The following is a 48,471-nucleotide window of genomic DNA, read 5'->3' as shown; positions in this document are numbered from 1 at the left end:
ATCTGCGCCTCGGTAAAACGGCTCTTCCTCATGCGTCTGCTCCTTACAGTGGCAGACTCTACATCAAAATGAGGGACCTTTCGGGGGGCAGGTCAATCCGGTTGCCGCCCGAACCCAAGCCAAGGTCGAGGCTGAGATTGCCGCACGCACAACGTTTCGCGTGGTGGCCGACGAGTTTGTCGAAAAGATGGAGTTGGAAGGCAAGGCACCTGCGACGCTAAAGAAATCGCGCTGGCTGATCGATGTGTTGCACCCGACGATCGGCTCCCGGCCGATTGCTGATATCACGGCGCATGAACTGCTGAAAGCTCTCAAGAGGCTTGAGAGGAAGGGCCATCATGAATCCGCCATCCGGGCTCGAACATTTGCTGGGCGTATTTTCCGTTACGCTGTCGCGACCTTGCGGGCTCAGCATAACCCCGCTGACATTCTACGCGGCGCTTTGATCACCCCTAAGGTGAAGCATCACGCTGCATTGCTTGAGCCTGCACAAGTCGGTGAACTGCTGCGAGCCATCGATGCTTACGGAGGGAAAATCGAAACGAGAATAGCCTTGCAGTTGCTGCCGCACGTTTATCTCCGTCCCGGAGAACTCCGGAGGGCAGAGTGGGCAGAAATCGATTTCGAAGCTGCTGTTTGGCGGGTGCCTGCCGAGAGAACCAAGATGCGAAAAGTGCATTCCGTGCCGCTCTCGACCCAAGCCCTCGCCTTGCTCAAGCAGCTTCGATCACTGGAGAATTCAGGAAGTTTCTTGTTCCCCGCAAACAAGACGTTCTTGAAGCCGATCTGCGAGAATACCCTCAATGTTGCGCTTAGGCGGCTGGGGTACACTAACGATCAAATGACCTCCCATGGTTTTCGCGCAACAGCAAGCACCTTGCTCAATGAATGTGGTCTCTGGCATCCCGACGCGATCGAGCGATCGCTCGCGCACCGGGAGCGAGACTTGGTGCGTGGAGCGTACCATCGCGGCGCACATTGGGATGAAAGAGTCCGTATGGCGCAGTGGTGGTCGGACTATCTCGTAAAGCTCCGGGACGGTGCCGAGGTTCTGCGCCCTAAATTTGGTACGTGATCGAAACTGCAGGATTATATCCCTTCGCCACCTTGGCGGGTGAGATGCTGGGAGTAAACCAGAGAGGGCGCCCCGGCGAGACGCGCAAAAACAATGGGTTTGCGGTTGAATAATTGCTCTGCAGTCGCCGTGCCAGTTTAACGCACTTGGTCAGGTCGGTTCCTCAGCGGCTTCTTCTTTGCGCATTGCTGGCTAGGGTGGACAGGATTTAGCAGCAGGAAACCCTGGATGGCCCGTACCTACTCTCGGCGTGAGTTCTACGATCTCGTATGGTCCAAGCCCATAACTCACATCGCGAAGGATTTCGCGCTTTCGGATGTTGCGATCCATAAGATCTGTCGCAAGCACCAGATATCGACGCCGCCGCCCGGCTACTGGGCCAAGAAGAATGCCGGCAAGACGGCTGTGCAAACCAAGTTGCCGAAAGCGCCGCGATCCACGACCGACAACGTCACAATCGCTGCCCCCGAGTTGCGCGATGAAACGGCTGCGGTAGCAGCGGCCCGCGAAATGGCTCGCGTGCGCGCCAGCGACGAGCCTGTCGGCGTGATACCGCACCCCATCATCGAAAGAACCCTTGCGGAACTTCGTGCCGCTTCGCCCTCGCACAGGGGCCTCGTGAGCGTTGGGCCCCGACGTCATTAGTTGCGAGATTGCTCCAGCCTCAATCGACCGCCTGGGCGACATTCTCAGTCGCATCGCGGCGGCGGTGCCCTTCACGACCGCGAAGACGGCCTCGCCTCCAGTCGTCGACGCTTCCCAGCCCCCCATGTCAGGGCGGCTGTATTCCTTAAGTAGCTTGATCAGCCGGCGCGTCTGCGTCTTCCGGCCATCCAGCAGAGCGCGCACCATCGGCGCGCTGAAGATGATACCCTTGTCAGACGTGGCTGCCGCCTTCCGGGGTTAACTAACGCTTCATTCTCAAGGTCTATGGCGCCGGTCATCCAGAAGCTTGGGGGCAAGTTATGAGTGGCACTGAACGTATTCGTTTTTGGTCGACAACCGTCGCTGTAATCGGGGGCGCGGTTATCGCTGGTATGTGGCCGGTGCTCTTTGAGTAGAGGGGCTTTTCGGGTGGCCGCGCAGCCTTCCCGCGCCTCGTAGAGCGGATTAACGCGCTCGCAACCCAGCAGCCCGCAGTCAGTTGGCGACCAATATGAGGCGTCCAACCAAACGGGTTTCTTAGTATAGATTTGGAACCCGACTGCCGCTCGGGCCTTGGGACTCATTCTGAACCGCGCCGGGATTGCCGGAGGCCAGTTTTCTTAAATTAGGCAGCCAGTGGGACGTCGTCCAGCATAGCGTAGTAGCGTTGCTCGGCTTCGACGGGCGGAATGTTTCCGATCGGCTCCAGCAGGCGCCTGTTGTTGAACCAATCGACCCATTCCAAGGTAGCGTGTTCGACGGCTTCGAATGAGCGCCAAGGGCCTCGACGGTGGATCACCTCGGCCTTGTAAAGACCGTTGATCGTCTCGGCCAAAGCGTTGTCGTAGCTGTCGCCGACGCTGCCGACGGATGGCTCGATGCCGGCTTCCGCGAGACGTTCGGTGTACTTGATAGACACGTATTGCGAACCGCGGTCGCTGTGATGGACCAGACCGCCGCGATGAACGGGCCGTCGGTCGTGGATAGCCTGCTCCAGCGCATCCAGCACGAAGCTGGCGTGCGCTGTCCGGCTGACACGCCAGCCCACGATATAGCGAGCATAGACGTCGATCACGAAGGCAACGTAGACGAACCCCGCCCAGGTCGCGACATAGGTGAAGTCGGAAACCCAGAGCATGTTCGGCGCCGGAGCATGGAACTGGCGATTGACCTGATCGAGCGGGCATGGCGCGGTCTTGTCCGCGATCGTGGTACGCACCGGCTTACCCCGGGTCACCCCTTGCAGACCAAGATCTCGCATCAACCGCTGCACGGTGCAGCGTGCAACATCGAAGCCCTCGCGCTTCATCTGCCGCCATACCTTGCGAACACCGTAGACGCCGAAGTTCTCGGCAAAGACCCGGAGAACTTCGGGCTTTAGCTCTTCATCCCGGCGGACACGAGCGGATTGCAAAGCCGGGTCTCGCCGCTTGGCAAGGCGCTCGTGATAGGTGGATGGGGCGATCGGCAGAACCCGGCAGATCGGCTCGACCCCATAGGCATCGCGATGTTCGTCGATAAAGGCGATCATCGTTTGAACGGGCGGTCGAGCTCCGCCTGGGCAAAATATGCCGACGCCTTGCGCAGGATCTCATTGGCTTGCCGCAGTTCGCGGACTTCACGCTCCAATGCTTTGAGTTTCTCAGCAGTCTCTGTCGGCACGCCACCGCGCTTGCCGCTGTCCACCTCGGATTTCTTCACCCATTCCAGCAGCGTGTGCCCGGAACAACCAATCTTCCCGGCAACCGATGTGATCGCAGCCCAGCGAGAGGGGTAATCGCCCTCGTGATCCAGAACCATCCGGATCGCTCGCTGCCGAACCTCAGGGGCGAACTTGTTCGTCGTCTTGCTCATCATAGACCCTCACTCTCAGGAGTTAGGGCCTCCGGCAATCCCGGCGCGGTTCATTCCCCCAAACTGCATCGCCGTGCGACGCATCCAGCTTGGAGAAGTGAATGCCCCGTTACCTGAAACTTGGAGTGGCCCTGTTGATGGTCGCTAGCACCGGTCTGGCCGCGTGCACCGATGACCGACCTGGTCGACACCGCCCGCCGCACGGCGACCGGTACGATCGCCACGACCGTGATCGTGATGGACATCGAGGCGGTCACAAGCGAACCCGGGACCGTGATCGCGGCGGCTGGAACCGATCGCGTTAAGCGAAAAATTCCAGGGCGGTGACCGAAGAGGCGCCGCCCTTTTTTATGGCGGCCCGCGATATCATGCCATCTACCTTCCCTGGTGCTTCCGATGTCAGAGATGCATCTATCTATATTCAGGAACCCTGCGGTCTGGCCGCGCGTACTGTAAGAAATCGCACCGTGACCTATGATAGGATTACAGGTGCGCCACCGTCCCCTTTCGCCGAGGATCAGACGATGAAGAGCCCCATTGAAGCGCGCGTGGCTGCGCTCGAAAGTGCTATGATGCAGACGGAAGGTGCTCATTACGCCCTGCACGATCTGCTTGCCCACACGATGTCCCGTCTTCCCGACGCCGAGTTTAGATCCGTCATCGCCCAACTCCGAATTCATTCGGATGAGCTGGATCTCGATCTTGCACCGGAGCGGGTCGCGGCGTACCGTGCTGAGCTCACCTCGATTGAGGATGAGGTCGGTCATATGGGCGAGGTTGAGCGGGGTCTGCTGACGAAGATTGTCAGGAGCGTCGGCGGAGGCAGATAAGGAACGCGCACTCATGCCGCGTTCCTCCACTGCGCAACGTCAAGCGCGCGCCGCGCGGCCTGCGCCTCGCGCAACTCGCCCGGATGCACGATCTTCCCGTTCATCCCGTGCCAAGTAAGACGGCCGCCATCCATCCACTCGCTCGGAAGCTCCATGATCCCCCCGGTAAAGAAGGGCTCGATGTGCTCAGGCTTGAGAGCGAGGTAGGAGCCGATCGCGCCGGCCGTCTCACGGCCACCGACGCCAGCCTGTAAGGCGATGGCCTCCGATGCTTTGGCGATGAAGTCGATGACGGCATCAGGCGTCCAGCCTGCGAGGCGTTCTTCCAGGCTCGTGCTGCTTCCTTTCGAATCGGGCGTGCGATCTGGCCGAGCCCACGCGAATGGGCCGTCTGCAGCGCTTCCACGCCGCGATCTCCGCTGGCCCAGAGGACGGTGCCGTTCCCCGGCTGCTCACCGAGTGAACCGTCAGGAGCGACAAACTTGATCTTTGGCGAAACGAACAGCACCATGTCTGCGCGCTCTCAGCACCGTTGGAACCACGGCGCGGAAGTGCGATCCGGCGTGAGGGCGATGCCATTCCCGTGATCGAAGAAGCGGTTCATCCAGACAAGCTTCGCTCGGTCACTGTTTCCGAAAGGCGGATTCATCCAGATGAAACCGGACCAGTCTTGCTCCAAGGCCGCTTCGTAGAAGAACCGGCGCGTGGGCATAGCGGTGTGCGTGTGGTTGCGGGGGTGGGCAACGTCCAGATCGAAAGTGCAGCCCAGCGCGTCGAACACGTACTTAGGCGTGTACCATTCGTCGGACTTGCCGCGGCGTTCGTGCGTCATGCTGCGAGCTCCCTTGTGGCTTCCTCAATGCGCCGACATGCGGTGTCGAAGTGCGCAGGGTTGTGCTCGATGCCGACGAACCGCTTGCCTGCGCGTAGGGCCGCGACACCGGTCGAGCCGGTGCCCATGAAGCGATCGCAGACCGTCGCGCCCAAGACATTGGGCATGATCTTGTCCATCACTGCGTCGGGCTTGACGGTTGGGTGTCCGAACTTGTCATCGCCGCGCGGCGACATCGCGATTATCTGACGATCTAGGTCGTCCAGCGTGCCGGTCGGGTGGAATCCTTTGTTCCACGCATGGACGTAGAACTCGTTGACCGGGCGGTAATGCTTGTTCGCCACCGGCTGCGGATTCTTCTTGCGCCAAGTGCAAAGGGCGAACCGCTCGAAATTGCCGTCGATGTAAGGTAGCAGCTTCGGAAGCTGGTCGTTGTGGCAGAAGACGACCGCCGCGCCGCAGAGCAGGGAGTTGATCACCGAATGCTCAAAGCCTTTATGAAGGCCCTGCTCCACGATATCGTCCATCCCCTTGCGCGCGGCCCGATACATCCCGCCGCCCTCAGCGCGGAATTCATATGGCGGGTCCATGGCGTCCACGTCGAACCAGCCCAGCGTCGGACGAATCTCGTAAGCGTCGCCCAGGTACAGGGTCGCATCGCCGATTTGCTCGATCCGGGTCATGCCGCGCGGGGCCTACCGATTATCGTTGTAATCGAAGCAAATTCCGCCCGGCAGTAATCTAAATCAAAAGTTACGTCGTAGACTTGGTTTACCAAAGTTAGCGGTTGCCAATGGGCCATCTGGGCGACCGATGCTACAAGGTCGCGAGAGGTTAAATTGGTCCCCCTGGAAGTGCTGGTGCAGCGCTTGAGAGCACTGCGATTCGAATTGCCGGGCATTGATATATCAGAGCCATGGCAAACTGCTGTTACCGCGGAGTGCCGAAACTGGGACGTGTTCGTGCTCAGGATGAGCGCAGGCCTCGACACGAGGCTCGTTGACGCGCTGAACCGCATCGAAGTCTTGAAGCGCGAAATGCCTTTGGTGGATTGGGGCGCGGGGCGACCGCCGTCAGTTACCAGATGGCGATGGATGGCTCGGGTGCATGCGTGGGCTGCAGCCCGGCGCTGACGGCAAAGAGGCACACCAAAGATCATGCTGCCAGCGCCTCCCGAGCAATTGCATCAACCGCTGCGATCCGCTCACCTATCCAAAGCATGACAGGCACGGCCATGGAGTTGCCCGGCGCCTTGTAGCGCGGGCCATCGGCGGCGGGTTTTCCGCGCACCGGGATCAGCGTGTAATCGTCAGGAAACCCTTGCAGGCGTTCGCACTCGCGTGGGGTCAGGCGGCGGACGGCAGAGCGTTGCGCGATGTAGTCGCCGCCTTGATTGCCGCCCACCGGGCCGCCCGCCATGAACGGCTGCGCAACGTCGGTTTCGTGGGCCTTGTAATCCTTGCCGCTGTTCATCGGCATTATGGAATAGGCGACGGCGCCGGTCCAGCGGCCTGCAGCGTATCTGCAGGGTCGCCGTCGGCGCCGACACCCAAACCGGGATCGCGCAGGCGCACGCGCCCTGATGCGTCCGGCGACGGCGTGATGGCATGACTGTCATCGCGCAGCGCGTTGGGATTGATCGGGTAGGCCACGGCCTGCGGCACTGTCCGCGCTTCTAGGGTGTACGCCTGATCGTCGGAGCGGAACCCGGCCCCGTCTGGACCAGCGTTGACGTTCTCAGTGATCGCGCGCTTTTGGATGGCATAGGCAATGGCCTGCAGGTGTCCGCCGCCTGAAGGACTTGGCTGAGTAAGCGTGAAGCTAACATCGCGCTGCCACTTCGGGGTTGTATCGTCGCTTATGGACCATAACCCCTCGCGCGCCTGAGGGTGCGTAACGAAAGTCTCAGTGTCGAAGTCCGCGGCGGCGATGGTGTCGTCGAACTTCCAGCCCGCTGCTGCGGTGTTGCCGTTGGCGACGTTGGTGATGGTCCCGGCGGCGGTCACGTAGACCGGATTGTCCTTGGCGGCGGCGGTGGTCGAGGTGAGCCTGCCCGAAAGCTCGCTGCGTGGATCAGCATAGCGCTGGGCTTGGCTGCATTCCTCGGCGCGGCGATCTGGGTGTGGAACACGTGGCTGGACGGTGAGCGAGCAGACGCGGTTCGAGCTGAGCAGGTGAAGCAGCAGGCCGCGACAGCTGACGCGCGCGGGCGCAGCGCCGAAGAGCGGGCCGACGACGCAATCCAGGGCATGATTGCCGACCAGGCACGGGAAACCGAGATCGCCAAGGCAGCGGCGGCCGAGCAGACAAAGCCGGCTGAGCAGCGCGCCAGCCTTCCGCCGACCCCAATCGCGCTGAACTGCCAGCGGCTGCGTCAAGCCTACAGCGCGGCGGAACTAGCGAAGATAGCTGCTTACCAGGAGCATTGCAGATGATGTCACGGCGAAAACGTGAAAACCCTAACAGGGGGCGGGCATCGGTAGCTCGAAATCGCCGTGACGGTTCACGTTATCCCACAGTAGCCGCAATTTGCCTAACCGCGCTGGCCCAGACTGCCTGCAGTGAGGCTCGGCCCGGCTCATTTCCCCCGGGCGCAGGACATTGCGGCGGTGACCGAACCGAAGCCACGCCCGGGCGCTGACATTCTGACCGATCCCGCTGCAGACGCTCGATACAACAAGCGCTGTGGAAGGCTGGGGGGATCAGCTGCACGCCGCCGGCATGAGACTGTGCCGGTACTACGAGCGCAAGGGGATGCCGAACATCGATTGCGGAAAATAGCGGCCCGGTGGAGTGGAGGGGGAGGGTGTGGAAGACTTCACACCGGGCCGATAGGCTACAAACAGGGTGTTTGATACGTCAACACGCCGGGACGGAATTAGGTTCCTCGAAATCGGCGCGCTTGGGTAGCGACGATCGGCCGGCGCGCGCGCTGCAAGGCGTTGCAAAATTTAGAGTGCCCTCACGGCGTTCTTCGCGCTTGCGGCAATGCAGCCGATGGGTCCATTTCACAGGTGCCTTTTAGGCATCCTCTCCCAAACTTTCATAAGGGCTGACCTCTGGGTCAGTCCTTTTTTCCTTACGGCAGCCCGCTGATCACGTGCTCGTAGCCTCATCGATCCAGAGGCCGAAGATTCATCAGTGCAGCCGGCGGCTGACGCTATGGATGAAAGTGCCAAGCCGGGTGACTGGTGGAACCCCGGCCTGGCACGTCCCGTACTTATCTGCGGTTTACGTAATGGGCAACCAAGGAAAGTGATGCTGTAACACCCCGCTGGCGCGCCGTCATGCTGGGTGCCGGCTTCGTTCAACCGCCTGCGTCGCGCCTACGGACGTATCGGCATTTTGAGGAACTGAATGGGGTGAATGACATTGATTTACCATCAAACAATTGGTCTGCAGAGAGGTGGCAATGTCGGTGCATCCGTGGTTTTGCGAGTACTGCTGCCATCACGATGGCGCGCCAAAAGAGGATGCACCGCATGACTGCATGATTACCAGCAGCCGGTTGACGGCAGCCGGACGGGCCCGGCAATACATCTGTGGAAACTGGAGCCAAACTTGGGAACGGACGACTGACGGCTGGCGGCGGTGGTTTGAGCCTGCCCCGCTGTGGGAACCCAACAAGCGGGACGATCGACCTCCTAATGAGCCGTTCATCGTACCAACTCAGCTAGGCTAAGTTTGTCGCGAGCGTGGCGATCCCCTGCAAGTCGCCGCGCTCGTCGCAGGCCGCTTAGGAGGTGGTCTTGTGAGCGACTATGCACAACAGCACACAGCGCCACAAAATGCTTGATCGCCGTGAAAAATGTGGGTGCGGCGTGCGGATTGCCGCACCCACCATCATCAGCGCCCCGGGGCAGGGAGCGATGGCAAACCTCTGGATCAGAGGTGCGTAAGCGCCAGCTGCAGCTGGTCGTCAGGTTCGTTCTTGTTGGCGGCGGCAGCCAGGCGCTCCCAGTCCTTGGGATCACGGAGGTCGACGTACTCGATCGAAACTAGATCGCGGGTCAGCTCGACCTTCTCTCGCAGCCGCTGCAGCAATGCCGGGAAAATGTCCCGCAGCTGCCGGCAGTCCTCGTGAGTGGCCCCTTCCCTGTCTGCCTGACCGAAGCGGTGCTGTGCGAGTGCGATCAGCGCGTCGTCGGACATCGGCTCCGTCATAGCGCTGCCCAATCGAGTTCAGCGTCATCGAGCGCTTCATGCATTTCCGGATCGGCACCCTGCTCGCTCAAGCGCTTACGGACAGCTTCAGGTTCGCCGTCACGGGGGAAAGCGCGATCGGCCTTGGCGGCTTTCGCCAGCGCGCCCAGAAACCTGCCACGCTCCGTCTGCTGCAGAACCCACCGACCGAACGGCACAGGCTCTGTCGGCGCTCCCTGGACGTTGATACGATGACCATCGATCGTCGGTAAGCTGGCCATAGAAAAATCCTCTGTGCGAATCACCATGACCAGACCATAGCATGTTCCATCTTTGTTCTCATATGGAGTTTGTGAGATGGTCGAGCAGGTTGACCCATTTCCCGAGATCCTGACAGCCGATCAGGTCCGCTTCGAGATTGTGCGCGGCGTCCAGCGGATCGCGCGATCGGTGCAGCGCGACATGCTGGTGGAAGACCAGGGCAAAGCCCAGCGCGCCCAAGCGCAGGCCGTCGCCGTCATAGTCGCGCGATTCGATAAGCTGCAGGTGCGCGGCCCGGCGCCGATACAGAGCATCTTCCAGGACCGCCCGCGATGACCTGCCGCATCTGCACCGCGAACGACGAGGAAGCGCTGATCGAACAGATGGCCGAGGCCATGTGGATGACGCAGTCGAGTACCGACCCGGATGACGAATGGCAGCCGCGGGAGCGCGCCGGGCCGTACTGGCATCGCATCATGCGCCAGTTCGCTGCCGCTTCGCTCGGGGTGCTGCGCCGAGATTTCGCCGGGATTTAGTACGCTGGGTCAATGATGGGAAATGCCTCACCAGCGTTTCAAACGGCCGCGGCGACGTCATCGTCTGTTGTGCTGCGGAGCAATTCGACGTCGGTCATACAGGCTCCATCTGTTTCCCAACCATTCGCTAAGTTATTGAGCAGTTTAACTGACGTTTTCCCGGCAAAAAATAGGAAAATGGCGGATTTCCGCCGATCGTCGTTATCCGATGAATTCACTGATATCCCGACCAGCGATGGTGGTGGCGGGGCAATGCGTATGCATCTGTTCCGGCGGTGGAGGGCCGCTTTCCCGCGTTGATGTTCTTCTCGGAGATCTACCAGGTCACAGGACCGATCCGCCGAATCGCGGCCACCCTTGCAGGTCATGGTTTCCTCGTGGCGTGCCTGAAGTGTACCATGAGTTCGAGCCTGCCGGCAGTTGCCTTTCCTATACCGCCGAAGGGACCGGCCGGGGGAACGCTCTCAAGGTAACCAAAACCGTAGCCGCCTTCGATCGGGATGCCCAGCTCGGGCTCGACTACCTTGCATCTCACCCTGCGAGCACGGGCAGCCTTGGCACAGTAGGCAAATGCCTTGGTGGGCATCTGGCGTTGCGCGCCGCATTCGATGTGCGCGTGAAGGCGGCAGCGTGCTTCTATGCTACCGACATTCACAGCGGGACGCTTGGGGCGGGCCGCAATGATGATACCTTTGCCCGATTGGGGGACATGAAGGGCGAGGCGCTTTTCGTGTGGGGCCGGCAGGACCCGCACATTCCTTTCGAGGGCCGCCAAAAGATCAGAGAGCAACTGGAGACTGTCGGCGCGCATTACGAGTGGCTCGAATTTAACGCAGCGCATGCTTTCATGCGGGACGAAGGCCATCGCTACGACCCTGTCCTTGCAGCCCGAGCGACCGAAGCCGCGATCGGACTGTTTCGCCGGGCACTTTCGATAGTCTGAGCCAGGCGGCTGTAGATGAGAGGTATCTCAGGTGCCGTGTAACATATCCTCCGACAGGAACAGATCCACTCAGAGGATTTGTTACCTCCCTGATGGCCACTTCCGCCCGCAACACAGGGCCGCCCTTCAGGATGTAGGCAAAGCGGGGGCAGAATGCGGGCAAAGGGCGGGCGCTCTGTAAGTCAGGGAGCTTGACGCATCGAGCGATAGACGCAGATGACGCGGCCCGTGGTTTAGGCCCCTAAAAGCTCTGATCCAACGGCATCGACTGCGGGCAGTTGCCAAAGCACGGCGCCTGGCGAGGCCACTGCACTGCAGACAAGGTCGAGCGATGAAAGACAAAAGTTTCCTCTTTCGCCGCATCCAGGTATCGCCGAGCGATGGCCAAAGGCGTCTTCATCCATCGCTCGGACTCGATCTATGACGACAGCCCGGCGGAGCGATATCAGTTTCCCCCGCAATACCTGAGCCGTGTGAGCGCCTGCATTGGTGACTGGATCATCTATTATGAGCCAAGCAAAATCCGGTTCTCGAAGGGCTACTTCGCAGTAGCGAAAGTGGGTCGGGTCGTGCCCGATCCGTCTGCACCAAGCATGTATTTGGCGCTGATCGAGCCGGGTTCCTACCTCGATTTCGTCAACGCGGTCCCTTTCAACGGGCCCCTCGGCATCGTCGAGCGCGGGGTCCTGAACGAGGCGGGCAGGATTTCAGGCCGCGCCCAGTCTGCCGTGCGTCCGCTCTCCGATCAGGACTTCAATCGCATCATCGATCTCGGCATTGCCGAGGAAGCGGACTTCCTGCCCAGGGTAGGAGCCGCACCTGACGCATCGGGCGCTCACGTTTTGCAAGAAGAGCGCGTGCCATTCATCCATGAGGTCGAGCGGGATCGCGTCGCCTATCTGGGTTCGCGCCTGGTGCGCGACCGTCTGTTTCGGCGCCGGGTCGTGACCGCCTATGACGCGCGCTGCGCCATCACAGGGCTCAAGCTCATCAATGGCGGTGGCAGGGCCGAGGTTGAGGCGGCTCATATCCGCCCCGTTGAAAAGGGCGGTCCCGACGTCGTCAGCAACGGGCTGGCCCTGTCGGGGACCGTGCACTGGATGTTTGATCGCGGTCTCATCAGCCTTGCCGATGACCTTGAGGTTCTCGTCAGCCGTCAGGCCAATGACGGCGACGCGATCCGGGGTCTGATCAATCGCACCGGCGCTGCGCTTTGCCCTGTACACATTGCTGACCGGCCGCATCCCAGTTTTCTAAGCTGGCATCGTGAGCATTGCTTCAAGCACTGATCTGTCCAGCTGATCGTCATCACGCTTCTGACGGGAACGTGAGCGGGTAATACCGCCCCGCGGCGAGGCGCGACCGCGCTCTATTTCACTGACGCTCAACCGAGCCACCTTCGGCGTCTCGTCGGCACAGCCGTAACGATCGCTGGCGGGGCGGGCTGCGTTGCACCCCGCTGGCGGTCGCCTCGCGGGCGCGCGGCGGCGTTGAGCCTTGACGGCTCCTGTGTGGCGGGGGGCGTCGCTGCCCTGTAGCCCCGCCTCGACGGGCCGCAACCCGTCCACTTTGTTCCCGGGTTCTCCACTCCGTTCCGACCCTTCGCCACCCTATTGCGCTCGCGCAACCGGGTCCCGCCGAGGGTGCAGCCCGCCATCAGCCGGCGGGGCTTCCGGTTCGCTCCTGCCGCCCCCCGCCACCCTGGCGCCGGTCAATGGCGGTTGAGGAAGGAGCGAGAAGATGAAGGTCGAACGTCAGAGCCTCTACGGTGAGGTAACCGCGCGGATCATTGCCGAGCTGGAAGAGGGCCGTTTGCCATGGGTGCAGCCGTGGGATGCTGCGACATGCCCGTGCATGATGCCTGCCAACGCCGTGACCGGACGGGCCTATTCCGGGATCAACGTGCTCATCCTGTGGGCAGCGGGCATCGGTGGCGGGTTCGGTTCGCAACGCTGGCTCACCTACAAACAGGCGGCAGGGGTGGGCGGGAACGTGCGGCGCGGCGAGAAGGGAACCGTCGTCTGCTATGCGGATCGCTTCACCCCGAAGGATGAGGCAGCCAAGGCGCAGGGCGAGGGTCGCGAGGCACGCACGGTGGCCTTCCTCAAGCGCTTCATCGTCTTCAACTTCGATCAGTGCGAAGGCCTGCCCAAGGGGCTCGAAGGTCCATCCGCCGTGCCCGATCCCGTCATGGCGGTTGCAGCGGCGGACAGCATCATCACCGCGACTGGCGCGGATTTCCGGATCGGGGGCGACAGGGCCTTCTATGCTCCTGACGAGGACTACGTGCAGGTGCCGCCGCAGGCGCTCTTTCATGATCCGATTAACTGGTATCGCACGGCGCTGCACGAACTCGGGCATTGGGCTGGCGGCCGAGGACGACTGGAACGCGACCAGTCCGGGCGCTTCGGTTCGATGGCCTATGCGACGGAGGAACTGGCAGCCGAGATGACGGCGGCCTTTACCTGCGCTTCGCTCGGAATCCAGCCTACGGTGCGGCATTCGGATTACATCGGTGCATGGCTGGAGGCGATGCGGGCGGATGAAAAGGCGATCTTTCGGGCTGCCAGCGCGGCCAGCAAGGGTGCGGACTATCTCTTGGCATGCGAGCTCCTCCCGTCCGAGCCCCTTGCATCAAGGGATGGCCGGGCATGATCCGGTATCACTACAGGCTCGACCAGCGCCTTCGGGAACTGACCCTGAAGGGCGTCTTCGCCGAGATCGACGATACGGTGAAGCGTCGGATCCGCTGCCCTAATGGTCGCCGCCAGAACCGCACCGCGAGGTGTTCCGTCTGGCGCGGCTCGCGAGCTTGTCCGACGAGCAGCTCGGGGATCGGCTCGCCCCGTCGATAGACCGGGCGCGCGAGCGTGTTTTCCAAGGGTTTCAGATGCTGTGCCACTGCTACGATCGTCAGGGGCGCAAGGGGAGGCGATATGCGAGGTTGCCGCCCGGAACTCCGGGCGGGGAGGCTCGGGGACGATCAGTCCTGTCAGGCGCGATCACCTATCCGCAACGTGGCGCGAGCCCCGATTGCATGGTTCACCCCTTGGGTATCGATGCCGGTGCGATCCTGGCATGGCGGCAATCCGTCCACCCCGCATCGCCTTTGGGAACGAAGGCGATGAATTCCCCATCGAGCATCAAGGTCGCCTCCTCGCTGCGATATCGCTGGCTGATCGCCGAGGGTGCGCGCTGCAGTTCAAGACGCCGGTTGCCGATCTGAATCTGTGCTCGCTCGGCGTCCGTCCGCAGCAGAAAATGTCGGTTGGCCGCGCAGGTAATGCGCTCGGCAGACTTGAGCGGCTGTGGCACGGGGACGGCATCGGTGGCCGCAGGGCCGACATGGAAGCCGGCAACCAGAACGCCGGCTACCAGAACGATGGGAAACAACGTCCGGCGGCGCATTAGGAAACTCCCGTTAGACGAGCCTCTTCAAGCCTCAGGCGAAGCGCTTGTTCCCGTCTGCAGCGCATTGGCGATCATGGCGGCCAGCGTCTCTTCGGCGCGCGCGCGGATGGCGTCGTCCTTTGCTTCGAGATCGTGCCGGATCCATTGCGGCGCTCGCTCGAGCACGCGCAGAATGGTTGCGGAAATACTGTCATCCATCCTCCGGCCTATGGCGACGGCCGAGCGGCACAGCAACTGGCATGCAGCAATCGGAGGATCCGCCGCAGCCATGGCAATCCGATTCGTGATTATTGCCGCCTTGTTCTGTGCACACCGGGACGGGCTTGCAAAGTCCGAACGGCGATTATCGACCACACACAGGCCGCAGTTCCGGTAACTGGAGCCAGTTTGTTTCGTTTCTGAATGGTAGCGGTAATCGTTCGAACCGGAAAGGCGATATGGGTAAGGGAATTGTTCTGTAGTTGCTCGGCATTCCGCTGCCGGTCATTCTGCTCCTTCTCCTGTTCTGGCACTGACCGTGATCGACGGTGTGGACCCTACCCGTCGGTCAGAGCGGAACAGTGTTCGTGCAGCCTATCATCGAGGTGCACATTGGGATGAACGTGTCCTCATGGCGCAGTAATTGTCCGACCATCCTTGTAAGCTGCAGGACGGCGCCGAGATCGTCCGCCCCGGTTCAGCGCGTAAGCTTTGCAGGATACCGCTGGCTCGTGGTTGCCATTTGGCAGTGGTAAGGCTATATCTGGCCATAAGGAGGATTGGATGACGCTGCTGCAAGCAATCGACACGGCTCCCACGCCGTTCCGGCCCGAGCCAATCACGCAAGAAGAAGGTGGTGCGCTCTTCCGTGCGGCACTCAATCTGTTTTCTCGCTGGGGCATAACGGACGAGCAGGCGGCAGTGCTGACAGACATGCCGTTGCGCACCTTTCGTCGCTGGAAGGCTGAAGGGCCCGGACGTATCTCACGCGATGGACTGGCGCGGCTGTCCAACCTTATGGGAATTCACAAGGCGTTGAGGATCATCTTCCAGGAACCTCAGCGCGGTTATGACTGGGTCAAGGCTACCAACGTCGCGTTTGACGGAGCCAGCGCGCTGCAGGTGATGCTCGGCGGAGAACTCACCGATATCATGCGGGTTCGGCGTTATCTCGATTCGGAGCGCGGCGGCTGGTGACCATGGAGGGCATGCCCCGGGTCAGCAAGGTCGAGTGGGCGGGCGCGGTCAGGATCATTCGCAGCGTCTTTCCTCCGATAGACCTCTTCGAGGACATAGCGGATCCTGCGGATTGGCCTCTTCTTCTGTCGGCCGAGCAAAAGACAAACCCGCGTATTATGGCAACGATCGGTAACATCGACCTTGTTTCGCCCGAGCGTAGGGTCGGCGGACCCGGAGCTTCCTACCTCATGGCCTCGTTCACCCATGTCAGCTCGGATCGGCCGAGCCGCTTCTCGGCCGGGCATTATGGCGTGCTCTACGTCGCACGCAGTTATGAAACCGCCCTGTTCGAGACGATCCACCATCACGCACGCTTCATGGCCAAGACCGCTGAGCCAGCGGGATGGACATCGCAATTTCGGGAGATCATCCTGGCGGTTCATGCCGATCTCCATGACTTGCGAGGTGAAAGCTCAAGTGCTGCCTTAGATCCGAAGGATTACTCTGTAGCCCAGCATCTAGCGACTAATCTTAGGAACGCCGGTTCGGATGGAATCGCCTATCCCAGCGTCCGGCATCCCGGAGGTGAATGCGTAGCGCTATTTCACCCTGACTGCGCTTCGCACCCCCTTCAAGGGCGCCATCTTGATTACCACTGGGACGGTAAGAGAGTTGATCTTGTCCGGGATGCCGGCAAGGGCACTGTGTTTCGTGTCATCGATGCTGCGTGAGGAACGAGCTTGTCGGACAGGTGTCGCAGTGACTGAGCTCCATGAGAAGATGATCGCCGAATTGGACGGTCATCCTGACTTCAAAGTGCTGCGAAAGCTTCGCCCGGTGGCTGCCTTTCATCAAGCCGATCCTGGGCAGGGCAGCCGGATCGGTGTGGCTATTGATGTGGAAACGACGGGGTTAGATCGCGAGGTCGATCGAATCATCGAACTTGCCGTCCAGCGGTTCCGGTTCGACGAGCGAGGGCGCGTTACTCAGGTGGGCCTTCCGCGCGTGTGGCGCGAGGATCTTGGTATCCCACTAGATCCGAAGATAACCAAGCTCACCGGTCTGACAGCCGGTGATCTGGCGGGACAAGCGATCGATGAGGCTGCAGCGGTGGAAATTCTTTCCTCGGCCGACATCATTGTCGCACACAATGCCGCGTTTGACCGGCCCTTCGTTGACCGCCGGCTTCCGGCAATCGCAGGCCAGCCTTGGGCGTGCTCAATGGCCGAACTGGACTGGCTGGAATTGGGCTTCGACGGCCGGGCGCTCGCTCATCTCGTTTCGCAATGCGGTTGGTTCTACGAGGGTCACCGGGCCGAGAATGATATTCTCGCCTTGATCTACCTGCTTTCCCATTCCGCGCCCGATGGTGAAACGATCCTCTCTCACCTCGTCACATGCTCGCAGATGATGACCTATCAAGTGAATGCCATCGATGCGCCTTTTGACGCCAAGGATCGCTTGAAGTCGCGTGGCTATCGCTGGAACGCTGAAATGCGGTTCTGGTGGAGAGCCGTTTCCGAGGAAGAACGCGAGCCTGAACGAACTTGGCTTATGAGCGATATCTATACGGGCTACGGTGAGCCGGCATTCATCCCGATCAGCGCACGTGAGCGGCACCGCTAATCCGCAGCGACGAGGTAAACGCCAGCATCTGAGAGAGGATCGACATTCGAAAACCTTGCTGGGACTGACAGCCCCACATCAATAACGCCATTCTTCTGGTCTTGCCCATCGTTCCAAGAACTGCACGATGGGCCGATTCCGGAATGTCGGGTTACGTTCGGAAAAATGCAGAAAGCTGCCCGTCCGGTAATCGCGCGCATGTGATCGGCTGGATAGCTGGCGGCATTCGCGGCCTTCGATCAATGCTCCGTAGCCCCGTCATCTTGTTCGACCGCGTGTGGCTTCCAGATATGATAAAAATAATCGATCCTGGAACTTACAGGTCGCGCCGCTATTGAGATCATCAGGCTCGAACGGAGCCTGCGAGCCTCGGCCCATGAAATCGGGACGGCATGCCGGGCTGACTGCTGCGCCCCGCAGAAAGCCGTCTCCCAATGTCACTTCCGCCAACCGTCCTCGTTGTCGAGGACGAACCACTGATATTACTGGCCGCCTGCGACATGGTCGAGAGCGCCGGATACACTACGGCAGAGGCGGCGAACGCCACTCGTGCTCTTAGCATCCTCGCAGCGAACCCTTCAATCGCGATCCTGTTCACCGATATCGACATGCCTGGGCCGATCGACGGAATGGCCTTGGCGTTTGAAACACAGCAACGCTGGCCGCACATCGGCATCATCATCACTTCAGGTCGCTGGCCTTTGGCCCGGCACGAAATTCCAGCTGATGCCGTGTTCCTTGAAAAGCCCTACCTCGAAGGGTCTCTCGTCGGGGCATTGAAGAACCTCCTCGCCTGAACCGCCCTCACGAGCGGATACTATCTCAGCGCAAGCATATCAGTCCCCGGCTATGGACCAATCAGGGATCCGCGCGTTCGTGTCGTCGGCGACGACGTAGCGCTTCTAATCGATTCAGCGTGGGAGGCTTACGATGCCATTCTGCTGGACGTCGACAATGTTCCGGAAGGCCTGACGCGCCAGCTTGACGATGGGCTTTACTCAGTGCCTGGACTGCAACGAGCCATGCTGGCGCTGCGACCGCGCGGCATATTTGCGATCTGGTCAGCCTTCACCGAACCTGCGTTCACACATCGACCGCGTGACGTCGGCTTCCAAGTGACCGAAACGCAGGTCAGGGCGCGGCCCAACAACAAGGGTTTTCGTCATGTGATCTGGTTCGCCCGCAAGCCATGACTCTGCGGCGATGCCTCCCCGGTTGAGACCGGGGAGCATCTGGTCAATCGACCATGGCAGCGACGAGGCGCTGCAAGTGATCCCGGCTCAGAAGGCCTGTTGACCGGTAGATCAGACCGTTACGCACGGTGGCTGAATGGAAGTTGGCATTTTCAGGGCGCTTTTGTGCGCCTTGGGTATTGATGTGCATGATATCCTACGGTGCGGATTTTTCCGCTCTTATCTTCTGAAACCGCTGCGCCGTCTCGGTGGCCCTCCGGCTTGTCCCGGTGTCTTTTCACGGAACACGATCCGGCCTTTTGAAAGATCGTAAGGCGTCATCTCGACATGCACGCGATCACCGACCACCGAGCGGATGCGGAACTTGCGCATCTTGCCCGCCGTGTAGGCAATGATCTTATGCTCATTGTCGAGCAGGACCGCGAAGCGTCCATCGGGGAGGATTCCCTCGATGTAGCCTTCCATTGTCAGCAATTCTTCTTCGGCCAATCCATGATGTCCCTAATACGAGGGCGCCCGCCGTCATGCATGCGCAAAACGGCGGTCATGAGAGCCAAGCTGATGCTTGAGAAATTGCCCGCATTACGCAGGGCAGCATTCGCCAAAAATGACGCAGCGATTTTCATATACAGGCAAAAATGCATTTTTCAACAGAGGTGCATATTTTTAAATATTATTCCCGATTTATCGAATTGTCTCGCTGATCGAAGCTGAATCGTGTAGAAGAATTACATTGCCGATAATTTTCGCCCATCGGCAACTGAGAGACCTAATGCGCTCCCGCAAGAAGGAGGGCCCGCATGGATCTAAACCAGCTACTTTTTCATCATCAGATCGCGCTTATCCAATACGGTGCGCGCGATAAGGATGATCATGAGCGCAGATCGCATTTCGATCTCGTGCGCCATTACCAAACCCGGATCGCCCGCCTGCGACATGACATGGGTGTCACGGCCTATCCGCAATGGTCATGACCTGGCCACTGCCTAGCCACATCGCCTGCTCTCGTTCTCGCCCGACCGGAGTTCCTTCATGCGGACGGCAATGGAGCCGCGCTTCGAGAGATGACCTGACCTTCCACCGACGCAGCGAGATAGCTGGCCTTGCATTCGCCCTGCTCGGCGGTCGCGTGGCGGCGCGGGATTTCCTTTCCAGCCCCGGCCCCAATCATGCGCGGACCATGCTGGAGACGGCCACAGCCACCGCGATCGGCCAGATCCAGATCGCCCACCTGCTCTGGAAGATCGCTGCGCACCGCATGCGACCCTATCAATAGGAAATCCGAAATGGATAGTGAAGATAAGCCTATGCGGCCCTTTCGCCCGAAGGTGCGTTGGTCGGATCGCCCTAAACTGGCACCCGATGCTGCGGGCCGTCAGGGTCAGGTGACGAAATTGGCGCTCGATGTGCTGGGAGGTCGGGACGCGGCTATTGCCTATCTCAACACGGCTTGCGGCAAGCTCGGTGGGCGGCCGCTTGATCTTGCAGTGGAGTCCGCCGAGGGCCTGGGACGAGTGGAACGCGCTCTTGCCGACCTGAAGCCTGCATGCTGATCCGCGCAGGATACGATATCGCCTTCACTTGCGAACAACCCGTGCCGATGCTCGCACACTTGAGCATCCATGCATCGCGCAACAAGGATCTGCGCACGCCGCAGCGGTTGTTCACCACGCCCGACATCCCCATCTACGACTATGTCGACAGCTTCGGCAACATCTGCACCCGCCTCACCGTTCCGGCGGGCGGCGTGACAATCTCCTGCGGGTTCGTCATCGACGACGCCTTCGATCCCGATCCGGTCGTGCCGGACGCTTTGCAGTCGGCGATCGAGGAACTGCCCGACGACGTCATGTTGTATCTTCTCGCCAGCCGTTACTGCGAGACGGACCGCCTTACCGAGACGGCATGGGACCTGTTCGGAAACGCCGCTGCGGGTTGGCCTCTGGTCCAGGCCATCGTTGATTACGTGCATGGTCACATTCGCTTTGATTACATGAAAGCGAGGCCGACCAAGACCGCATGGGATGTCTTCCAGGAGCGCGAAGGTGTCTGTCGCGATTTCGCCCATCTGGCAATTACATTGTGCCGCTGCATGAACGTGCCTGCGCGCTACTGCACCGGATACCTTGGCGACATGGATCTGCCCAAGCCGGTAGGGGATATGGATTTCTCAGCCTGGTTCGAAGTGTGGCTGGGCGGTCGCTGGTATGTCTTTGATGCAAGGCACAACCGGCCCCGACGCGGGCGAATACTGATGGCGCGAGGGCGCGATGCGGCCGACGCGGCGTTGACGATGACCTTCGGCCCGGTCACCCTTTCCAGGTTCGACATCTATACCGACGAAGACAGGCTGGGCCTCGTCTCATCGTGATGCCGAGGCCGCCCGCGCGTCGATAGTTGCGGGAAAGAAGCATGCCATGACGGGGCCATTTCCCGGACAGGACATCGTGGCACCGCATCTATCCAGCACCGCCGGGATTTCACCCTCGGCAATCATTTCGCCGCCGCGCCGGATCGAACCGGTTTCTCCGGCAGGCCTGCTGCTGCAAACATTCGCTGCAAGCCAGCTGCTAAGAATTGCCCGTTGGCGAGACATAATCTTGTGCCTGGGCGCGACGCATCGGCAAGTCGAAATCGCCGCTGGAGATGCGGCTCGCTGCTAATATCTGATGAACGCTGCCCGGAACCATTTCAGACAAATCGATTTATTGAAATGTAGCTATAAAAGCGATGCCTTAGATATATTTCATCAACGGAAAGTCGTTCATTTACGTGGAATTTATAGAATTATGCAACTCGTCATAATGCCGCCCTAAATTTAATTTAGTCTGAGATCCGAATACGCCTATCTATTTTTCTCGATGCGCGTTACAAGCGTCGCGCTGACACGTCGCCTGCGACGGATATTGGAGCGCCAAGGCTCCCCTTTGTCCCTTACTAGCCTCACGAAGCCGGGATGTGCCGCTGTTGGTGCATGCTCGTCCTACTGCATTGGGCAAAGGATACCCAGATGATCACCGGCACCGTAAAGTTCTTCAACGCCGACAAGGGTTTCGGTTTCATCGCTCCGGAATCGGGCGGCGAAGACAATTTCGTTCACATCAGCGCGGTGGAACGCGCCGGCATGGGCACCTTGAACAAGGATCAGCGCGTGTCCTACGAACTGGAAACCGATCGCCGCGGCAAGACCTCCGCCGTCAATCTCCAGTCGGCTTGAACAAACCGAAGCAGCGGGCCTCTACCGAGGTCCGCCGGTCTTGGCCGTCGGACACAGGAGAGAAGTTATGTCATCGCTGGCATTTTATCGCGCACAAGCCGATCTCCAGATGATCGCAGCTGATGCCGCAAGCCTGCCTCAGGTGCGTGACCGATGCCTGAGAGCAGTGTCGGCCTGGACGCAACTGGCCGATCGCACTCAGAAAATCGAATATGCTCGGAAAGAGAAATTAGGCACGTAAGGGTGCAAGCTCAGTCGTGGCATGGAAATCGATCGTCAACAGCAGCACATGATTTTTGCCTAACCTGAGTTCCATAATTCTTTAGTGGTCTAGAAAGACTGGCCTTGCTCGAACAAACGCCATGCCTGTCACGCAATTCAAAGTCGCGAACATCGATCGCTCAGATTTGCTCCTGCCAGATAGGACAGCGAACGGACAGCAATTCAACAGCGTAATTAGGTAGCGAAACGCTCAGAACGGGCGTTGCTGCTGCCCCACCACCCTCCTTCTCAGACACGTATTTGAAGGAAAGCATGTCTATTGGGCACTCGTTCAACGAAAGCACAATTTTGAGCCGAACCCATTTCGCGGCTGTGTCAGGAATTCTTGTCATCGTCAGTCTGCCGGCCATCGCCCTGCTCGTGGTGAAAATGATGACCTCCTACTTAACGGGGCACTGAGTAAATTGGAGCAGATCGACGCCAGGACCTACGGAATATTCAGAGGGCAGTGTGCATCAAAGCGCATATCCGTGCCGATATGATGCGGGCAAGCCAGAACAAAAATAGCAAAATATACTGATATAATTTTCCGGTTTTTTTCGGGGCGAATATTTCATGCGGCTGACAGGACTGCCATTGAAATATAAATTTCCCTTCCTATCTGCTTACAATCGCTGGCATCGAAAACTAAGCACCGGCGGCTGAGAGACCATAGTGCTCCCGCTTATAAGGAGGGGGCTTTGCCATGGATCTCAATCACCAGTACTTCGAGCACCAATTATCGCTTATGCGCGCAAGCGCTGCGGGAACGCGGCTTGCAAGAACGCGACACCTCGCGGCAGCCGGCGTCACGGCGTACCGGATCAGCAACCATCAATCCGGCATTGGAGCAGACGCAGCAGACGGCTGGGTCAGAAGCTCGCACCACCTTCATGTGTGGATTGATCGCGATTTCGGGATCGCAACATGAGCCGGCTGCTCAACATTGATCTCCCCCAGGCAGACGTGGAGCGGCAATGCGCCGAGCATCAGGTGTCAATCAGTGCCATCGAGCCTCTCCCGAGCGGCGGCACGCATCTCGTTTGCGTCAGGACAGAAGGGGCTGAGGAGATGCGTCAGGTTTTCTCGGACAAGCTGATCCCTGGCATCGTCCGGCGCTACCCGTTTTATCGCGCACGAGGGCCATGGTGATATCGAAAGAAACCAGCCCCCGCTTTCCCGTGGCACTTGCGGAGTCGAATTCGTCATGACCCATCCGATGCTGCAATTCTGCCTCAGTTCCAACGGCGACCAATGGTATCTGGCCCGTGGAAACGGCACCGATAGAACTTCGGTGGTGCATGAAGCGAACCGCTCCTCAGGCGGCGCCGTTACAAACATCTCGATTGAGGACTTTCTGCGTGGGAATCCGGAAGCGCCTGAGCGTCAGGACTTCGTGAGGTTGGTCGCTGATCTGCTCGGCAACGAGCTTGACGACTGCAAAGCCCGCAAGGACGTTCTGTTAATACAACTTCGCGATGCCACCGAAGAAGACGCAGCGAATGCCTTGCTCGGCGCAAAAGTGCAGCTGCCACTGACGACGCCCTATGAAGCCTTGGAATTTTTCAACTGCATGGTGGACGTTGTGACGGGTCAGCGCGCCATTGAGGTAGGGGAAGATGCCCATCGAATCCGCCCCGGTTTCGGAAGCACTCACGGGTAACGTCGGCAAGCTGGATCGGACATCGACACTGTCCGTTCATGAGAATGTGGAATGGCGCGCTGGTCGGCAACTAAGGGCGCGTCATTGACATAACCTGGCAATGACGCGCCGGCTCGAATTTACTTCGACTTCTTCTTGTCTGGACGCTGGGTGAGGGCAGAAGCTGCAGCCGTTTTGGAGTTTTTGCTGGTGCGATCGTCGCTGAGCGTTTTGGATGCGGCGGTCCCAGCTTTTTTGCTAGTTTGCTCATTCTTTGCCATTTTAGACTGTCCAACAAACACACCATCTTGTGGTGCGTGGATCAAACGCATCAACCCATAGTGTCGTTTCAACCTGCAGAAACATAGTCCGAAGCGGACAGGCGGCTTCCGAGCGCCATCTATGAAGCCCTGAGTGTCTCTGAAGGGCGCACAGCTGCCTTTCCGCAGGCCCATTGGTGGGCCCAAATGGGCGTCGCTGGACTCTGATAAGGCTAAGGAGCCAGTATGTTACGGCATGACCGATCTCAACGGACACTTAACTATGTAGGAGCGTCCGTCCTTGGTCGATGACGTAATCTCGCCGGAGAACCAGAAGCGTTCATTCCATCGTTTCTTGATGATCTGAACCGATCGCGCACGAAAAGCGATAAGCCTTTTCACGGATGGTCAACCGGCGTCGCATGCAACCGTTTGGTAACGGTGGAGTTTCATGCGCGGGCGACCCAACCATGTATGATGGATTTCATGGCAACTCTTCCAGAATTTTCTCCAGCGTCGCTTTCTTCCGTCTCACTCGCCAGCGTGCTTGATCAAAGCGTCGATTGTGTGAAACTCATTGGGCTGAGTGGCGACGTTCACTACATGAACTCCAACGGCCAGTGCGCGATGGAAATCGATGATTTCGATCTGGTGCGTGGGAAGCAATGGGTCGATTTCTGGCCTGAGGAAAGCAAGGCTGAAATCGTAGGTGCCTACGTCAAGGCCGCTGCGGGTGAGGTCGTGCGCTTTCGTGCTTTTTGTCCGACGATGAAGGGGGCTCCTCGTTGGTGGGACGTAACGGTATCCGCTGTGCTGAACGAGGAGCAGCAGCATGCCGGATATATGGCTATTTCTCGTGACGTTACGGACAATCAGCAACGCCTGGACACGGCCATTATAACCGCAGACGAACTGCGGCATCGCCTATTGAATTCCTTCTCGGTAATGTGCGCGGTCATGAACCATTATGCGCGTGGAGACGCCAGCCGCGTGGTCTTTGCGAAACAGATGTCGCTCATGTTCGCAGCCATGGGGAGGGCGAAGACGCTGTTTGCCAATGGGGACGCCCCCCGCAATGTCGATGAGCTGATCTCAGCTGTCTTGTCGCCGTTTGAGAATACCGAGTGCTCCATCACCATCGATCAGCTACCCTGTGCCACGGTTGATCTTGAGTGGGCCAATGCGCTTGCGTTGGTACTCGGCGAGCTGAGCGTGAATTCGACGAAGCACGGTGCCCTTGGATCAGGTGGCAGCATTGTGATCACCGGCAAGCGTACCGAACAGGGCTTTACGCTGGTATGGACGGAAAAGTTAAAGATGGCGGTGCAATGCACCGAGCGCGATGGCGGCCACGGCATGCAGATCATGCAGCGGACCATGCGAACGCGCGGCGGCGCATTGGATATTCGCTGGAGGCGAGATGGGCTGACCGCAGAAATGGCAGTTCGTTTCTAAAATCAGTCCGCGAGCATTGTCTCTATAGTGCACTTTAAGCTGCATGAGGTTAATAGACACCGACATGCAAAGCCTTGGGCCTAGTTCGGGGCGCTGCTTTTACGCCGCAGTCACGGATTTCAGGTCGGTCATGAGCCCGACAACGTGCTCAAGCTGAACACTGATCAGCCCGGCGTCCACTTCGGCCAGCATGTTGTGCGCCGGATGGTGCTAGGTTGCGATGAGTCTGACGAAAAGCGCACGCGCTTTCTCTACGAACGACAGATAGCCACCTATCTTTGCCGTTGGTGAACCCGGCGGGCATGGGATATCGGACCTGCGGGCTTTGTGGTCCGCCAATTAAGCCAGGAATGACTGACAGGGGCGCATGGCGTGGCTTCTTCCGACGGACGGGAGGGGTGGTGAAGCGACAAGGAGCTTTTGGAGCGCTGCGACAGACGCCGACTATGAGCGGGCGAGTGCAAACCCTTGTTTCGTTGCTATCACATTCCCCTCGTCGCGCAGGTCGTCGTACAACTCGATAGTGGTGCACGCCGGTAACGATAATCTGCGACCAATTCGCATAGTGCTCTTGGACGTTCCAGATTGACCGCAGTGTTGCTTCGCGCCCGGCCGCCCCGCCTCCCGGGGTAGATACGGCACTTCCGGCATGAAGATCGACCTGCTTGTCAACCCACCGGCGGTTTTCAGCAGTATCTACGATCCAAACAGCACCCGCCGCGCGGCCCTGAAAAGCCGCATCGAAGATGATCGAATCTTTCACTTTGGCAATCTGTTCGATGCGTGGCCAGCGCTTGATGGCAGATATCAGGCTGGACGATCGCCACCGGGGGAGCGGCAGAATAACTGTGATTGAGCGCCGGGAACCGTGAGGCCTGGATCCCGTTGTTATAGAACAAATGGGAAACGAGAGTGATTATGACCGAACAGCTGCCTAACCCTAAGCTCGGAGAACACCCGGGCTCCAACACCGAGAAAGATCCCAGCGACTGGGTTTCCGGCGACGAACCTATGACCGGGGCGCAGGCGAGCTATCTGACGACCTTGAGCGAGGAAGCAGGCGAGGAACGGCCATCCGAAAATCTCACAAAGGCCGACGCCTCGCAGCGGATCGACGCGCTTAAATCGAAGCTTGGGCGCGCCTAGTCACCGGTAACCCCTCCACGCTCGGTATCGCCTTCAAACCGTCTGGCGCTATTCGGTCGGAACCGAGCATAGCGCGGTAACGTGGCGGCAGCCGCGAACCAGCGATGCGGTTGGCGCATTGAATTTGAAATTGCGGGACGACGTTGTCCGGATGTTGAGCGCCGCGACCGCGATATAGATGTATAGGGCTGGTGTTTGGCCCGCACATTGAAGGCGTGTCGCAAGCGCCCCAGACGCGGCGCGCGTTAAAGTCTCACGATCGCCGCTACATCAGTGTTCCATCCGTGTTGCAGGCTTCGACCGTGGCAAACGCCGTGACGGATGCGCTACTGTACAGCTGGCCGATACGGTGGTGGCAGTAACCCGTGTCGAAAGGCCGCGAATCAAGCGCATGGCGCACCGGGCCGCACGCGCAACCACCCGTCTATTCTTTCATGGCTCACCGCTGGTGCGTGCCCCCACCGCGCCGACCACCGGGCCGCGCTGGGATCAGGAAGCCGCCATCCGCGCTCGGCCCTCGTCATCGGGCGCGTCACGGCAAACGTCCACGATTGTCCTTGCGGTCAAACGCCGACGACCCGGAAATCTTCGTTTGCAGAAATTGCGCGGTAGCCGATGCTCGTCGGCAGCATGAGCGCTTCGCCAGCTTTTACGGAAAGCCTGGGGCATTTTCACCGCTTGCGAATGCAAGCGGCAAAGCTGACCAGCAGGAAGCCGAACTTCATTTTTGAAAGACAACCGACCGGCTCTGGTAGCCGTCAGTAAACCTCACAGGCGATCCCGTCGCCGTCACCATCCATTCGGATGGAATATCCCGGCTCGTTGCTGTAAAGGGGGTCAAGACCAAGCCTACGGACCTCATTGCATCCCGGGAACTCATAGCCTTGCGGCAGGGTGGACAGCACAGCAGCGCGAGCTTCACTCCTGTCTTGAGCTTTTTCAAACGCGACTACCGCTGAAGCTATCACGACGCCGACCAGCACCGACGCGCCTACCACCTTCACCATGCTCATGCTTTCGGTGGCACCGGGCGACGGCGCCCACCGTCCATGCCCATACTGAAAGTTTCTTCGCGCCATCAAAGGATGATCGCAGTTAATCCTCAACGGATTACTAATAGGATCGCCGGTGCGTTCGGTACCAGCGGCCTCGTTACTATCGAGCTGGTGGCGTGCTTGTTCACCTTCAAGGCGCGGTAAACGCTAGCTTACGCGGTCTCATGGCGGATCAAGGACCGCCATGCGACGAGCGCTGCGTATCGCTTCATGCTGACGGTGATCCGTAGTGACGCCGGGCTCGGCACCTGGCCAAGCGCCATCTCGTCCGCGAACCCATGTCCCTTCGCCAAAAGTCAGCCCGCTCTGGGCATTGCCTCCGTCATCAAATGAAGGACGATAGCGTCGACTCCGTCCGCTATTCCCCGGGGTAAGTCGCCGGCTTTGAACCGCGGGACCATCTGCTGTTGAATTATCCTTCGGCACACCTCGTTCGTGAGTGTGTCCTCCAGGCCGTAGCCGACCGTGATGCGCAACTGGCGTTCTCTCGGCGCGACCAGGAGCACCACGCCATCATTGTGGCCTGCGCGCCCAACCCCCCAAGCCTTGGCTAATCTTATGGTGAAGGTCGCGATGTCCTCACCATCGAGTGAAGGCGTCGTGACGACGACTACCTGATGCTTGGTCGCACGCTCCAGTGCCGCTAGCTTCGCAGTGATCGCCTCCATGTCTCGTGGCGGAATGATGTTCGCCGCATCGGTGACCAGCCCTGCGCGCGGGATTACGGCCGCGCTCGATGCCGCGCTTGTCTGCTCGGCGGACGGCTCCATATTGCACCCGGCCAACAGGAGGGCGGATGCGAGCGCGGTTCTGAGTAAGATCGACACCTGTATGGTGTTGCCTGCGGTTCCCCGTGCGTCAATGCATCGGATGACAAGCACACTCGCGTTAGCGACGTTGTCTTCCGGCCTTGCTCATTCGGTGATCGTGGGCCGGATCCTGTCGTTCGGGCCGACAAGGTGTATCGCTACAGCAGGGCTGCCCCGCGCCGTCGGCGCGGCCGCGCTCTATCTCCGCTTCGCTCCGACCGAGCCACCTTCGGCGTCTGGTCCCATGCAGGTAACGATCGCTGGCAGGGCCGGCCCACTTCGCGGTCCGGATGCGGACAGCGCGGACAAGCCGCGCTGGCGTTGCTGATTGACCTGCCGGGCAGGCGGGATGGGCGTCACTCACCTCTAGGCCCGCCGCGGCGGCGTGCAACCTGAGCTACGCTCAGGTCCTCCACTTCGTTCCGGCCTTTCAGGTGCACCCCGCCTCTGACGGCGGGCCTGCCGGATCGCTCCTGTCGCCCACCCCGCCCTCCGGCCGGTCAATGCGCGCGATGAGAGAAGGAGTGTAACTCGTGGAACTCAAGCACATCGATATCACCCGTCTGACGGTTTCCAGCCTCAACATGCGTGGGACGAGGAAGTCTTGCGACATCGCCAACATCCTGCCGTCCGTCCGGGCGAGGGGCGTGCTGGTGCCGCTTATCGTTCGCGAGATGGTTGCTTCGGGCAGTGCGGTGTCCGAGGCTGGATCGGCGGCTGTGGAGCATGTCCCGGCTTACGAGATTCTGGCAGGCAAGCGCAGGTTCCATGCGGCGCTGGCGGTAGCGGAAGAGAGTGGCGGCATCGAGGACCTGCCGTGCGCGGTGATCGAGCCGGGGGACGATACGGCGGCGCTGGAAGCCTCGCTGATCGAGAATGTTGCCCGGCTCGATCCTGATGAGATGACCCGTTGCGAAACCTTTACCCGGCTGGTGGGGGAAGGGCGCGATGTCGAAGGCATTGCCCAGACTTTCGGCCTGACCGCACTGCAGGTGAAGCGCACTCTGGCGCTCGGCAACCTCATCCCCCGCCTGCGCAACCTCTACCGGGCGGACGGTATCGATGCGGTGTCGCTGCGGCACCTCACCATGGCGTCCAAGGCGAAGCAGAAGGAATGGTTGGCGCTTCATAACGACGAGCGGGCGACCGCACCGACAGGGGCATGGCTCAAGTCATGGCTGTTCGGCGGGGCGTCGATACCTGCGAGTGCTGCGCTGTTCGATCCGGCCGATTACAAAATTGAAATTATCGCCGATTTGTTCGGAAACGAGGCCTATTTTGCCCGTTCGGACGCCTTTTGGACGCTTCAGATGGCGCAAGTGGAAAATCGGGCAGCGCAGTATCGCGATGCCGGATGGGGCGAAGTGGTGGTTCTGTCTAAAGGCCAGACGTTCCATACGTGGGAGCATTCGGCCTGTTCCAAGGCGAAGGGTGGCCGTGTCTATATCGCCATCGGGCATCGCGGCGATGTCACTTTCCATGAAGGCTATGTGACTGCCAAGGAAGCCCGGCGGCTTGAAATGGGCGACGCGCTGGAAAAGGTGGTCCGGCCCGAGGTGTCGAGCACCTTGAACGCCTACATCGACCTGCACCGCCATGCCGCTGTCCGTGCGAAGCTGGTCGAGGATACCGCCCTGTCACTCCGGGTGATGGTCGCCCATGCTATAACCGGTTCGGGGCTGTGGACCGTGCGGATCGAAGGGCAAAAGGCGCCCAGCGATGCAGTGGCGGAAAGCGTCGAGGGCTGCCTGTCGGAAAGCCTGTTCGATGCGCGGCGGCGCGCGGTTCTGGCGCTGCTGGGGCTGGACGCCGAGACGGCAACGGTCACCGGCAGCGATGCGAACGGGCAGGGCATCTGCGGTCTGGTTCGACGGCTGATCGCGATGGATGACGGCGATGTGATGCGCGTTCTGGCCGTGGTCATGGGCGAAACGCTCGATGTCAGCACCGGCCTCATTGAACTGCTGGGCGAGCATATGGGTATTGCCATGGCGGATGTCTGGCGGGCCGACGATGCCCTCCTTGATGCGGTGCGCGACCGCGAGGTCATGGGGCATGTGCTGGCCGAAGTGGCGGGCGAGAAGGTCGCTGCCGAGAATGCCAGCGCGACCACGAAGGTGCAGCGCGGCATCGTCCGCGACTGCCTGACCGGGACCAATGGAAGGATAAAGCGCGATAGCTGGGTGCCGCGCTGGATGGTCTTTCCGGCAAGCGCCTACACGACAAGAGGCGGGGTCGGCAGCGCTGAACGCGGGCAGCGGATGGCACGGACCGAGGACAGCGGAACCCCGGAAATCCCAGAAACAGTGGCCGGATCGCTCGACCGGGAAGCACTGCCGCACGCAGCTTGAACCAGCATTGCCCGGTGGCCTTTCGGTGTTGCCGGGCACTCTTTCTCGAGGAGACGTCTCATGGATATAGACCCCGAACGGTTGCGGCGTATCGAGGAAGCCGTGATGCAGGTGCCCCGACTGAACCGCTCGATATTCCTTGCCGCCCGTGTCGACGGCATGAGCTTTGACGAGATAGCCCGACAGACCGGCCTTTCCCGCAGACAAGTAACCAGACGGTTCTGGAAGGCGTTCGCCATCATCGCCCGGCACTTGCGCACCTACGATGCCGATTGATCCCGTGCGCGGAGCGCATGGTGGCGGCCGATCGGTGGTCAATTTTCTGGCGAGATCGGCCGCATCACTTTGCGCTTGGCAGCGAGGGCGATAGAGGCGAATCTGTGATGATGAAGACCGATCTCGACCATCTTCCCGAAGGCAAGCGCGCTGAGCTCGCGCAGGTCGTCAAAGTCCTGTTCGCCGAGTTCGAGGATGCGCTGGCGCTGGCGACCCAGGGCTGGAAGAAGCAGGGCCGCATCGTCAAGATTGTGCTCTACGGCAGCCACGCGCGGGGCGACTGGGTGGCCGATCCTGTGGGCGGCTACTTCTCGGATTACGACATTCTTGTCGTCGTCAACGACCAGCGCCTGACCGATCGCGCGGAGTACTGGTACCGCGCCGATGAACACCTGATCCGCGAACATACGGTCACCGGACGCCTTTCCGCCGAGGTCAATTTCATCGTCGCCACCATGGCGGAAGTGAACGCCGATTTGCGGAGTGGCCTTCCGTTCTTCACCGACATCCTGCGCGATGGGGTGCTGCTCTACGATTGCGGCGAGCAGCAGTTTGCGCAGCCCCGGAAGCAGACCTCTGCTGAAGCCCTTGCAACAGCTCAGAAGCACTACGAATATTGGTCAGAGCAGGCAGACAGCGCCAAGCTCGGTGCGGCCTTCTATGTCGCTAACGACAAGCCCCGCGATGCAGCCTTTCTCTACCATCAGGCCACTGAACGGGCGTACATTTGCCTTTTGCTGAGCCTGACGATGTATGCGCCGAAATCGCATAACATTAAGTTCCTGCGCAGCCTTGCGGAAGGTCAGTGCTTCGACCTGATCGATGCATGGCCGCGCGACAGCAAGATCACAAGGCGCCGTTTCGAGCTTCTTCAGCAGGCCTATGTCAATGCCCGCTACTCTCCGCATTACGCCATCCAGCCCGACGAACTGCAATGGCTGGACGAGCGGATTGCGGCGCTTTTGACCATCGTCAAAGTGGTTTGCGAAGGTCACCTCACGCAGCTGTCCAAGGCCGCTTAGGCCGCATCCCGCACTTCGATATCAAGCGTCAGCTGTAGTACGTCCTCGTCATCCGCAGCGGCTTCGGGCTGCAGCGTCTGCGCACCGCAGGCCAGCGTGATCCAGTCAAAAGTCCAGTCCAGATCAAGCGCCTCGCCAAGGCCATGACGGGCGATCCTGACCTTCGCCGCACCCTCGCTGGCGAGGGCGAAAAAGCATGCATCGCCGCCCGGAATGCAGGTGCCATACACCAGCGTCCCATCCGAAAATGCAGGCGAAAACCCCTCCGCCAGTCCCCGCGCCGGTATATCAAGAGTGGTCTCGATATCGCCTGTCAGCTGCAGCCGATGGTCCGTCCTGGCTTCGATCCGCACACCCATATGCCTGTTCCTCTTCGCGACTCACCAATGTCTGCCGCTATAGAACATATGGTGAACACATTGAAGGGTGCGGATGGAGGGGTGGGTGCCGTCGGAGGGCAGTTAGGGAGGGTAGGGCGCAGGCAAGATAAAGGCCCGTATCTCGCGATCCTGGCTAACTGTCTGTCTGCACGTCGTTTTCCGGGGAGATGATGGGGGTGGATGCCTGATAGGTGCCTCCACCGCCTGGTTTGATGCGCGAAAAGCCTCGGATTTGCGCGGGTTTGCGGCCGGGGGGCAGTGGAGGCCCTTGAAGCCACACGCGCGCGACACCTCATCTCTGCCTTTACCCCGCGAGGTGACGGCATGGATGACGGCTTCGATGTATGGCTAGGCAACATGGGCAAGGAAAGGCCCATGCGCCACGATCTGCGCCGTGCCGTCAATCAGGCGGGCGGAGCCCGCAAGGCAGCTGGCAGCGGCAAGGTCCGTTTCACGGGCGTTCGGACCGGGCGCGGATCGGTCACCGGGCGGATGCTGGGCGGCTCTTCGCGTTCGGCTCGAACGAATGCTCGCCGCGTGGTGGTGAAGGCCCGTTACGTGAGGCTGGCGGGCAAGGGCATCGAGGGGGCGGCCAGGCACCTGCGCTACCTCGAACGCGAGGGCACCACGCGGGATGGCGAACGCGGTTCTCTCTACGGGCCGGAAGAAAACCAGGGAGACCGCAAGGAGTTTCTCGAACGCTGTGGCGGAGATCGCCACCAGTTCCGCTTCATCGTCTCGCCCGAAGATGGCGAACGGTACGAGGATCTGAAGTCGGTCACGCGGCGCCTGATGACCCAGATGGAGAAGGACCTCGGGACGAGGCTGGACTGGGTGGCGGTCGATCACTTCGATACCGGGCATCCCCATACTCATATCGTCGTGCGCGGCGTTGACGATCTGGGCAAGAACCTTGTCATCGCCCGCGACTACATCAGCACCGGCTTGGCTGCTCGGGCCTCAGAGATCGTCGGCCATGACCTTGGCCCGCGCAGCGAGCACGAAATCGCCAGGGCCAACGAGCGCGAAGTGACGCAGGAACGCTTCACCCGGATCGATCGTCGCCTGCGTCGGGACATTGACGACAAGGGCCTCGCATCGGCATGGCACTCCGACCCTGTCGAGCAAGGCCTCCGGGCCGCCCGTCTAGGCACCCTGTCGCGGATGGGTCTGGCGACCGAAGAGGGCAAGGGCCTCTACCGTCTCGATCCTGATCTGGAAGCAACGCTGCGTGAGATGGGCAAGCGCGGCGACATCATCGCCACCATGCACGAGCAGCTGCGTGCCCGACCCGAGGTGCTGCCGCAGGATTATGCGATCTTCGATCGCGGCGAGAACCAGCCCATCGTCGGCAAGGTCCTGAGCCGGGGGCTCTCCGACGAGCTTCGCGATCGCCATTACCTGATCGTTGAGGCGACCGATGGCCGTTCGCACTATGTCGATCTGGGCAGCGATCGGGGTGAGGGGGCTGCCAAAGACAGGCTGGTGCGGATCGCGCCGTCCTCATTCGGCATCCGCACCTCGGACCAGACCATCGCCGGAATCGCGGCTGCGAATGGCGGGATGTACAGCCGCGAGCTGCATCGGCAGCACGACCCGTCGGCGACCACCCGCTTCATCGAGGCTTACGATCGGCGGCTCGAAGCTCTGCGACATGGCGGCATCCCGGCCTTTCGAGGTAAGGATGGAACCTGGACCATCGCGCCCGATTATCTGGAAAAGGTGAAAGCGTTCGAACAACGCCTTGCAATCCAGACGCCGGTGGCGGTCGAGGTGCTGGCCGACAGGCCGCTGAACCAGCTGGCCCGGCACGATGGGCCGACCTGGCTCGACCATCAGTGTCTGGCCGAGGAGGCCAACAGGACTGAGGGGCGGCTCGAGGGACGAATGGGCGGCGAGGTGAAGACCGCGCTGCAGCTGCGTCGCCAGTGGCTGATAGAGCAGGGGTTGGCCGAGCAGATGGGGGATACCATCAGTTATCGCGCCAACATGCTGGGCAGCTTGCGGCAGCGCGAGCTTCGCCGGGTCGCCGGGCAGCTGTCACGGGAACTGGGATTGAAGTTCGTCCCGATGCAGGGCGAGCACATCGCGGGCACGTACCGCAAGGCGATCCAGATGGGGTCTGAGAAGTTTGCCGTCATCGAGAAGTCCAGGGAGTTCACGCTGGTGCCTTGGCGCCCTGTCCTAGAAAAGCACATTGGCAGGCAGGTTGCCGGGGGGCTCGAGCCGGGCGGAACCATCACTTGGAGATTCGGGCGCCAGCAATCCGGCCCGGAGATTTCCTGACGGCACCGCAGAGGCTCTGTGCGGCACCGCCGAGTATCTTTTGCTCCGCTTGCGCGAGGCGCATTCTGGTAGCCATGCAGACGCGCAAGACCCGCCATCAATTCTACCTTCCCGATCACTTGTCGGCGCGGCTCGATGCGCTTGCCGCGCAGCCGGGAGGCTCGAAGACTGCCGTGCTCAGCGAGGCACTCACTGCCTGGTTCGAGCAGCGTGAAGCCGCCGACATCGATGCGCAGTTCGGCAAGGCGCTGGACCGACAGGTGCGGGCTGTCGAGCGCATCGAGCGCCGGCTGGATTACCTGACCGAAGTGGTGGCCCTGCTGGTGCGCTTCCACTTGACCCAGACCGCCCATCATCCCGCCTTCGACAAGGAGACGCAGCGGCTCGGGCAAATCCGGTACGAAAGCTTCGTCAGGATCGCGGGGCAGATGGCGGCGCGTAAGCCGCGTGGGAGTGCCGCGAAATCATCTCATTCTGAAGAGGAGAGCAAGCGATGAGCCGACATGTGCCTGATGCCGGACCTAGGGTGGGGCGAACGGATCCGATCTCGGTGCGGATCCCGGAAGCCTGCCGGCTCACCGGGATCGGGCGGTCTAAGCTTTATGAGCTGATCGCTAATGGGACCATCGATGTGGCGAAGGTCGGAGCCATGACGTTAGTAACATTCGAAAGCTTGCGTCGCCTTATCGAGGATGCTCCTCGTCTGTGACCGACCAGCTCACGACGTTGCCGATCCCGCACCAGAGCGGCGAGTTTCGCCCAAACCCGCCGTTCGAGCTGCGCATTCTTGTTAAAGCTACGCAGCAATACCCCCATCGACGAGAATTCCCGAGCCTGTGATGTAGGCTGCGCCCGGCCCAGCGAGGAAGGCGACAGCTTCAGCGACCTCTCTAGCTTTGCCGTAGCGCGGGATGGACAGGCTCGGGAGAATGGAGGGCGCGAGAGGGCCATCGGCAGGGTTCATGTCGGTGTCGATCGGGCCGGGGCGAACCAGATTGACGGTGATTTCGCGAGGGCCCAACTCGCGGGCGAGACCCCGGGTGAAACTTTCCATCGCGGATTTGGTCGCCGCATAGACGGCGATGCCCGCGAACGGAACGGACAAGCCGGCATTGCTGCCGACGGAAATGATGCGGCCGCCATTGGGGATATGCTTCAGCGCAGCCTGGGTGACGACGAAGACGCCGCGGACATTGACGTCTAACTGCAGGTCGATCTCCTCAAGGGGCTGGTCGGGAAAGGAACCCGGGAGAAGCACGCCGGCATTGTTGACGAGGATGTCGAGGCCGCCCAGCTGAGCGACGGTCTGCGCGACTGCGTTCCTAGAGGCTTCAGGGCTGGCGGCATCGGCTTGGACCGCCACTGCGCTGCGTCCCAAGGCCCGCATCTCGGCGACCAGCGCCGCGGCCTTGTCTGCCGATTTCTCGTAGGTGATGGCGACGTCGGCACCATCCTCGGCAAGCTTCAGTGCGATCGCTGCACCGATGCCGCGCGCGGCTCCCGTGACAAGCGCGCGCTTGCCGGCGAGAGGGGGAGAGTTGTTCATGTCGATGTTCTTTCGGCTGATCTGTGTCGCAGGCCGGGAGCAGGACGACGTGAATGCCGTCGGCCCGGTGCGGAGGAGATTGGTCAGGCGGAGAAGCCGATGATCCTGGATACGGTGGCGTCCGTGAATTGGGGCACGTCCGCCATCACGGCCTCTGTCTCGGGCGAGGCAAGCGCTGCATGTATCGCGGCTTGGTCGCGGAACCTGTAGATCCCGATGGAAACGTCCGGGAAGTCGGCGTCGCGGGGGAAGAAGGCCGATGCGCTTTCCAGTCCGTATGGCCGCCAGTACTGTAGCGCCAACGGCAGGTGGACGTCGACATAATAGTCGCGGTCGAAGAATGACCCGCCGCTGCAGGTCGCGATCATGATTGCGTTTGCCATGACGACAATGTGAGCCGAACGGTCTTGATCGTAAACTTACGGAACTGCATTCCTGTCGTTCAAATATGTGCAGGGTGAGGGATTGGGTGCCCTGCGTGATTCCGACGCTGCTATTCCCAAAACGCCCCGTCCGAGATGGTTGCAGATACCGTCGAGATGAATGCGCGCAGGCGCTCCAGGCGTCGCAGATCACGGTGATACCCCATCCAGATGTCTCGCGATGGCGGCTTCGACGGTAGCGACAGTTTGCGGATGCCCGGGATCTGACTGCCCACCACTTGGGGAAGAACCGCGATGCCCACGCCCTGCCTGCACATGCGGCCCTGAACATTGCGGTTATTCGATCGCACGACCGGCCTGGCGTTCGGGAAGCTGTCAATCAGCCATGCGATGTCTGGGAAGTGCCCGGTAGAGGTGTCGTGAGTGATCAGGCGAAAGCCGGAGCCATCACCGAACTTGGGGTCAGGCGCCAGCTCCGCGATGTAGACCCCGTATTCTAGGCGAAACAGCTTCCGCTGGATGAGGTCAGCCGTGTCGAACGGCACGATCCGGAACGCGACGTCGGCTTCGCGCTGCGCGAGGTTGAAGAGGCGCGTGCCGGTCAGAACCTCGACGTCGACGTTTGGATGGGCCTTGGAGTATTCGGCAAGGATAGGAGGCAGGACATAGGCTCCGAACCAGTCGGCCGAGGAGATGCGAAGACTGCCGGTCAGGTTCTGCTCCTGCCCAGCGAGGCGCCGCTCCATAGCCAGAGCGCCCTCCTCCATCTGCTCAGCCAAAGAGACGATGCCGTTGCCCTCCTCGGTCAGGACGAGACCGTCAGCAGTGCGCTGGAAAAGGGCGTGGCCTATCGCCTCCTCCAGAGCGCGGAGACGCCGGCCGACCGTTGGATGGCTGATCTGAAGAGTCCGTGCAGCGCCGCCAAGCGTGCCGGCACGCACTATCGCAAGGAAGATCCTGACATCGCTCCAATCCATCGCACACACCCACAAAAATGAACGTCGAGAATACAATATTGTCACTTATTGAACAAATTTAGATACCTAAATCTTGCGTCGACGCTCGCGATTGAGGAGTTCGACGATGATCACCATGCTGATGAGCTACGCAGGCGATGAAACTACGCCTTTCGATCGGGATCATTGGATCAACATCCATTTTCCGTTGGTCCGCGAATGTTGGGGTCCCTGCGGGCTCGTCAGCGCGGCCGGGTTCTTCCCGCAAGGTGAGGGAGCCGGTCTCATCGCTTTGGGGGTCGTCAACTTCCGCGACGAGGCTGCCATGAACGCGGCTCTGGCGTCTCCACAGACAGCCCGGGTCATGGCGGATGTCGACCTTGTCACCGACGTCACTCCGCAGCGCAGCGTGGTGAAGCCACTCTGATCGACCTTTCTCCCTAGGCGAGAATGGGGCGGCTTAGCCCGCCGTGTCTGCCCTCGGAGAATTCCCTCTGAATGACAGGAGATGATATCATGCAGATCGGCTTCATCGGTCTCGGCAGCATGGGGAAAGGGATGGCCCTAAACCTCGTTAGGGCTGGCTACGATGTCCGTGCCTGGAACCGCAGCAATCTGTCCCCCGACGCAATTCCTGGCGTCACTCTGCTCGAGAGCGCTGCGGAGGCCTTCCAGACCGATGCGGTCTTCACGATGCTTTCGGACGACCCCGCCATCCGGGAGGTGATCCTCGATGCCGGTCTCCTCAGGGGCGCGCGTCCCGGACTGACGCACGTCGTCACCTCGACGATCTCCGTTGCCTTCGCGCGTGAACTGGCGGCGCTCCATCAAGTGGCAGGCATCGGATACGTATCCGCACCGGTGCTAGGCCGCCCGAACGTCGCCGCGAGCGGACAGCTTAACATCCTGGCTGCCGGCAGTGCTGAGGCCATCGCTGCCGTCGAACCTATCCTCGTGCCCCTCAGCAAGAAGGTTTGGAGGCTGGGAGAGGATCCCGCCCGGGCGAACATCGCGAAACTGGCCTGCAACATGATGATCGCGATGGCGATCGAGGCCATGGCGGAGGCGGTCGTGCTCACGGAGGGCGTCGGCCTCGACCGAGCCGACTTCTTCGAACTCATCCTTGAGACGCTGTTCTCCGGCCGCCCCTATGAGAGCTATAGCGCTCAGATCATCGATCGATCCTTCGAGCCCGGCTTCAAGGCTAGGCTCGCGCTGAAGGACATGCGCCTCGCGACCGAGGCGGGCAACGATATGGGACGCACGCTTCCAATGCTCGAAGCCGTCCGCGAGCGGCTCGCCGAGGCCGTCGTGGAAGGTCTCGGAGAGAAGGACTGGTCGGTCATGGCCGAGATCGCGGTTCGTAAAGAAGAGACGTCGGTGCCGTCCGAGCTTAGGGCGGAGAACACGCAATGAAGACTTGGCTCATCACCGGCTGCTCGAGCGGTTTCGGTCGGCGCCTTGCGCTCGCTGCGGCACGTCGGGGCGACCAGGTCGTCGCGACCGCACGCGATGTCAAGGCGATCGAGGAGATGGCCATTCCCTTCTCCGGTCGCATGATCGCCCTGCCGCTTGACGTGACGGACCCCGCGACCGCCAGGTCCGCGGTCGGGAGGGCGATCGAGACGTTCGGCGGCCTCGACGTGCTTGTGAACAACGCAGGCTACGGGCTGTTTGGCGCGATCGAGGAGGGCACGGCCGAGGAATATCGTCCGATGTTCGAGGTCAACGTGTTCGGCCTGATCGAGACGACGAGAGCAGCCTTGCCGGCCCTGCGGCGCCGGGGTGGGACGATCGTCAACATGTCCTCCGGCGCCGGTATCGCTGGCAGCGGCGGTGGCGGCTACTACAACGCCGCCAAGTTCGCGGTGGAGGGTCTCTCGGAGGCGCTGGCCGGTGAACTCGCTCCTTTCGGCGTGCGGGTGGTGATCGCAGAGCCCGGCCCGTTCCGCACCGACTTCCTGGGTCGCTCGATCACCCTGGCAGCGAACGAGATGCCGGAATATGCCGCCAGTTCCCGCCGGAACTATGCGGAAACGAACGACGGCAACCAAGCTGGCGACCCCGACAGGGCGGTATCGGTTATCCTGCAGGCGGTCGATGCGCAGAACCCGCCTCTGCACCTCCCGCTGGGACCGGTCGCGCATGCGATTGCGGAGCGGAAGCTGGCGGCGTTCCGGGCGGACATCGATGCCTGGCGGGACGTCTCGATCGACACGGACTTCGACAAGCCCTGAGCCAGCTCCGAGCCCCCTTTTCCCGACCTCAACCTCTGATTGGAGTGCGATCATGATCGCAGCATTGAAGGGTTTCACCCAGCAGTTGGTGCCGGCCAACGGCATCAAGATCAACGCCGTCACGGGAGGCGCGGGCCCGCCCGTCCTTCTGCTTCACGGCTGGCCGGAGACGTGGTGGGAATGGCACAAGGTCATGCCGCCGCTAGCCGAACGCTTCAGCGTCGTCGCCATCGATCTGCGCGGCGCGGGCTTCTCTGACTGCCCGCAGGGCGGCTACGACAAGGCGACTATGGCGCGCGACGCGCATGATGTTATGATCGCACTCGGGCACGATCGATACGCGGTGTGCGGACACGACATCGGCGGGATGGTCGCGCTGCCTCAGGCCGCGATCTTCAGGGATGCCGTCACGCATCTTGCGGTGCTCGACGTCCCGCTGCCCGGCTGGAGCGAGTGGGAGGCAACCATCGCCAGGCTCTGGCACTTCGGCTTCCATGCCAACCGCGATCTGCCCGAACGCCTGATCCATGGGCGCGAATACGACTACATCGCGGCCTTCATGGCCGAGCGGTTCCACGACCACAGCACCTTCGATCCCGCTGTCATTGAAATCTACGCGAAGGCGATGGCGCTCCCCGGGCGGACGCGTGGCGGCATGGAATGGTATCGTACCCTCGCCGCCGACCATGCCGCGGCGCTCGAATACAGGAAGCGGCCTCTCGAGATACCGGCCCTCGGGCTAGGAGGGGACCAGCGCTTCGGCGACCGCATGGTCCCGATGCTTGAGGAGTTCGCGCGCAACGTGACCGGCGGCTCGATCGAGCTTTGCAGCCACTATGTCGCGGACGAACGACCCGACGAGGTCGCCGCATGCCTGATCAGTTTCCTCACGACCAACTGATCGTCCGGTCCCGCCGTCGAGCTGGCCAGAGCGAATGCACCCACGGTGGAAGCGCCCCAGGGGATGAAAATCCACAGCACGTCGATGAAAGGAGAACACCCATGACCGCACCTGAAATCCGCGGCGTCAATCACATCGGCATCACCGTGCCGGACATCGAGGCCGCGAAGTCGTTCATCGTCGCCGCGTTTGGCGGCCAGGTGATCTACCAGTCGTTCGGGCCGGAAGATCCGCCCCGGCAGGGTCCTGAGTTCGAGCGCGCGGTCGGTGCCTACCCCGGAACCGTCGTTCGTGCCCAGGCGATGGTGAAGATCGGGACGGGGCCTGACATCGAACTGTTCGAGATGCACGGGCCCGAGCAGGCCCAGCCGATCCGGGCGAGCGACTTCGGCATCACGCACTTCGCGCTCTACACGGACGACATCGATGCCTCGGTCGCACGCTTCGAGATGGCCGGCGGCACGCCGCTGACGGCCCCCCGCGACATCCCCTATGCGACCGAAAGGGGTATCGGGAACAAGGTCTGCTACTGTCGGATGCCCTGGGGCACGACCATGGAGTTCATTACCACGCCTGATCGCATGCCCTATCATGATCAGACGGATCTGCGCAGGTGGCAGGACGAAGCCTAAGTAGCTGGACTGGCCGGCTCCCGCTGCTTCCGTGCGGAGCAGCGGCCCGCTCCGCTGCTAATCGAGAGCCCTTTCGATAGCAGCCTGCGCGTGCAGCGTGGTCGTGTCGAAGATCGGCACGGGACTGTCATCGACGCCGATCAGCAGCATCATCTCGGTGCAACCGAGGATGATGCCCTCCGCGCCATCTTCGACCATGCGTGCGATGATCTCCTGGTAGGTGGTGCGTGAAGCGGGTTCGATCTTTCCGGCGACCAGCTCCTCGTAGATGATCCGGTGCACGACTGCGCGGTCGCCATCTCCTGGCACGACAACACTGAGCCCGTGCCGTTCGGTGAGCCGCCCCTTGTAGAAGTCCTGCTCCATCGTGAACGCGGTGCCGAGTAGGCCGACCTTCCTCAGCCCGGCCGCCTTGATCGCTTCGGCGGTCGGATCAGCGATGTGGAGAAGCGGGATAGGAATTTCGGCTTCGACGCGCGGCGCAAGCAGATGCATCGTGTTGGTGCAGATCAGGAGCAGATCGCACCCTGCCGCCTCCAGGCGTTGCGCTGCATCGACCATCAGGGCGCCGAGTTCGTCCCACGCCCCGCGATGCTGAAGCGCCTCGATCTCCGAAAAGTCGAACGACCACAGGAGGCAGCGAGCCGACGCCGTGAGGCCGAGCCGATCCCGCACGCCTTCGTTGAGGATGCGGTAATATTCCGCCGAGCTCTCCCAGGACATCCCACCGATCAGGCCGATCGTCCGCATGCTTCACGCTCCCTTTGGTGCAGTGACTATGGATTGCCGTGAGGACGCGCGATCGCGAGCATAACCCGCGTCATCTCGACCCAGAGGCCGTTGCGATCGCCGCCCCTCGTATAGACCGCGCTCATACTGTGCGTGGCGCCGGGCACGTAGGTGAAGTCCGCCCGCCCGCCGACCTTGCGGACAGCGGCTTCAAGCCCTCGGACGGAGCCATCGAGATAGTGCGAATCCGCCGTGCCGACGGACACGTGCAACTTGCCGTCCAGATGCTTCCGCAAGCGGGGCCAATCGTGTTCGATCCTGTAGGCGATGTCATAGTGTCGGCGCCAATATGCCATAACAGCCGGATCGACTGCACCTGTGGCGCGGTCGAACATCGGCGCCGGCGTGCCATCCGCGCGGCGCGGCGAGAACACCCATTCGAACGAACGCAGCTGCCCGCCGTCGCGCCCAAGAACGCTTTCGAGACGCGCGGCCTCCTCGATGGTCAAGCGAACCTTGCCGCCTGCGCGCTCGAACGGGCGCGGCGCGCTGTTCGCGTCGTGGTATAGATTGGCTCCCGGGGCGTAGAGGTCCACGCCCACGAAATCGTGGAAGTCGGAGGGGTCGGGCGATGACGGCCAGGCTCCACCGAACATTTCAGGGTGGCTGACCATGGTCCACAAGGCGAACCAGCCGCCCGAGCTGTGCCCGGTCAGGAACCGGCCGGTCGGCCGAGCATCCATGCGATAGCGGGCCTCCAGCGCAGGTATCACCTCGCGGACCAGGGCATCGCCCCACGGTCCGTTGCCCGCGCTGTTGGCGAACTCCGTCGTGCCGGTCTTCGAGGAGAAGTTCAGCGCGACCCAGATCATCGGCGGGATTACCCGCGTTTCCATCAGATGCCATTGGCGGGAGAGCTGCTGGCCATCGAGCTTGTGCGTCGAGCCGAACCCGCCGGCGGTGTAGACGACCGGATAGGTCGACTTCGAATTCGGATCGTATCCGGGGGGCGTCAGCACCCAGGCGCTGATCGCCTTCGTCTTTCCGTGGAACCGAGTCAGCGATGCCGAGATGATGCTTTCGTCGTGCAGGTGTTCGCGGGACGCAGCGATCTGCGCGATGGCGGCCGGCGGAAATCCGGTCGTGTCGAACTGCCCGGCAGCGGGGCCGAGCACGTGATCCAGCGCGATCTCGGCTGGCGCCGCGAGTGGGAAACGGAGGGTCACGACCTTGGAAACGAGATCACCAGCGCTCCGGCCGGCATAATTGTAGTCGCCGTTTCGATCGAGCACGGCCTGCACACGGTAATCGCCGGGCGGAAGCGAGGCGAAGCTGGTTGGAAATGCGTTATCGTTCGTGTCGATGGTCGCGCGGCGGTCGGGGCCGAAATCCGATACGTCGCGCCCCGCCACCGCGCCCTTTGTTTCCAGCTCGCCTAGATCTACATCGTCTGCTTCCGCATTTGCAGCGTTGGCGGGTTCGGCGAATATCAGCAATCGACCACCCGCAGCTGGTTTGACGTCAGCTGGAAGGGACACGGCGACGCGCCCTTCCGGAAGCGCCGCTCCCATGAGGCAGAGTGCCGGGATGACGAGCATCAGGCGGGCTGGCCGGAGGATCGCTCCGGCGGTCAAATGTAGCATCTCGGTATATTCGCTGTTTCGGGCAATATGGTCACAGGGTATCCTCTCGTCGCGGTGCCTGCGGGTCAGGCGCAAGGTCGAGCAGGACCGTCGGGATCAGCTCCGAGACGGTCGGGTGGATCGGGACCGCCCACCGCAGTGTCTCGATCGGCTGGTCGGCGTTCATCATGTCGAGAATGCCGTGGATCGCCTCGTCGCCGCAGTCCCCAGGATCGCCGCGCCAAGGATGCGGCGGGTGTCCGCGTCGGCCACCACTTTCATGAAACCCTGGGTCTCTCCCTTTTCCACTGCACGCCCCACACGCGTCATCGGGCGCTTCGAGTGGAGGAGCCGCCGGCCGGACCTGGCCGCCTCGGCGTCTGTCATGCCCACGCGGGCGAGCGGTGGATCGATGTAGAGCGCGTAGCCTGGCAGGCGCTGGCTGACCCGGCGGTCCTTCCCGTCGAGAATGTTGGCCGCGACGATCTCGAAGTCGTTGTAGGCGGTGTGGGTGAAGGCGCCCCGGCCGTTGCAGTCGCCGAGCGCGAAGATCCCGGAGACAGTCGTCTCCAGCTTGTCGTCGACCGTGATGTAGCCGCGCGCATCAACGGCGACGCCGGCGGCGTCGAGGCCGAGATCGTCGGTGTTCGGTCGCCGCCCGACTGCCATCAGGACGTGGCTGGCGACGACGGGCCGCCCGTCCTCGACGCAATCCACACGCACCGCTACGTCGGCACCGGCGCGGGTAAAACCGATGCAGTCCGCGCCAGTGCGGACGGTGATCCTCTCGGCTTCGAGGATCTGTCTGACCGCATCCGACACGTCCGGGTCCTCGCGCGCAATCAGACGGTCCATTCGCTCCACGACCGTGACCTCGGCGCCGAAGCGTCGATACATCTGGGCGAACTCAAGCCCGATGTAGCTGCCGCCGATGATTACGAGGTGCCGGGGAAGCCTATCGAGTGCGACGATGTCGGTGTTGGTGAGGAGCGGAACCTGATCCGCGCCGGGCATGTCCGGCACGACTGCGCGACCGCCGACATTGATGAAGATGTGTGGCGCGGTCAGCCGCTCGCCATCGACGGCAACGACCTTGGAACTCTCGAAGCGCGCATGCCCCCGGATGAGTTCGACGTTCGCCATCCCGAACAGCCAGCTCTCGTTGCCAGAGCGGCCGTCGCGGATGATCCGATCGGCCCGCGCGGCGACAGCCTTCATGTCGACTTCGACAGCCCCCGCCGTCCGAAATCCATAATCCGCACCGCGCTGCGCGGTGCGGATCGCATAGGCACTCGCCACCAGCGTCTTGGTCGGCCGGCAGCCAGTGTTGACGCAGGTGCCGCCTACGTGGTGCCGCTCGATGATGGCGACCGACAGGCCTGCATCGTTCAGCCGTCCGGCGAGCGCCGGGCCAGCCTGGCCGGCGCCGATGATGGTCGCGTCGAAGCTGCGCATGGTCGGTATTCCTAGTGATGGTGAGAGAACGGGCTTGCAACCGCGCAGGCCTGTTAAGTTCAGATGACGCTAAGGCGCACGTCGATGTTGCCGCGCGTGGCGTTCGAATAAGGACATGTCTGATGTGCTGCTTCGACAAGACGCTGGGATTCGTTCGTGTCCATGCCCGGCAGCGTCACGGCGAGCTCGACCTCGAGACCGAAGCCGCCTTCGCTGCGCGTGCCAATCCCCACAGTCGAGGTGACCGCCGTACCTGTCGGCAAATGGATTTTGAGCTGGTGCGCGGCGAACTTCAGGGCACTGAGGAAGCAGGCGGCATATCCCGATGCGAACAGTTGCTCGGGGTTGGTCCCTTCGCCGCCTGGCCCACCGAGTTCCTTCGGCTTGGAAAGCTGCAGGTCGAGTTTGCCGTCCTCGGTGCAGGTGCGGCCATCACGCCCCCCGTTCGCAGTGGCGGCGGTGCGATATTTTACGTCGATTGACATGGTTCATTCCTTGTTTGGTTGACCGCAGCCTCGCCTGCGGAGAGTTTGATGAGCAGATCGCTCAGGCGGCAACGGCCTTCGAGCGTCGGCGCGCGTCGCTGATGGTCAGGGAGACTGCCGAGATGAGGAAATAGAAGGCGCCAAAGGCAGCGTAGGGCGCGATGTCGGCGATGCTGACAGGAGCGGAACCAGCGGCCTTGCTCAACATGTGCGCACCGGCGAGCCCCGATTGAGCGCCACTCAGGATCATCGCCCACTGCGCTCCATAGGACTTCCAGCGGCGAACGCCGGTGAGCAACTGGAAGAGACCGGACAGGACAGCCCACACACCGAAGATCTGAAGAACCGCATGCATCCCGTTCGGCAGGGTCGCAGCGACGGCTACGGCGGTCACGATGCTGACGACAAAGTTCAGCATCTGGCTCTTATTCCGGCCAAGACCGCCGCTCCGGCTGGCATCGAGATAGTTCGCCAGCGCGTCCCACGCCGGGTAGGCGACGAGCATCACCGCGGCTAGCGGCGGCATCGCCTTCGCGACCGTGAACGCGAGTGCTACCCAGATCGCGGAGACCGCGAAGCGGAGATAGTAATAGGTCTTGAGCCAGTCCCGATCCGGGGACTTCGCGTCGGTGATGGTTTTCATGGCATGGTTCCTTTCAGTGAAGCAGGCGCACGTCTCCTGTCCCGAAATCCGGGTGGGTCAGGGATGCTTGGTTCAGGCAGTGCGCGGCGCCTTATCCGCCGCGCAGTTTCGGGTTAGAGGCGGAAACGTCGCGGCAGGTGCCATCGCGCTGCGGCCGCCACGGCGCCGCATCCGATGCTATACCAGACCACGACATAGAGCGGGTCGTTGAAGGGGCAGCAGAACGCAAACACGAAGGCTCCACAGGCGCCGGCAGCGATGCCCGACGCGAGCGCGCTGAGGCGTGGTCGGGTCGGGGCGGCCCGCCGCATCAGGGCACCAAGCAAGGTCACGATCGGCAGCGAGAGCACGAAGATCGAAGCGGCGCACAACATCCCTGCTGCAGGGTTGATGCGATCGAGCAACGCGCGCTCGCCCACTCCGGCCGGCGCGACGAACGCACCGCCGACGATGGCAAAAACCGCAAGGACGCAGGCGATCATCAGACCCCGTGCCGGACGTGCGGTGGGCGCGTAAGACCGGATCGCCAGCGCGCAGGCGACCATGGCCAGAAGGCCGAGGCTCCCGACCCGCCATATCAGATAAGGCGACCCCGCCATGTGGTGCATGTCCGGGCGCATCACGCCCAGCGCGAGGAACAGCGCCAGTTCCGCCGCGCCCAGCGCGAGAACGAGCCCACCTTCACGCAACATGCTGCGGCGCTGGATCGGTGCGAGGTCCGAGGACAGGTCGATGATAAGGGCTTCATTCGACATCGGGAGTCTTCTCAATGATTGCGGTCAGGCGCGCGAGCCCACGGTGGATGTTCATTTTCACTGCCGAGGGGGAAAGGCCGATCTGGCCTGACGCTTCCTCGATGCTATAGCCCTGCACCTTGACCAGCAGGATCGCCTGAGCCTGCGCGGGCCGAAGCTCGTCGAGCAGACTGGACAGAACCGAACTGCTTACGACCGACGCCTCGTGATCGCCGATGGTTATTTCGACGGGGAGCTCGCTCATGGGCCTGCGCCCCAAGCTGCGAAGCTGGTCGACCCACTTGTTCTTGGCGATCGCCGCAAGCCAGGGGCCTAACGGGTATTGCGGATCATAGGTGTGCCGCCGGCGATGTATCGCGAGCAGAGTTTCCTGCACAGCATCGTCCACCTCGCCCGGCGGCAGCCGACGCTGGAAATAACGTGTGAGCCATTCCGACAGCTCGCCAAGCAACCGCCGGTATGCGCCACCATGGCCGTTCTGGGCGGCCGCCATCAAGCTACTCCAGCTGTCCGGCGCCGTCTGGGACGTTCGCTCACCACTGGCACGAGCCGCGTCTGGCGACGACTTTGAGATCAGTCTCGAGAGGAAGTCGGGGCGCATGATCTCTTATTCGCGAGTCATGCTGCTTCGGTCACTCCATCGAGCAACTTTTTTCGGACTTGCACGCAGCGCGGGGCCTCTCTCCGATTGAAGGGGCTGCCAGCATCGAATTTTCCAAGCCATCATCTTTGCTTGCGAATGTCAGCTTCATCCAAAACTCGTCGTTTAGGGTCACATTCTCGAATGACGGCTTTGTCCCAGGCCTTTCCTTTCCCGCTGCCGACCCATTCCGGACCTAGAATGACGAATTAAGCGCGCCGATAAGCAGAAGGTCGGCTTATCTTTCCACACTCTGACTGGTGGCCACCAGATAAGCGTGGCAGGCCTGAGGCAATTCGCGCCGCAATCGCGCGAAGTTCTCCTCTGAAGGGTCGGCCTCCATGACAACCCGGACGGACCCGCCCAACAGCGCCGCCAGCATGAAGGAAACGGACTGCCGGTCGGCGAATTGCGCATCGCAGGCACTGGCGAGCAGAGCATCGATAGACGCCGTCATGGTCTGCGCCGCCCTGCTCATCCGTTCGGACAAGTCAAATTCGGCGGAGATGCCGTAAATCGCGCGCGAGGCGACCATGTCCGCCATCTTCGCGTCCAGCCAGGCCGTCGCAACGCCATGCGCGATCGTCCTAAGGTCACCGCCCATCAATTGGGTGGTCGCTTCCCCCATCGCCGTTTCGATCAGGTTGAACTGACGCTCGACGAGGGCGAAGAGCAGTGCCTGCTTATGGGGATAATACTGGTACATCGTCCCAACGGAAACGCCAGCGCGCTCGGCGACCCGCGTCGTGGTCAGATATCCGAGTCCCCCTGTCAGCAAAACCTGAATGGTCGCATGGTGAATGGCCTCGATCGTCACGGC

The 48,471-nt window shown here is 61.4% G+C and carries 64 protein-coding genes and 1 other annotated feature; of the genes, 35 read left to right on the top strand and 29 right to left on the bottom strand.

All coding sequences use genetic code 11. From position 1 onward, the window contains the following. The first annotated feature begins 163 nt into the window (after nt 1-163). Together GGR40_RS21175 and GGR40_RS21170 are read left to right on the top strand one after the other, a co-directional pair. The gene (locus tag GGR40_RS21175; protein ID WP_429278243.1) at nt 164-1,075 is read left to right on the top strand and encodes a tyrosine-type recombinase/integrase; all 912 of its coding nucleotides are present in this window, start codon (nt 164-166) and stop codon (nt 1,073-1,075) included. Nucleotides 1,076-1,303: 228 nt separating this feature from the next. Continuing rightward, a complete protein-coding gene (locus GGR40_RS21170) occupies nt 1,304-1,720 on the top strand; it encodes a hypothetical protein (RefSeq protein ID WP_429278242.1) in 417 nt (138 codons plus the stop codon). Nucleotides 1,721-2,345: 625 nt separating this feature from the next. Here the strand turns inward: GGR40_RS21170 and GGR40_RS21165 are convergent. Continuing rightward, nucleotides 2,346-3,574 (bottom strand): IS3 family transposase gene (locus GGR40_RS21165; protein ID WP_429278245.1). Its coding sequence is split into 2 segments (ribosomal slippage): nt 2,346-3,286 and nt 3,286-3,574, totalling 1,230 coding nucleotides; the frame shifts between segments, so codons are not numbered across the junction. After that, nucleotides 3,177-3,293: a sequence feature (AL1L pseudoknot), on the bottom strand. Its footprint overlaps the gene before it by 117 nt. A gap of 171 nt (nt 3,575-3,745) precedes the next feature. Between GGR40_RS21165 and GGR40_RS21160 the strand changes: the two genes are divergently transcribed. Together GGR40_RS21160 and GGR40_RS21155 are read left to right on the top strand one after the other, a co-directional pair. Then, nucleotides 3,746-3,901: a hypothetical protein gene (locus tag GGR40_RS21160; RefSeq protein WP_429278241.1), complete on the top strand. Its 156-nt coding sequence runs from the start codon at nt 3,746-3,748 to the stop codon at nt 3,899-3,901. Continuing rightward, complete coding sequence (locus tag GGR40_RS21155; protein WP_429278240.1) at nt 3,898-4,404, top strand: hypothetical protein; 507 nt, start codon at nt 3,898-3,900, stop codon at nt 4,402-4,404. The genes GGR40_RS21160 and GGR40_RS21155 overlap by 4 nt, the downstream gene beginning before the upstream one ends. 523 nt (nt 4,405-4,927) lie before the next feature. On the opposite strand, the gene GGR40_RS21150 is transcribed toward GGR40_RS21155, so the two are convergent. The 6 genes from GGR40_RS21150 to GGR40_RS21125 form a co-directional block, all read right to left on the bottom strand. Beyond that, the gene (locus GGR40_RS21150) at nt 4,928-5,236 is read right to left on the bottom strand and encodes a DNA N-6-adenine-methyltransferase (protein WP_429278239.1); all 309 of its coding nucleotides are present in this window, start codon (nt 5,234-5,236) and stop codon (nt 4,928-4,930) included. Continuing rightward, entirely contained in the window at nt 5,233-5,919 is a 687-nt protein-coding gene (locus tag GGR40_RS21145) for a DNA methyltransferase (protein ID WP_429278238.1), read from the bottom strand. Before GGR40_RS21145 ends, GGR40_RS21150 begins: the two co-directional genes overlap by 4 nt. 472 nt (nt 5,920-6,391) lie before the next feature. Further along, complete coding sequence (locus GGR40_RS21140; protein WP_429278237.1) at nt 6,392-6,715, bottom strand: DNA cytosine methyltransferase; 324 nt, start codon at nt 6,713-6,715, stop codon at nt 6,392-6,394. Further along, nucleotides 6,715-7,614 carry a hypothetical protein gene (locus tag GGR40_RS21135; RefSeq protein ID WP_429278236.1) on the bottom strand — a complete coding sequence of 300 codons (900 nt, stop codon included), beginning with the start codon at nt 7,612-7,614 and terminating at the stop codon, nt 6,715-6,717. Before GGR40_RS21135 ends, GGR40_RS21140 begins: the two co-directional genes overlap by 1 nt. 1,507 nt (nt 7,615-9,121) lie before the next feature. Further along, nucleotides 9,122-9,388, bottom strand: coding sequence for a hypothetical protein (locus tag GGR40_RS21130; RefSeq protein WP_429278235.1), 267 nt, complete (start codon nt 9,386-9,388; stop codon nt 9,122-9,124). Nucleotides 9,389-9,396: 8 nt separating this feature from the next. After that, nucleotides 9,397-9,687: a hypothetical protein gene (locus GGR40_RS21125; protein ID WP_429278234.1), complete on the bottom strand. Its 291-nt coding sequence runs from the start codon at nt 9,685-9,687 to the stop codon at nt 9,397-9,399. Between the two features lie 49 nt (nt 9,688-9,736). Here GGR40_RS21125 and GGR40_RS21120 point away from each other — a divergent pair, with 49 nt between their 5' ends. The 5 genes from GGR40_RS21120 to GGR40_RS21100 all read left to right on the top strand — a co-directional run bounded on the left by GGR40_RS21120 (nt 9,737) and on the right by GGR40_RS21100 (nt 13,774). Beyond that, nucleotides 9,737-9,976, top strand: a complete 240-nt coding sequence (locus tag GGR40_RS21120) for a hypothetical protein (RefSeq protein WP_429278233.1) — start codon at nt 9,737-9,739, stop codon at nt 9,974-9,976. After that, nucleotides 9,973-10,176: a hypothetical protein gene (locus GGR40_RS21115; protein WP_429278232.1), complete on the top strand. Its 204-nt coding sequence runs from the start codon at nt 9,973-9,975 to the stop codon at nt 10,174-10,176. Before GGR40_RS21120 ends, GGR40_RS21115 begins: the two co-directional genes overlap by 4 nt. A gap of 382 nt (nt 10,177-10,558) precedes the next feature. Continuing rightward, nucleotides 10,559-11,119: a dienelactone hydrolase family protein gene (locus GGR40_RS21110; RefSeq protein WP_429278231.1), complete on the top strand. Its 561-nt coding sequence runs from the start codon at nt 10,559-10,561 to the stop codon at nt 11,117-11,119. A gap of 380 nt (nt 11,120-11,499) precedes the next feature. Then, nucleotides 11,500-12,408, top strand: a complete 909-nt coding sequence (locus GGR40_RS21105; RefSeq protein ID WP_429278230.1) for an HNH endonuclease — start codon at nt 11,500-11,502, stop codon at nt 12,406-12,408. Between the two features lie 451 nt (nt 12,409-12,859). Continuing rightward, on the top strand, nt 12,860-13,774 hold the full coding sequence (locus tag GGR40_RS21100) for an ArdC family protein (protein ID WP_429278229.1): 915 nt from the start codon (nt 12,860-12,862) through the stop codon (nt 13,772-13,774). A gap of 10 nt (nt 13,775-13,784) precedes the next feature. Here the strand turns inward: GGR40_RS21100 and GGR40_RS21095 are convergent, their stop codons facing one another. The 3 genes from GGR40_RS21095 to GGR40_RS21085 all read right to left on the bottom strand — a co-directional run bounded on the left by GGR40_RS21095 (nt 13,785) and on the right by GGR40_RS21085 (nt 14,800). Next, nucleotides 13,785-14,000, bottom strand: coding sequence for a hypothetical protein (locus tag GGR40_RS21095; RefSeq protein WP_429278228.1), 216 nt, complete (start codon nt 13,998-14,000; stop codon nt 13,785-13,787). A gap of 161 nt (nt 14,001-14,161) precedes the next feature. After that, a complete protein-coding gene (locus GGR40_RS21090) occupies nt 14,162-14,527 on the bottom strand; it encodes a hypothetical protein (protein ID WP_429278227.1) in 366 nt (121 codons plus the stop codon). A gap of 27 nt (nt 14,528-14,554) precedes the next feature. Next, nucleotides 14,555-14,800 carry a DUF6771 family protein gene (locus tag GGR40_RS21085; protein ID WP_429278226.1) on the bottom strand — a complete coding sequence of 82 codons (246 nt, stop codon included), beginning with the start codon at nt 14,798-14,800 and terminating at the stop codon, nt 14,555-14,557. A gap of 492 nt (nt 14,801-15,292) precedes the next feature. Between GGR40_RS21085 and GGR40_RS21080 the strand changes: the two genes are divergently transcribed. From GGR40_RS21080 to GGR40_RS21065, 4 genes are all read left to right on the top strand, one after another. Further along, nucleotides 15,293-15,706: an MbcA/ParS/Xre antitoxin family protein gene (locus tag GGR40_RS21080; RefSeq protein WP_429278225.1), complete on the top strand. Its 414-nt coding sequence runs from the start codon at nt 15,293-15,295 to the stop codon at nt 15,704-15,706. A 2-nt stretch (nt 15,707-15,708) separates the two neighbouring features. Then, a complete protein-coding gene (locus GGR40_RS21075) occupies nt 15,709-16,419 on the top strand; it encodes an RES family NAD+ phosphorylase (protein ID WP_429278244.1) in 711 nt (236 codons plus the stop codon). 28 nt (nt 16,420-16,447) lie between these two features. Beyond that, nucleotides 16,448-17,314 (top strand): 3'-5' exonuclease, encoded by an 867-nt coding sequence (locus GGR40_RS21070; RefSeq protein ID WP_429278224.1) that lies wholly within the window; start codon nt 16,448-16,450, stop codon nt 17,312-17,314. Nucleotides 17,315-17,748: 434 nt separating this feature from the next. Continuing rightward, entirely contained in the window at nt 17,749-18,111 is a 363-nt protein-coding gene (locus GGR40_RS21065; protein WP_429278223.1) for a response regulator, read from the top strand. 439 nt (nt 18,112-18,550) lie between these two features. Here the strand turns inward: GGR40_RS21065 and GGR40_RS21060 are convergent, their stop codons facing one another. Then, a complete protein-coding gene (locus tag GGR40_RS21060) occupies nt 18,551-18,697 on the bottom strand; it encodes a hypothetical protein (RefSeq protein ID WP_429278222.1) in 147 nt (48 codons plus the stop codon). Between the two features lie 29 nt (nt 18,698-18,726). Next, nucleotides 18,727-18,996, bottom strand: a complete 270-nt coding sequence (gene infA / locus GGR40_RS21055; RefSeq protein WP_429278221.1) for a translation initiation factor IF-1 — start codon at nt 18,994-18,996, stop codon at nt 18,727-18,729. A gap of 311 nt (nt 18,997-19,307) precedes the next feature. Here infA and GGR40_RS21050 point away from each other — a divergent pair, with 311 nt between their 5' ends. After that, nucleotides 19,308-19,481, top strand: coding sequence for a hypothetical protein (locus tag GGR40_RS21050; RefSeq protein WP_429278220.1), 174 nt, complete (start codon nt 19,308-19,310; stop codon nt 19,479-19,481). 56 nt (nt 19,482-19,537) lie between these two features. Here the strand turns inward: GGR40_RS21050 and GGR40_RS21045 are convergent, their stop codons facing one another. After that, nucleotides 19,538-19,762, bottom strand: coding sequence for a hypothetical protein (locus GGR40_RS21045; RefSeq protein ID WP_429278219.1), 225 nt, complete (start codon nt 19,760-19,762; stop codon nt 19,538-19,540). 31 nt (nt 19,763-19,793) lie between these two features. Here GGR40_RS21045 and GGR40_RS21040 point away from each other — a divergent pair, with 31 nt between their 5' ends. The 7 genes from GGR40_RS21040 to GGR40_RS21010 all read left to right on the top strand — a co-directional run bounded on the left by GGR40_RS21040 (nt 19,794) and on the right by GGR40_RS21010 (nt 23,648). Then, nucleotides 19,794-20,060: an antitoxin Xre/MbcA/ParS toxin-binding domain-containing protein gene (locus GGR40_RS21040; protein WP_429278218.1), complete on the top strand. Its 267-nt coding sequence runs from the start codon at nt 19,794-19,796 to the stop codon at nt 20,058-20,060. Then, nucleotides 20,054-20,878, top strand: a complete 825-nt coding sequence (locus GGR40_RS21035; RefSeq protein WP_429278217.1) for a transglutaminase-like domain-containing protein — start codon at nt 20,054-20,056, stop codon at nt 20,876-20,878. Before GGR40_RS21040 ends, GGR40_RS21035 begins: the two co-directional genes overlap by 7 nt. Nucleotides 20,879-21,517: 639 nt before the next feature. Beyond that, nucleotides 21,518-21,724 (top strand): cold-shock protein, encoded by a 207-nt coding sequence (locus tag GGR40_RS21030; RefSeq protein WP_429278216.1) that lies wholly within the window; start codon nt 21,518-21,520, stop codon nt 21,722-21,724. 67 nt (nt 21,725-21,791) lie between these two features. Next, nucleotides 21,792-21,965, top strand: a complete 174-nt coding sequence (locus GGR40_RS21025) for a hypothetical protein (protein ID WP_429278215.1) — start codon at nt 21,792-21,794, stop codon at nt 21,963-21,965. Nucleotides 21,966-22,691: 726 nt separating this feature from the next. Further along, complete coding sequence (locus GGR40_RS21020; RefSeq protein WP_429278214.1) at nt 22,692-22,916, top strand: hypothetical protein; 225 nt, start codon at nt 22,692-22,694, stop codon at nt 22,914-22,916. Then, nucleotides 22,913-23,137, top strand: coding sequence for a hypothetical protein (locus tag GGR40_RS21015; protein ID WP_429278213.1), 225 nt, complete (start codon nt 22,913-22,915; stop codon nt 23,135-23,137). The genes GGR40_RS21020 and GGR40_RS21015 overlap by 4 nt, the downstream gene beginning before the upstream one ends. Nucleotides 23,138-23,192: 55 nt before the next feature. Beyond that, nucleotides 23,193-23,648 carry a hypothetical protein gene (locus GGR40_RS21010; protein ID WP_429278212.1) on the top strand — a complete coding sequence of 152 codons (456 nt, stop codon included), beginning with the start codon at nt 23,193-23,195 and terminating at the stop codon, nt 23,646-23,648. Between the two features lie 119 nt (nt 23,649-23,767). Here the strand turns inward: GGR40_RS21010 and GGR40_RS21005 are convergent, their stop codons facing one another. Further along, the gene (locus GGR40_RS21005) at nt 23,768-23,959 is read right to left on the bottom strand and encodes a hypothetical protein (RefSeq protein WP_429278211.1); all 192 of its coding nucleotides are present in this window, start codon (nt 23,957-23,959) and stop codon (nt 23,768-23,770) included. A 414-nt stretch (nt 23,960-24,373) separates the two neighbouring features. Between GGR40_RS21005 and GGR40_RS21000 the strand changes: the two genes are divergently transcribed. From GGR40_RS21000 to GGR40_RS20990, 3 genes are all read left to right on the top strand, one after another. Beyond that, on the top strand, nt 24,374-25,342 hold the full coding sequence (locus tag GGR40_RS21000) for a PAS domain-containing protein (protein WP_429278210.1): 969 nt from the start codon (nt 24,374-24,376) through the stop codon (nt 25,340-25,342). A gap of 649 nt (nt 25,343-25,991) precedes the next feature. Next, on the top strand, nt 25,992-26,198 hold the full coding sequence (locus GGR40_RS20995; protein WP_429278209.1) for a hypothetical protein: 207 nt from the start codon (nt 25,992-25,994) through the stop codon (nt 26,196-26,198). Between the two features lie 62 nt (nt 26,199-26,260). Further along, on the top strand, nt 26,261-26,488 hold the full coding sequence (locus tag GGR40_RS20990) for a DUF3072 domain-containing protein (protein ID WP_429278208.1): 228 nt from the start codon (nt 26,261-26,263) through the stop codon (nt 26,486-26,488). Nucleotides 26,489-27,246: 758 nt separating this feature from the next. On the opposite strand, the gene GGR40_RS20985 is transcribed toward GGR40_RS20990, so the two are convergent. Then, nucleotides 27,247-27,501, bottom strand: coding sequence for an excalibur calcium-binding domain-containing protein (locus tag GGR40_RS20985; protein ID WP_429278207.1), 255 nt, complete (start codon nt 27,499-27,501; stop codon nt 27,247-27,249). A gap of 338 nt (nt 27,502-27,839) precedes the next feature. Next, nucleotides 27,840-28,370, bottom strand: coding sequence for a TPM domain-containing protein (locus GGR40_RS20980; protein ID WP_429278206.1), 531 nt, complete (start codon nt 28,368-28,370; stop codon nt 27,840-27,842). 515 nt (nt 28,371-28,885) lie between these two features. On the opposite strand from GGR40_RS20980, the gene GGR40_RS20975 reads away from it, so the two are divergent. The 3 genes from GGR40_RS20975 to GGR40_RS20965 all read left to right on the top strand — a co-directional run bounded on the left by GGR40_RS20975 (nt 28,886) and on the right by GGR40_RS20965 (nt 32,001). Then, on the top strand, nt 28,886-30,703 hold the full coding sequence (locus GGR40_RS20975; RefSeq protein WP_429278205.1) for a ParB/RepB/Spo0J family partition protein: 1,818 nt from the start codon (nt 28,886-28,888) through the stop codon (nt 30,701-30,703). 60 nt (nt 30,704-30,763) lie between these two features. Continuing rightward, nucleotides 30,764-30,979: an RNA polymerase sigma factor gene (locus GGR40_RS20970; protein ID WP_429278204.1), complete on the top strand. Its 216-nt coding sequence runs from the start codon at nt 30,764-30,766 to the stop codon at nt 30,977-30,979. Between the two features lie 107 nt (nt 30,980-31,086). Beyond that, entirely contained in the window at nt 31,087-32,001 is a 915-nt protein-coding gene (locus tag GGR40_RS20965; protein ID WP_429278203.1) for a HEPN domain-containing protein, read from the top strand. Here GGR40_RS20965 and GGR40_RS20960 read toward each other — a convergent pair. Continuing rightward, nucleotides 31,998-32,360: a hypothetical protein gene (locus GGR40_RS20960; RefSeq protein WP_429278202.1), complete on the bottom strand. Its 363-nt coding sequence runs from the start codon at nt 32,358-32,360 to the stop codon at nt 31,998-32,000. The two genes, GGR40_RS20965 and GGR40_RS20960, sit on opposite strands and share 4 nt — an antisense overlap. Nucleotides 32,361-32,705: 345 nt before the next feature. Between GGR40_RS20960 and rlxS the strand changes: the two genes are divergently transcribed. The 3 genes from rlxS (at nt 32,706) to GGR40_RS20945 (ending at nt 35,376) form a co-directional block, all read left to right on the top strand. Then, nucleotides 32,706-34,667, top strand: a complete 1,962-nt coding sequence (rlxS, locus tag GGR40_RS20955) for a relaxase/mobilization nuclease RlxS (RefSeq protein WP_429278201.1) — start codon at nt 32,706-32,708, stop codon at nt 34,665-34,667. Between the two features lie 74 nt (nt 34,668-34,741). Continuing rightward, complete coding sequence (locus tag GGR40_RS20950) at nt 34,742-35,164, top strand: CopG family transcriptional regulator (RefSeq protein WP_429278200.1); 423 nt, start codon at nt 34,742-34,744, stop codon at nt 35,162-35,164. After that, nucleotides 35,161-35,376, top strand: a complete 216-nt coding sequence (locus GGR40_RS20945; protein ID WP_429278199.1) for a helix-turn-helix domain-containing protein — start codon at nt 35,161-35,163, stop codon at nt 35,374-35,376. The genes GGR40_RS20950 and GGR40_RS20945 overlap by 4 nt, the downstream gene beginning before the upstream one ends. 87 nt (nt 35,377-35,463) lie before the next feature. Here the strand turns inward: GGR40_RS20945 and GGR40_RS20940 are convergent, their stop codons facing one another. The 3 genes from GGR40_RS20940 to GGR40_RS20930 form a co-directional block, all read right to left on the bottom strand. After that, a complete protein-coding gene (locus tag GGR40_RS20940; protein WP_429278198.1) occupies nt 35,464-36,213 on the bottom strand; it encodes an SDR family oxidoreductase in 750 nt (249 codons plus the stop codon). 83 nt (nt 36,214-36,296) lie between these two features. Continuing rightward, nucleotides 36,297-36,596: an EthD family reductase gene (locus GGR40_RS20935; protein ID WP_429278197.1), complete on the bottom strand. Its 300-nt coding sequence runs from the start codon at nt 36,594-36,596 to the stop codon at nt 36,297-36,299. A gap of 110 nt (nt 36,597-36,706) precedes the next feature. Beyond that, a complete protein-coding gene (locus tag GGR40_RS20930) occupies nt 36,707-37,573 on the bottom strand; it encodes a LysR family transcriptional regulator (protein WP_429278196.1) in 867 nt (288 codons plus the stop codon). A gap of 106 nt (nt 37,574-37,679) precedes the next feature. Here GGR40_RS20930 and GGR40_RS20925 point away from each other — a divergent pair, with 106 nt between their 5' ends. The 5 genes from GGR40_RS20925 (at nt 37,680) to GGR40_RS20905 (ending at nt 41,322) form a co-directional block, all read left to right on the top strand. Further along, nucleotides 37,680-37,979, top strand: coding sequence for an EthD family reductase (locus GGR40_RS20925; RefSeq protein WP_429278195.1), 300 nt, complete (start codon nt 37,680-37,682; stop codon nt 37,977-37,979). Nucleotides 37,980-38,068: 89 nt separating this feature from the next. Next, a complete protein-coding gene (locus tag GGR40_RS20920; protein ID WP_429278194.1) occupies nt 38,069-38,968 on the top strand; it encodes an NAD(P)-dependent oxidoreductase in 900 nt (299 codons plus the stop codon). Further along, on the top strand, nt 38,965-39,789 hold the full coding sequence (locus tag GGR40_RS20915; RefSeq protein ID WP_429278193.1) for an oxidoreductase: 825 nt from the start codon (nt 38,965-38,967) through the stop codon (nt 39,787-39,789). Before GGR40_RS20920 ends, GGR40_RS20915 begins: the two co-directional genes overlap by 4 nt. A gap of 52 nt (nt 39,790-39,841) precedes the next feature. Then, on the top strand, nt 39,842-40,690 hold the full coding sequence (locus GGR40_RS20910; protein WP_429278192.1) for an alpha/beta fold hydrolase: 849 nt from the start codon (nt 39,842-39,844) through the stop codon (nt 40,688-40,690). Between the two features lie 101 nt (nt 40,691-40,791). Next, entirely contained in the window at nt 40,792-41,322 is a 531-nt protein-coding gene (locus tag GGR40_RS20905; RefSeq protein ID WP_429278191.1) for a VOC family protein, read from the top strand. A gap of 57 nt (nt 41,323-41,379) precedes the next feature. Here the strand turns inward: GGR40_RS20905 and GGR40_RS20900 are convergent, their stop codons facing one another. The 9 genes from GGR40_RS20900 to GGR40_RS20860 all read right to left on the bottom strand — a co-directional run. Next, entirely contained in the window at nt 41,380-42,072 is a 693-nt protein-coding gene (locus GGR40_RS20900) for an aspartate/glutamate racemase family protein (protein WP_429278190.1), read from the bottom strand. Nucleotides 42,073-42,098: 26 nt separating this feature from the next. Then, on the bottom strand, nt 42,099-43,769 hold the full coding sequence (locus GGR40_RS20895) for an alpha/beta hydrolase (protein ID WP_429278189.1): 1,671 nt from the start codon (nt 43,767-43,769) through the stop codon (nt 42,099-42,101). After that, on the bottom strand, nt 43,726-43,863 hold the full coding sequence (locus tag GGR40_RS20890) for a hypothetical protein (protein WP_429278188.1): 138 nt from the start codon (nt 43,861-43,863) through the stop codon (nt 43,726-43,728). Before GGR40_RS20890 ends, GGR40_RS20895 begins: the two co-directional genes overlap by 44 nt. After that, on the bottom strand, nt 43,860-45,128 hold the full coding sequence (locus GGR40_RS20885; RefSeq protein WP_429278187.1) for an FAD-containing oxidoreductase: 1,269 nt from the start codon (nt 45,126-45,128) through the stop codon (nt 43,860-43,862). Before GGR40_RS20885 ends, GGR40_RS20890 begins: the two co-directional genes overlap by 4 nt. A gap of 59 nt (nt 45,129-45,187) precedes the next feature. Next, nucleotides 45,188-45,613, bottom strand: a complete 426-nt coding sequence (locus tag GGR40_RS20880; RefSeq protein ID WP_429278186.1) for an organic hydroperoxide resistance protein — start codon at nt 45,611-45,613, stop codon at nt 45,188-45,190. Between the two features lie 61 nt (nt 45,614-45,674). Continuing rightward, the gene (locus GGR40_RS20875; RefSeq protein WP_429278185.1) at nt 45,675-46,256 is read right to left on the bottom strand and encodes a DUF308 domain-containing protein; all 582 of its coding nucleotides are present in this window, start codon (nt 46,254-46,256) and stop codon (nt 45,675-45,677) included. A 113-nt stretch (nt 46,257-46,369) separates the two neighbouring features. Further along, nucleotides 46,370-47,011 (bottom strand): NrsF family protein, encoded by a 642-nt coding sequence (locus GGR40_RS20870; protein WP_429278184.1) that lies wholly within the window; start codon nt 47,009-47,011, stop codon nt 46,370-46,372. Then, nucleotides 47,001-47,504 (bottom strand): sigma-70 family RNA polymerase sigma factor, encoded by a 504-nt coding sequence (locus GGR40_RS20865; RefSeq protein ID WP_429278183.1) that lies wholly within the window; start codon nt 47,502-47,504, stop codon nt 47,001-47,003. Before GGR40_RS20865 ends, GGR40_RS20870 begins: the two co-directional genes overlap by 11 nt. A gap of 385 nt (nt 47,505-47,889) precedes the next feature. Further along, on the bottom strand, nt 47,890-48,471 hold a 582-nt coding region (locus GGR40_RS20860), incomplete at its 5' end, for a TetR/AcrR family transcriptional regulator (protein WP_429278182.1).

This window comes from Novosphingobium gossypii, assembly GCF_050433305.1.
GTDB classification, from domain to species: domain Bacteria; phylum Pseudomonadota; class Alphaproteobacteria; order Sphingomonadales; family Sphingomonadaceae; genus Novosphingobium; species Novosphingobium gossypii.
This window is presented reverse-complemented; position numbering and strand designations above follow the sequence as displayed.

Excerpts from the sequence above, each read along its gene's own strand:
- GGR40_RS21170 (WP_429278242.1), top strand. The coding sequence starts at position 1,304 with ATGGCCCGTACCTACTCTCGGCGTGAGTTCTACGATCTCGTATGGTCC.
- GGR40_RS21160 (WP_429278241.1), top strand. The coding sequence starts at position 3,746 with ATGACCGACCTGGTCGACACCGCCCGCCGCACGGCGACCGGTACGATC.
- GGR40_RS21150 (WP_429278239.1), bottom strand. The coding sequence starts at position 5,236 with ATGACGCACGAACGCCGCGGCAAGTCCGACGAATGGTACACGCCTAAG.
- GGR40_RS21145 (WP_429278238.1), bottom strand. The coding sequence starts at position 5,919 with ATGACCCGGATCGAGCAAATCGGCGATGCGACCCTGTACCTGGGCGAC.
- GGR40_RS21140 (WP_429278237.1), bottom strand. The coding sequence starts at position 6,715 with ATGCCGATGAACAGCGGCAAGGATTACAAGGCCCACGAAACCGACGTT.
- GGR40_RS21130 (WP_429278235.1), bottom strand. The coding sequence starts at position 9,388 with ATGTCCGACGACGCGCTGATCGCACTCGCACAGCACCGCTTCGGTCAG.
- GGR40_RS21125 (WP_429278234.1), bottom strand. The coding sequence starts at position 9,687 with ATGGTGATTCGCACAGAGGATTTTTCTATGGCCAGCTTACCGACGATC.
- GGR40_RS21120 (WP_429278233.1), top strand. The coding sequence starts at position 9,737 with ATGGTCGAGCAGGTTGACCCATTTCCCGAGATCCTGACAGCCGATCAG.
- GGR40_RS21115 (WP_429278232.1), top strand. The coding sequence starts at position 9,973 with ATGACCTGCCGCATCTGCACCGCGAACGACGAGGAAGCGCTGATCGAA.
- GGR40_RS21105 (WP_429278230.1), top strand. The coding sequence starts at position 11,500 with ATGGCCAAAGGCGTCTTCATCCATCGCTCGGACTCGATCTATGACGAC.
- GGR40_RS21100 (WP_429278229.1), top strand. The coding sequence starts at position 12,860 with ATGAAGGTCGAACGTCAGAGCCTCTACGGTGAGGTAACCGCGCGGATC.
- GGR40_RS21090 (WP_429278227.1), bottom strand. The coding sequence starts at position 14,527 with ATGCGCCGCCGGACGTTGTTTCCCATCGTTCTGGTAGCCGGCGTTCTG.
- GGR40_RS21085 (WP_429278226.1), bottom strand. The coding sequence starts at position 14,800 with ATGGCTGCGGCGGATCCTCCGATTGCTGCATGCCAGTTGCTGTGCCGC.
- GGR40_RS21080 (WP_429278225.1), top strand. The coding sequence starts at position 15,293 with ATGACGCTGCTGCAAGCAATCGACACGGCTCCCACGCCGTTCCGGCCC.
- GGR40_RS21075 (WP_429278244.1), top strand. The coding sequence starts at position 15,709 with ATGGAGGGCATGCCCCGGGTCAGCAAGGTCGAGTGGGCGGGCGCGGTC.
- GGR40_RS21065 (WP_429278223.1), top strand. The coding sequence starts at position 17,749 with ATGTCACTTCCGCCAACCGTCCTCGTTGTCGAGGACGAACCACTGATA.
- GGR40_RS21060 (WP_429278222.1), bottom strand. The coding sequence starts at position 18,697 with ATGCACATCAATACCCAAGGCGCACAAAAGCGCCCTGAAAATGCCAAC.
- GGR40_RS21050 (WP_429278220.1), top strand. The coding sequence starts at position 19,308 with ATGGATCTAAACCAGCTACTTTTTCATCATCAGATCGCGCTTATCCAA.
- GGR40_RS21040 (WP_429278218.1), top strand. The coding sequence starts at position 19,794 with ATGGATAGTGAAGATAAGCCTATGCGGCCCTTTCGCCCGAAGGTGCGT.
- GGR40_RS21035 (WP_429278217.1), top strand. The coding sequence starts at position 20,054 with ATGCTGATCCGCGCAGGATACGATATCGCCTTCACTTGCGAACAACCC.
- GGR40_RS21030 (WP_429278216.1), top strand. The coding sequence starts at position 21,518 with ATGATCACCGGCACCGTAAAGTTCTTCAACGCCGACAAGGGTTTCGGT.
- GGR40_RS21025 (WP_429278215.1), top strand. The coding sequence starts at position 21,792 with ATGTCATCGCTGGCATTTTATCGCGCACAAGCCGATCTCCAGATGATC.
- GGR40_RS21020 (WP_429278214.1), top strand. The coding sequence starts at position 22,692 with ATGGATCTCAATCACCAGTACTTCGAGCACCAATTATCGCTTATGCGC.
- GGR40_RS21015 (WP_429278213.1), top strand. The coding sequence starts at position 22,913 with ATGAGCCGGCTGCTCAACATTGATCTCCCCCAGGCAGACGTGGAGCGG.
- GGR40_RS21010 (WP_429278212.1), top strand. The coding sequence starts at position 23,193 with ATGACCCATCCGATGCTGCAATTCTGCCTCAGTTCCAACGGCGACCAA.
- GGR40_RS21005 (WP_429278211.1), bottom strand. The coding sequence starts at position 23,959 with ATGCGTTTGATCCACGCACCACAAGATGGTGTGTTTGTTGGACAGTCT.
- GGR40_RS21000 (WP_429278210.1), top strand. The coding sequence starts at position 24,374 with ATGGCAACTCTTCCAGAATTTTCTCCAGCGTCGCTTTCTTCCGTCTCA.
- GGR40_RS20995 (WP_429278209.1), top strand. The coding sequence starts at position 25,992 with ATGAAGATCGACCTGCTTGTCAACCCACCGGCGGTTTTCAGCAGTATC.
- GGR40_RS20990 (WP_429278208.1), top strand. The coding sequence starts at position 26,261 with ATGACCGAACAGCTGCCTAACCCTAAGCTCGGAGAACACCCGGGCTCC.
- GGR40_RS20985 (WP_429278207.1), bottom strand. The coding sequence starts at position 27,501 with ATGAGCATGGTGAAGGTGGTAGGCGCGTCGGTGCTGGTCGGCGTCGTG.
- GGR40_RS20970 (WP_429278204.1), top strand. The coding sequence starts at position 30,764 with ATGGATATAGACCCCGAACGGTTGCGGCGTATCGAGGAAGCCGTGATG.
- GGR40_RS20965 (WP_429278203.1), top strand. The coding sequence starts at position 31,087 with ATGATGAAGACCGATCTCGACCATCTTCCCGAAGGCAAGCGCGCTGAG.
- GGR40_RS20960 (WP_429278202.1), bottom strand. The coding sequence starts at position 32,360 with ATGGGTGTGCGGATCGAAGCCAGGACGGACCATCGGCTGCAGCTGACA.
- rlxS (WP_429278201.1), top strand. The coding sequence starts at position 32,706 with ATGGATGACGGCTTCGATGTATGGCTAGGCAACATGGGCAAGGAAAGG.
- GGR40_RS20950 (WP_429278200.1), top strand. The coding sequence starts at position 34,742 with ATGCAGACGCGCAAGACCCGCCATCAATTCTACCTTCCCGATCACTTG.
- GGR40_RS20945 (WP_429278199.1), top strand. The coding sequence starts at position 35,161 with ATGAGCCGACATGTGCCTGATGCCGGACCTAGGGTGGGGCGAACGGAT.
- GGR40_RS20940 (WP_429278198.1), bottom strand. The coding sequence starts at position 36,213 with ATGAACAACTCTCCCCCTCTCGCCGGCAAGCGCGCGCTTGTCACGGGA.
- GGR40_RS20935 (WP_429278197.1), bottom strand. The coding sequence starts at position 36,596 with ATGGCAAACGCAATCATGATCGCGACCTGCAGCGGCGGGTCATTCTTC.
- GGR40_RS20930 (WP_429278196.1), bottom strand. The coding sequence starts at position 37,573 with ATGGATTGGAGCGATGTCAGGATCTTCCTTGCGATAGTGCGTGCCGGC.
- GGR40_RS20925 (WP_429278195.1), top strand. The coding sequence starts at position 37,680 with ATGATCACCATGCTGATGAGCTACGCAGGCGATGAAACTACGCCTTTC.
- GGR40_RS20920 (WP_429278194.1), top strand. The coding sequence starts at position 38,069 with ATGCAGATCGGCTTCATCGGTCTCGGCAGCATGGGGAAAGGGATGGCC.
- GGR40_RS20915 (WP_429278193.1), top strand. The coding sequence starts at position 38,965 with ATGAAGACTTGGCTCATCACCGGCTGCTCGAGCGGTTTCGGTCGGCGC.
- GGR40_RS20910 (WP_429278192.1), top strand. The coding sequence starts at position 39,842 with ATGATCGCAGCATTGAAGGGTTTCACCCAGCAGTTGGTGCCGGCCAAC.
- GGR40_RS20905 (WP_429278191.1), top strand. The coding sequence starts at position 40,792 with ATGACCGCACCTGAAATCCGCGGCGTCAATCACATCGGCATCACCGTG.
- GGR40_RS20900 (WP_429278190.1), bottom strand. The coding sequence starts at position 42,072 with ATGCGGACGATCGGCCTGATCGGTGGGATGTCCTGGGAGAGCTCGGCG.
- GGR40_RS20890 (WP_429278188.1), bottom strand. The coding sequence starts at position 43,863 with ATGATGAACGCCGACCAGCCGATCGAGACACTGCGGTGGGCGGTCCCG.
- GGR40_RS20885 (WP_429278187.1), bottom strand. The coding sequence starts at position 45,128 with ATGCGCAGCTTCGACGCGACCATCATCGGCGCCGGCCAGGCTGGCCCG.
- GGR40_RS20880 (WP_429278186.1), bottom strand. The coding sequence starts at position 45,613 with ATGTCAATCGACGTAAAATATCGCACCGCCGCCACTGCGAACGGGGGG.
- GGR40_RS20875 (WP_429278185.1), bottom strand. The coding sequence starts at position 46,256 with ATGAAAACCATCACCGACGCGAAGTCCCCGGATCGGGACTGGCTCAAG.
- GGR40_RS20870 (WP_429278184.1), bottom strand. The coding sequence starts at position 47,011 with ATGTCGAATGAAGCCCTTATCATCGACCTGTCCTCGGACCTCGCACCG.
- GGR40_RS20865 (WP_429278183.1), bottom strand. The coding sequence starts at position 47,504 with ATGGCGGCCGCCCAGAACGGCCATGGTGGCGCATACCGGCGGTTGCTT.